The 54744-nt window shown below is 68.3% G+C and carries 56 protein-coding genes and 13 pseudogenes (1 of these 69 only partly in view); 39 read left to right on the top strand and 30 right to left on the bottom strand.

The window, feature by feature from the left end; all coding sequences use genetic code 11:
* Nucleotides 1-238: 238 nt before the first annotated feature.
* The 3 genes and pseudogenes from AB0G11_RS44670 to AB0G11_RS44680 all read left to right on the top strand — a co-directional run.
* A pseudogene (locus AB0G11_RS44670) lies at nt 239-598 on the top strand (SRPBCC domain-containing protein); the annotation flags it as partial.
* Nucleotides 595-1056, top strand: a complete 462-nt coding sequence (locus AB0G11_RS44675) for a VOC family protein (protein WP_357593000.1) — start codon at nt 595-597, stop codon at nt 1054-1056. The pseudogene AB0G11_RS44670 and the gene AB0G11_RS44675, both read left to right, overlap by 4 nt.
* Nucleotides 1057-1223: 167 nt before the next feature.
* Nucleotides 1224-1991 (top strand): annotated as a pseudogene (locus AB0G11_RS44680) (IS256 family transposase); the annotation flags it as partial.
* A gap of 235 nt (nt 1992-2226) precedes the next feature.
* On the opposite strand, the gene AB0G11_RS44685 reads toward AB0G11_RS44680, so the two are convergent.
* Together AB0G11_RS44685 and AB0G11_RS44690 are read right to left on the bottom strand one after the other, a co-directional pair.
* The gene (locus AB0G11_RS44685) at nt 2227-2883 is read right to left on the bottom strand and encodes a response regulator transcription factor (RefSeq protein ID WP_357593002.1); all 657 of its coding nucleotides are present in this window, start codon (nt 2881-2883) and stop codon (nt 2227-2229) included.
* A complete protein-coding gene (locus tag AB0G11_RS44690; protein WP_357593004.1) occupies nt 2880-3944 on the bottom strand; it encodes a histidine kinase in 1065 nt (354 codons plus the stop codon). The genes AB0G11_RS44685 and AB0G11_RS44690 overlap by 4 nt, the downstream gene beginning before the upstream one ends.
* On the opposite strand from AB0G11_RS44690, the gene AB0G11_RS44695 reads away from it, so the two are divergent.
* Complete coding sequence (locus AB0G11_RS44695) at nt 3889-4053, top strand: DUF3649 domain-containing protein (protein WP_357593006.1); 165 nt, start codon at nt 3889-3891, stop codon at nt 4051-4053. The two genes, AB0G11_RS44690 and AB0G11_RS44695, sit on opposite strands and share 56 nt — an antisense overlap.
* Here the strand turns inward: AB0G11_RS44695 and AB0G11_RS44700 are convergent.
* Nucleotides 3980-4618, bottom strand: a complete 639-nt coding sequence (locus AB0G11_RS44700; protein WP_357593008.1) for a DUF998 domain-containing protein — start codon at nt 4616-4618, stop codon at nt 3980-3982. The two genes, AB0G11_RS44695 and AB0G11_RS44700, sit on opposite strands and share 74 nt — an antisense overlap.
* 227 nt (nt 4619-4845) lie before the next feature.
* Between AB0G11_RS44700 and AB0G11_RS44705 the strand changes: the two are divergent.
* A pseudogene (locus tag AB0G11_RS44705) lies at nt 4846-5025 on the top strand (IS5/IS1182 family transposase); the annotation flags it as partial.
* Nucleotides 5026-5043: 18 nt separating this feature from the next.
* Nucleotides 5044-5286 (top strand): annotated as a pseudogene (locus tag AB0G11_RS44710) (Tn3 family transposase); the annotation flags it as partial.
* A 382-nt stretch (nt 5287-5668) separates the two neighbouring features.
* Here the strand turns inward: AB0G11_RS44710 and AB0G11_RS44715 are convergent.
* The 4 genes and pseudogenes from AB0G11_RS44715 to AB0G11_RS44730 form a co-directional block, all read right to left on the bottom strand.
* On the bottom strand, nt 5669-5983 hold the full coding sequence (locus AB0G11_RS44715; protein WP_357593010.1) for a hypothetical protein: 315 nt from the start codon (nt 5981-5983) through the stop codon (nt 5669-5671).
* Entirely contained in the window at nt 5980-6306 is a 327-nt protein-coding gene (locus AB0G11_RS44720; RefSeq protein ID WP_357593012.1) for a hypothetical protein, read from the bottom strand. The genes AB0G11_RS44715 and AB0G11_RS44720 overlap by 4 nt, the downstream gene beginning before the upstream one ends.
* A gap of 345 nt (nt 6307-6651) precedes the next feature.
* Nucleotides 6652-6714 (bottom strand): annotated as a pseudogene (locus AB0G11_RS44725) (hypothetical protein); the annotation flags it as partial.
* 62 nt (nt 6715-6776) lie between these two features.
* Nucleotides 6777-6848: pseudogene (locus AB0G11_RS44730) on the bottom strand (hypothetical protein); the annotation flags it as partial.
* A gap of 91 nt (nt 6849-6939) precedes the next feature.
* Between AB0G11_RS44730 and AB0G11_RS44735 the strand changes: the two are divergent.
* The 3 genes from AB0G11_RS44735 to AB0G11_RS44745 all read left to right on the top strand — a co-directional run bounded on the left by AB0G11_RS44735 (nt 6940) and on the right by AB0G11_RS44745 (nt 9595).
* Complete coding sequence (locus AB0G11_RS44735) at nt 6940-7485, top strand: hypothetical protein (RefSeq protein ID WP_357593014.1); 546 nt, start codon at nt 6940-6942, stop codon at nt 7483-7485.
* 158 nt (nt 7486-7643) lie between these two features.
* The gene (locus AB0G11_RS44740) at nt 7644-8978 is read left to right on the top strand and encodes a NucA/NucB deoxyribonuclease domain-containing protein (RefSeq protein WP_357593016.1); all 1335 of its coding nucleotides are present in this window, start codon (nt 7644-7646) and stop codon (nt 8976-8978) included.
* A 473-nt stretch (nt 8979-9451) separates the two neighbouring features.
* Nucleotides 9452-9595: a hypothetical protein gene (locus AB0G11_RS44745; RefSeq protein ID WP_357593018.1), complete on the top strand. Its 144-nt coding sequence runs from the start codon at nt 9452-9454 to the stop codon at nt 9593-9595.
* 13 nt (nt 9596-9608) lie between these two features.
* Here AB0G11_RS44745 and AB0G11_RS44750 read toward each other — a convergent pair whose 3' ends face one another.
* Entirely contained in the window at nt 9609-10349 is a 741-nt protein-coding gene (locus AB0G11_RS44750) for a helix-turn-helix transcriptional regulator (RefSeq protein ID WP_357593020.1), read from the bottom strand.
* Between the two features lie 32 nt (nt 10350-10381).
* On the opposite strand from AB0G11_RS44750, the gene AB0G11_RS44755 reads away from it, so the two are divergent.
* Entirely contained in the window at nt 10382-10576 is a 195-nt protein-coding gene (locus AB0G11_RS44755; RefSeq protein WP_357593022.1) for a hypothetical protein, read from the top strand.
* A gap of 67 nt (nt 10577-10643) precedes the next feature.
* On the opposite strand, the gene AB0G11_RS44760 is transcribed toward AB0G11_RS44755, so the two are convergent.
* The 4 genes and pseudogenes from AB0G11_RS44760 to AB0G11_RS44775 all read right to left on the bottom strand — a co-directional run bounded on the left by AB0G11_RS44760 (nt 10644) and on the right by AB0G11_RS44775 (nt 13822).
* Nucleotides 10644-12764 (bottom strand): tetratricopeptide repeat protein, encoded by a 2121-nt coding sequence (locus AB0G11_RS44760; RefSeq protein WP_357593024.1) that lies wholly within the window; start codon nt 12762-12764, stop codon nt 10644-10646.
* 60 nt (nt 12765-12824) lie between these two features.
* Nucleotides 12825-12935 (bottom strand): annotated as a pseudogene (locus AB0G11_RS44765) (BTAD domain-containing putative transcriptional regulator); the annotation flags it as partial.
* Nucleotides 12936-12978: 43 nt separating this feature from the next.
* Nucleotides 12979-13143, bottom strand: coding sequence for a hypothetical protein (locus AB0G11_RS44770; RefSeq protein WP_357593026.1), 165 nt, complete (start codon nt 13141-13143; stop codon nt 12979-12981).
* A 478-nt stretch (nt 13144-13621) separates the two neighbouring features.
* Nucleotides 13622-13822 (bottom strand): hypothetical protein, encoded by a 201-nt coding sequence (locus tag AB0G11_RS44775; RefSeq protein WP_357593028.1) that lies wholly within the window; start codon nt 13820-13822, stop codon nt 13622-13624.
* 51 nt (nt 13823-13873) lie between these two features.
* On the opposite strand from AB0G11_RS44775, the gene AB0G11_RS44780 reads away from it, so the two are divergent.
* The 4 genes and pseudogenes from AB0G11_RS44780 to AB0G11_RS44795 all read left to right on the top strand — a co-directional run bounded on the left by AB0G11_RS44780 (nt 13874) and on the right by AB0G11_RS44795 (nt 19031).
* A complete protein-coding gene (locus AB0G11_RS44780; RefSeq protein WP_357593030.1) occupies nt 13874-14647 on the top strand; it encodes a DUF2690 domain-containing protein in 774 nt (257 codons plus the stop codon).
* Nucleotides 14648-16004: 1357 nt separating this feature from the next.
* Nucleotides 16005-16790: pseudogene (locus AB0G11_RS44785) on the top strand (serine/threonine-protein kinase); the annotation flags it as partial.
* Nucleotides 16791-16805: 15 nt separating this feature from the next.
* Nucleotides 16806-18248: pseudogene (locus AB0G11_RS44790) on the top strand (Hsp70 family protein); the annotation flags it as partial.
* Between the two features lie 465 nt (nt 18249-18713).
* On the top strand, nt 18714-19031 hold the full coding sequence (locus AB0G11_RS44795; RefSeq protein ID WP_357593032.1) for a hypothetical protein: 318 nt from the start codon (nt 18714-18716) through the stop codon (nt 19029-19031).
* A 5-nt stretch (nt 19032-19036) separates the two neighbouring features.
* Here AB0G11_RS44795 and AB0G11_RS44800 read toward each other — a convergent pair whose 3' ends face one another.
* The gene (locus AB0G11_RS44800; protein WP_357593034.1) at nt 19037-20035 is read right to left on the bottom strand and encodes a MerR family transcriptional regulator; all 999 of its coding nucleotides are present in this window, start codon (nt 20033-20035) and stop codon (nt 19037-19039) included.
* Nucleotides 20036-20640: 605 nt separating this feature from the next.
* On the opposite strand from AB0G11_RS44800, the pseudogene AB0G11_RS44805 reads away from it, so the two are divergent.
* From AB0G11_RS44805 to AB0G11_RS44820, 4 genes and pseudogenes are all read left to right on the top strand, one after another.
* A pseudogene (locus tag AB0G11_RS44805) lies at nt 20641-20760 on the top strand (alpha/beta hydrolase fold domain-containing protein); the annotation flags it as partial.
* Nucleotides 20757-20891: pseudogene (locus tag AB0G11_RS44810) on the top strand (WhiB family transcriptional regulator); the annotation flags it as partial. The pseudogenes AB0G11_RS44805 and AB0G11_RS44810, both read left to right, overlap by 4 nt.
* A gap of 525 nt (nt 20892-21416) precedes the next feature.
* The gene (locus AB0G11_RS44815; protein ID WP_357593036.1) at nt 21417-21569 is read left to right on the top strand and encodes a hypothetical protein; all 153 of its coding nucleotides are present in this window, start codon (nt 21417-21419) and stop codon (nt 21567-21569) included.
* A 205-nt stretch (nt 21570-21774) separates the two neighbouring features.
* Nucleotides 21775-22191, top strand: a pseudogene (locus tag AB0G11_RS44820) (transposase); the annotation flags it as partial.
* Nucleotides 22192-22236: 45 nt separating this feature from the next.
* Here AB0G11_RS44820 and AB0G11_RS44825 read toward each other — a convergent pair.
* From AB0G11_RS44825 to AB0G11_RS44845, 5 genes are all read right to left on the bottom strand, one after another.
* Nucleotides 22237-22515: a hypothetical protein gene (locus AB0G11_RS44825; RefSeq protein ID WP_357593038.1), complete on the bottom strand. Its 279-nt coding sequence runs from the start codon at nt 22513-22515 to the stop codon at nt 22237-22239.
* 428 nt (nt 22516-22943) lie between these two features.
* Nucleotides 22944-23714, bottom strand: coding sequence for a hypothetical protein (locus AB0G11_RS44830; RefSeq protein ID WP_357593040.1), 771 nt, complete (start codon nt 23712-23714; stop codon nt 22944-22946).
* Nucleotides 23715-23921: 207 nt separating this feature from the next.
* Nucleotides 23922-24413 carry a hypothetical protein gene (locus AB0G11_RS44835; RefSeq protein ID WP_357593042.1) on the bottom strand — a complete coding sequence of 164 codons (492 nt, stop codon included), beginning with the start codon at nt 24411-24413 and terminating at the stop codon, nt 23922-23924.
* Nucleotides 24414-24613: 200 nt separating this feature from the next.
* A complete protein-coding gene (locus tag AB0G11_RS44840; RefSeq protein WP_357593044.1) occupies nt 24614-24997 on the bottom strand; it encodes a hypothetical protein in 384 nt (127 codons plus the stop codon).
* A 45-nt stretch (nt 24998-25042) separates the two neighbouring features.
* Nucleotides 25043-26050, bottom strand: a complete 1008-nt coding sequence (locus AB0G11_RS44845; protein ID WP_357593046.1) for a Tn3 family transposase — start codon at nt 26048-26050, stop codon at nt 25043-25045.
* Between the two features lie 160 nt (nt 26051-26210).
* Here AB0G11_RS44845 and AB0G11_RS44850 point away from each other — a divergent pair, with 160 nt between their 5' ends.
* Nucleotides 26211-26537: a hypothetical protein gene (locus AB0G11_RS44850; protein WP_357593048.1), complete on the top strand. Its 327-nt coding sequence runs from the start codon at nt 26211-26213 to the stop codon at nt 26535-26537.
* Nucleotides 26538-26876: 339 nt separating this feature from the next.
* Here AB0G11_RS44850 and AB0G11_RS44855 read toward each other — a convergent pair whose 3' ends face one another.
* Complete coding sequence (locus tag AB0G11_RS44855) at nt 26877-27311, bottom strand: Rrf2 family transcriptional regulator (protein ID WP_357593050.1); 435 nt, start codon at nt 27309-27311, stop codon at nt 26877-26879.
* Nucleotides 27312-27442: 131 nt separating this feature from the next.
* Between AB0G11_RS44855 and AB0G11_RS44860 the strand changes: the two genes are divergently transcribed.
* On the top strand, nt 27443-28192 hold the full coding sequence (locus AB0G11_RS44860; RefSeq protein ID WP_357593052.1) for an SDR family oxidoreductase: 750 nt from the start codon (nt 27443-27445) through the stop codon (nt 28190-28192).
* Between the two features lie 481 nt (nt 28193-28673).
* On the opposite strand, the gene AB0G11_RS44865 is transcribed toward AB0G11_RS44860, so the two are convergent.
* Complete coding sequence (locus AB0G11_RS44865) at nt 28674-28862, bottom strand: hypothetical protein (protein ID WP_357593054.1); 189 nt, start codon at nt 28860-28862, stop codon at nt 28674-28676.
* A 136-nt stretch (nt 28863-28998) separates the two neighbouring features.
* Here AB0G11_RS44865 and AB0G11_RS44870 point away from each other — a divergent pair, with 136 nt between their 5' ends.
* The 3 genes from AB0G11_RS44870 to AB0G11_RS44880 all read left to right on the top strand — a co-directional run bounded on the left by AB0G11_RS44870 (nt 28999) and on the right by AB0G11_RS44880 (nt 30911).
* Nucleotides 28999-29445, top strand: coding sequence for a DoxX family protein (locus AB0G11_RS44870; RefSeq protein WP_357593055.1), 447 nt, complete (start codon nt 28999-29001; stop codon nt 29443-29445).
* A 215-nt stretch (nt 29446-29660) separates the two neighbouring features.
* Nucleotides 29661-30095, top strand: a complete 435-nt coding sequence (locus tag AB0G11_RS44875) for a hypothetical protein (protein WP_357593057.1) — start codon at nt 29661-29663, stop codon at nt 30093-30095.
* Between the two features lie 189 nt (nt 30096-30284).
* On the top strand, nt 30285-30911 hold the full coding sequence (locus tag AB0G11_RS44880) for a hypothetical protein (protein ID WP_357593059.1): 627 nt from the start codon (nt 30285-30287) through the stop codon (nt 30909-30911).
* A 545-nt stretch (nt 30912-31456) separates the two neighbouring features.
* Here the strand turns inward: AB0G11_RS44880 and AB0G11_RS44885 are convergent.
* The 4 genes from AB0G11_RS44885 to AB0G11_RS44900 form a co-directional block, all read right to left on the bottom strand.
* Entirely contained in the window at nt 31457-32731 is a 1275-nt protein-coding gene (locus AB0G11_RS44885; protein WP_357593061.1) for a tyrosine-type recombinase/integrase, read from the bottom strand.
* 140 nt (nt 32732-32871) lie between these two features.
* Nucleotides 32872-33189 carry a hypothetical protein gene (locus AB0G11_RS44890; RefSeq protein WP_357593063.1) on the bottom strand — a complete coding sequence of 106 codons (318 nt, stop codon included), beginning with the start codon at nt 33187-33189 and terminating at the stop codon, nt 32872-32874.
* A gap of 197 nt (nt 33190-33386) precedes the next feature.
* Nucleotides 33387-35012 (bottom strand): hypothetical protein, encoded by a 1626-nt coding sequence (locus AB0G11_RS44895; RefSeq protein ID WP_357593064.1) that lies wholly within the window; start codon nt 35010-35012, stop codon nt 33387-33389.
* 424 nt (nt 35013-35436) lie between these two features.
* Nucleotides 35437-36567 (bottom strand): FAD-dependent monooxygenase, encoded by a 1131-nt coding sequence (locus AB0G11_RS44900; RefSeq protein ID WP_357593066.1) that lies wholly within the window; start codon nt 36565-36567, stop codon nt 35437-35439.
* A 285-nt stretch (nt 36568-36852) separates the two neighbouring features.
* On the opposite strand from AB0G11_RS44900, the gene AB0G11_RS44905 reads away from it, so the two are divergent.
* From AB0G11_RS44905 to AB0G11_RS44920, 4 genes are all read left to right on the top strand, one after another.
* Nucleotides 36853-37425 (top strand): MFS transporter, encoded by a 573-nt coding sequence (locus AB0G11_RS44905; protein WP_357593068.1) that lies wholly within the window; start codon nt 36853-36855, stop codon nt 37423-37425.
* 215 nt (nt 37426-37640) lie between these two features.
* Nucleotides 37641-38564 (top strand): site-specific integrase, encoded by a 924-nt coding sequence (locus tag AB0G11_RS44910; RefSeq protein ID WP_357593070.1) that lies wholly within the window; start codon nt 37641-37643, stop codon nt 38562-38564.
* Nucleotides 38565-38743: 179 nt separating this feature from the next.
* Nucleotides 38744-39313, top strand: a complete 570-nt coding sequence (locus AB0G11_RS44915) for an RNA polymerase sigma factor (RefSeq protein WP_357593072.1) — start codon at nt 38744-38746, stop codon at nt 39311-39313.
* Entirely contained in the window at nt 39310-40398 is a 1089-nt protein-coding gene (locus AB0G11_RS44920; protein WP_357593074.1) for a CU044_5270 family protein, read from the top strand. Before AB0G11_RS44915 ends, AB0G11_RS44920 begins: the two co-directional genes overlap by 4 nt.
* Nucleotides 40399-40637: 239 nt before the next feature.
* Here AB0G11_RS44920 and AB0G11_RS44925 read toward each other — a convergent pair whose 3' ends face one another.
* The gene (locus AB0G11_RS44925) at nt 40638-41483 is read right to left on the bottom strand and encodes a tyrosine-type recombinase/integrase (protein ID WP_357593075.1); all 846 of its coding nucleotides are present in this window, start codon (nt 41481-41483) and stop codon (nt 40638-40640) included.
* Between the two features lie 520 nt (nt 41484-42003).
* On the opposite strand from AB0G11_RS44925, the gene AB0G11_RS44930 reads away from it, so the two are divergent.
* Complete coding sequence (locus tag AB0G11_RS44930; RefSeq protein WP_357593077.1) at nt 42004-42627, top strand: GNAT family N-acetyltransferase; 624 nt, start codon at nt 42004-42006, stop codon at nt 42625-42627.
* A 185-nt stretch (nt 42628-42812) separates the two neighbouring features.
* On the opposite strand, the gene AB0G11_RS44935 is transcribed toward AB0G11_RS44930, so the two are convergent.
* From AB0G11_RS44935 to AB0G11_RS44955, 5 genes are all read right to left on the bottom strand, one after another.
* Nucleotides 42813-43718, bottom strand: coding sequence for a LysR family transcriptional regulator (locus AB0G11_RS44935; protein WP_357593079.1), 906 nt, complete (start codon nt 43716-43718; stop codon nt 42813-42815).
* A complete protein-coding gene (locus tag AB0G11_RS44940) occupies nt 43688-44641 on the bottom strand; it encodes an FAD-dependent monooxygenase (protein WP_357593081.1) in 954 nt (317 codons plus the stop codon). The genes AB0G11_RS44935 and AB0G11_RS44940 overlap by 31 nt, the downstream gene beginning before the upstream one ends.
* A 4-nt stretch (nt 44642-44645) precedes the next feature.
* Complete coding sequence (locus AB0G11_RS44945; protein WP_357593083.1) at nt 44646-45026, bottom strand: hypothetical protein; 381 nt, start codon at nt 45024-45026, stop codon at nt 44646-44648.
* Between the two features lie 65 nt (nt 45027-45091).
* The gene (locus AB0G11_RS44950; RefSeq protein WP_357593085.1) at nt 45092-45979 is read right to left on the bottom strand and encodes a sigma-70 family RNA polymerase sigma factor; all 888 of its coding nucleotides are present in this window, start codon (nt 45977-45979) and stop codon (nt 45092-45094) included.
* Between the two features lie 81 nt (nt 45980-46060).
* Entirely contained in the window at nt 46061-46636 is a 576-nt protein-coding gene (locus AB0G11_RS44955) for a hypothetical protein (RefSeq protein WP_357593087.1), read from the bottom strand.
* A 240-nt stretch (nt 46637-46876) separates the two neighbouring features.
* Between AB0G11_RS44955 and AB0G11_RS44960 the strand changes: the two genes are divergently transcribed.
* The 11 genes and pseudogenes from AB0G11_RS44960 to AB0G11_RS45010 all read left to right on the top strand — a co-directional run.
* Nucleotides 46877-47338, top strand: a complete 462-nt coding sequence (locus AB0G11_RS44960) for a carboxymuconolactone decarboxylase family protein (protein ID WP_357593089.1) — start codon at nt 46877-46879, stop codon at nt 47336-47338.
* Nucleotides 47335-47874, top strand: a complete 540-nt coding sequence (locus AB0G11_RS44965) for a hemerythrin domain-containing protein (protein ID WP_357593091.1) — start codon at nt 47335-47337, stop codon at nt 47872-47874. The genes AB0G11_RS44960 and AB0G11_RS44965 overlap by 4 nt, the downstream gene beginning before the upstream one ends.
* Nucleotides 47871-48035, top strand: a pseudogene (locus AB0G11_RS44970) (SDR family NAD(P)-dependent oxidoreductase); the annotation flags it as partial. The gene AB0G11_RS44965 and the pseudogene AB0G11_RS44970, both read left to right, overlap by 4 nt.
* A 13-nt stretch (nt 48036-48048) precedes the next feature.
* A complete protein-coding gene (locus tag AB0G11_RS44975) occupies nt 48049-48261 on the top strand; it encodes an SDR family NAD(P)-dependent oxidoreductase (RefSeq protein WP_357593093.1) in 213 nt (70 codons plus the stop codon).
* A gap of 61 nt (nt 48262-48322) precedes the next feature.
* A complete protein-coding gene (locus tag AB0G11_RS44980; protein WP_357593095.1) occupies nt 48323-48574 on the top strand; it encodes an SDR family NAD(P)-dependent oxidoreductase in 252 nt (83 codons plus the stop codon).
* A 184-nt stretch (nt 48575-48758) separates the two neighbouring features.
* Nucleotides 48759-49907, top strand: coding sequence for a serine hydrolase domain-containing protein (locus AB0G11_RS44985; RefSeq protein WP_357593097.1), 1149 nt, complete (start codon nt 48759-48761; stop codon nt 49905-49907).
* A gap of 11 nt (nt 49908-49918) precedes the next feature.
* A complete protein-coding gene (locus AB0G11_RS44990; protein ID WP_357593099.1) occupies nt 49919-51358 on the top strand; it encodes an MFS transporter in 1440 nt (479 codons plus the stop codon).
* Between the two features lie 72 nt (nt 51359-51430).
* Entirely contained in the window at nt 51431-51913 is a 483-nt protein-coding gene (locus AB0G11_RS44995) for a carboxymuconolactone decarboxylase family protein (protein WP_357593101.1), read from the top strand.
* A gap of 77 nt (nt 51914-51990) precedes the next feature.
* Complete coding sequence (locus AB0G11_RS45000) at nt 51991-52464, top strand: carboxymuconolactone decarboxylase family protein (RefSeq protein ID WP_357593103.1); 474 nt, start codon at nt 51991-51993, stop codon at nt 52462-52464.
* Between the two features lie 88 nt (nt 52465-52552).
* Nucleotides 52553-53791 carry an SGNH/GDSL hydrolase family protein gene (locus tag AB0G11_RS45005; protein ID WP_357593105.1) on the top strand — a complete coding sequence of 413 codons (1239 nt, stop codon included), beginning with the start codon at nt 52553-52555 and terminating at the stop codon, nt 53789-53791.
* 98 nt (nt 53792-53889) lie between these two features.
* Nucleotides 53890-54744, top strand: the 5' portion of a protein-coding gene (locus AB0G11_RS45010) for an alpha/beta hydrolase (RefSeq protein WP_357593107.1). The gene runs 129 nt beyond the window's last position; 855 of the gene's 984 nt are visible here — the first part of the coding sequence; the start codon lies at nt 53890-53892; its stop codon lies beyond the right edge, outside the window.

The raw sequence follows: 54744 nt of genomic DNA on the forward strand, positions 1-54744 counted from the left end.
GCCGAGCGTGAGCATGCTCACCGTACCGGCGAGGGTGAGGGCGCCGCCGGCGCCGAGGACGAGGCGGGGCGGGTAGCGGTCGGCCAGCCAGCCGCGGCAGCAACGGCAGCCCGAACGCCGGGCACCGGGCCAGCTTGATGATCGGGCGGGACGACCGCAGCCGCGCCCACCAGGCCGTCAGTACCACCGTCAACACCGCCAGGACGGCGGCGGCTGGCACGGCGCCCGCGGCTGGCAGCTCACCGTCTGCGAGGTGGACCTACGCCCAGGCGGTGCCTGGCGGTTCGTCTCAACCGGGCCGGGCGGCTCCGAGATGGAACTACACGAGCTGTTCCGTGAAGTCGTGCCGCCCGTACGCCTCACGCAGACCGAGATCCACCGCGACCGGGCCGACGGCGCGGCACTGGTCACCACCGTTCTCGACGAAACAGACGGACACACCACCATGACCGTCACCGCGCAGTACTCCTCGCCCGAAATTCGCGACATGGTCCTGCGCAGCCCCATGCAACGTGGCGCCGGCGAAGGATACGACCGCCTCGCCGCTGTACTCGCCACACTGCCACCACACCTCCCCAACGAAAGGCACCAACCATGACCGACGCGCCTGCCCCAGTCACCGAGATCCCGGCCGACCTCGGGGAAGTTCCCAAGGATCCCGGCAACCCGCCTGTCCCACCTGGCACGCTGCTGCTGGAACTCGTGCCAGTGCCCGCCACCGACATCGAACGGGCCAAAGCCTTCTACCAAGACCAGCTCGGCTTCCGCCTCGACGTCGACGTCAACCCGAAGCCCGGTATCCGCATCGTCCAACTCACTCCGCCCGGTTCGGCATGCTCGATCACCCTCGCCGAAGGCCTGCCCACACTCGACATGCCCCCAGGAACCCTGCGCGGTCTGCACCTCGTGGTGGCCGACATCGAGGCATCCCGCGCCCAACTCGTCGAGCGTGGCGTCGAGATCAGCGAGATCGAGGACTCCGGCGGCGTGCTCTACGCGTACTTCGCCGACCCGGACGGCAATACCTGGTGCCTCCAGCACATGCCCTGGCGCTAGTGAGGGCGTGTGGTTGGACAGTTTGAGCATCCGAACGAAAGTCCCGTCAGCCAGAACAGCGTTGAGCGGCTTGACGTGACATTCCGTTCAAATGCGTCTCGCCGAAGGGTCTGCGCAGGTCATGACAGATGCAGTTGGGTGGCCTGAACGACCGTGGCACGGGCGGCGCCGAGGTCTATGGGGCGGAGGTGTCCAAGCAGACCATCTCCACCATCACCGACAAGGTGCTGGACGGGATGGCCGAGTGGCAGAACCGGCCGCTCGACGCGGTCCACCCGGTGATCTTCATCGACGCCATCCATGTGAAGCTGCGCGAGGGCCAGGCCGCCAACTGGCCCATCTGCGTGGCGCTGGCGGTCACCGTTGATGGCGAGCGCGACATCCTCGGCCTGTGGGCCGGCGACGGCGGCGAAGACGCCAAGTTCTGGCTGCACGTGCTGACCGAGATCAATAACCGGGGCGTGGGCGATGCGCTGATGGTGGTCTGGGACAGCCTCAAGGGCCTGCCGCAGGCCATCGGACCGTCTGGCACCAGGCAGTCGTCCAAACATGCGTGGCGCACTTGTTGCGCGCCTCGTTCCGGCATGCCGCCCGCCAGCACTGGGACGCCATCGCCAAGGCCCTCGAGCCGGTCGATACCGCGCCGACCGAGGCCGCGGCGCTGGAGCGCTTCTACGAAGGACGTTTGGGCCGAATTCGTGCCCTTCCTCAACTTCGACACCGAGATCCGCCGGGTGATCTGCTCGACCAACGCCATCGAGTCGGTCAACGCCCGCATCCGCCGGGCGGTCAAGGCCAGCGGCCACTTCCCCAACGAGCAGGCCCCCCTCAAGTGCGTCTACATGGCGATCATGAGCCTGAACCCGACCGGCAACGGCCGCAAACGCTGGATCACCCGCTGGAAAGCCGCCCTGAACGCCTTCGCCATCACCTTCGAAGGCCGCCTGACCCGATCACCCGATAACGAATCAAGATCGAGAAACACCGTTATCTCGACAGTCCCATCCGGGACGAAGCTAGCGCTATCTGGGGTGCCGAGAAGGCGTCAAGCATGTAGGGCACGTGGGCTCCCGACGCACATGCCTGACACGTTTCTGGGGTTGTCAGGTACGAGGTCACTTACGGAAACCCCCGCCCCCGACGATCTCGCATGTATCAGTAGTTGCTTGTTCAGGGATTGGTGGGCGAGGGGCTGACGAGACCGTGCTCGTAGGCGAGGATCACCAACTGCACGCGGTCACGAACTCCCAGCTTGGTGATGGCCCTGGTGATGTGGGTCTTCACGGTCAGTGGGCTGATCACCAGCGCGGCGGCAATCTCGTCATTGGACAGGCCCGTCGCCACCAGCCGGACCACCTCGCTCTCGCGCGTCGTCAGCTCGTGCAGCGTCGCCGTGGGCCGCGGGCGATGGGCGAAGCGCTCGACGACGCGGCGGGTGACGCTCGGCGACAGCAGGGCTTCGCCCACCGCCACGACCTCGACTGCCCGGCGCAGTTCGGCCAGGTCGACCTCCTTGGTGAGGAAGCCACTCGCCCCGGCCCGCAGGGCGTCGAAGACATGGTCATCGGTGTCGAACGTCGTCAGGATGATCACCTTGGTGGCCGGCAGCTCGGACAGGATGTGGCGGGTGGCGTCGATGCCGTTCATCCCTGGCATTCTGATGTCCATGAGCACGACGTCCGGCCGCAGCTGGGTGGCCTGGCGGATGGATTCCTCGCCCGTGGCGGCCTCGCCGACGACGACGAGGGTCTTGGCGCGGGCGAGCAGGGCGCGGAAGCCTGCCCGCACGAGCGCCTGATCGTCGACGAGCAGCACCTTGATGGTCATGACGTCAAGCCGCTCAGATGAGCCGTCAGGGGTAGGACGGCCTGGACCGCGAAGCCGCGGCCAGCATCGATGTGCAAGGTTCCCCCGAGGGCTGTGACCCGTTCCCCCATTCCGGTCAGGCCGTGCCCCGTGGTGAAGTCCGTCGCCGTGCTCCCGTTGTCGACAACCTTCACCACCAGGTCCCGGGTTGTGGCCTGGAGCTGGATCGTGAGACGGTCGGCGTCGGAGTGACGCAACGTGTTGATGACCGCCTCCTGGACGACTCGGTAGGCGGTGAGCGCCTGGGCCGCCGGGATGGCGGTGAGGTCATCCTCCGGCTCATAGCGCACCTCCAGCCCGGCGGCCCTGGCCTGCGCGACCAGGTCGGCGATGGACTCCAGCCCCTGCTGCGGGGGGTCGCGAAGCTCGCCTACGAATGCTTTGAGGTCTCTCGTGGCCTGGTTGCGCACGGCGAGTGCGGTGTGCAGGGCGGCTCGCGCCTCCTCGGGCGAGTCGTCCAGGGCTGCGACGGCGACGTTCAGGTGAACGCCGACGACGGCCAGGGTGTGGGCGACCACGTCATGAACCTCTCGGGAGATGTGCAGGCGCTGCTCGGCCAGCCGTGTCTGTTCCAGTTGCAGGAGACGGGCCCGGTGTTCAATCCTCCATCGGTTGTACTGGCGCGTAGCACTCGCCGCGGCCAGCATCACGGCCAGCCAGAGCAGCTCGACGCCACCGCGGGCGAGCGCTTCGGTGGCGCCCAGCCCCTGCCAGCCCACGCCGTACGCCAAGGTGAGGACGCCGGCGCCGGCGGCCCAGCCGGGCCGGGTGAGCGAGGCGGTGAACAAGGCGGCCGACAGAGGCCAGATCCAGCCGCCCTCGAACAGACCGGAGCTTTGGTAGCCGATGAGAACCAGCGCGGACAGGACGAGCACAAGCAGGGGACGGTACCGGCGAGCCAGCAGCAGTCCACCCAGGAGAATCCCCAGGGCGGGCCCGCCATGCCACAGCAGCGGCGCTCCCATCATGGCCGGCCCCGCGCTAACGCCCACGCCCGTCAGCAGGGCCAGCGCCAGATCCACCGTGCGGGCATGGCGCGGCCTGATCGTGCCTACGCTCACGCCCTGTTGCCCACCGTCACGTGACTTGGGGAACCCGTGGCCAGGGGCCGAGTCCTCGTCGGGCCGGTAGCGGCCAGGGCGAGCCAGCACAGGTTCAGGCCGAGCAGGACCCGCTCAGCCAGGCCCAGCGGAGCCGTGTGCGTGAAGGCCATCGCGTCCGCCATCGCCACCACGAAGAGCAGGAACGCCACCGACGACGCCCATGCCAGCACAGTCAGCCCCCGCGCTTTCGACGCCCACGCGGGCTCGCGCCGCCAGCGCAGGGTGAGTCCTACGATCGCGATCGCCAGCGCGAGAAGCCCGACCCAGGCGGCCACCCCGTGCACGCTCTCCGACAGGGAGGGGTTGGACCAGTTGCCGGGCGGATCAGCCGGGAAGATCGCTGCGATGAGGGCGCACCCGGCCCACGACCACAACAGTCCCCGGCTCCACCCGCTGCCCGCGGTCCGCGCGGCCAGCGCCGCGGTCCCGACCGCGAACCCCAGCAGGCCGACGATCACCAGCCAGCCGTATGGCAGGTTGACGTACCTGCTGATCGTCTCGTCCACCGGGTCGTAACCCTGGTTGATCACGTCGGATACCACGAAGGAAAGGATAGCGATCGCGAAACCAGTCAAAGAGAACTTCTTGCTCATGGCTCCCAAAGATAGGTTTCGGTGACGGCCGGGCACATCGTTCCCCACGCGTCACCTGAGCCTGAGCCATCGGAGTAGTCAGCTACACCAATCGATGTACGACGGCTGGCCTTCTACCCTCAGGCCAACGGCCCGGGTACGCCATCGCCAACGCCGCGCCTGGACTTGCGCTCAAAGTCCTGAAGGTGCGCGGCAAGCGTGGCCGGCCCCCGCCAGCGGCCGGCGCGGTGCTCGCCGACCGAGGCTACGACCACGACAAGTACCGCCGCCTGGTCCGGGAGTTACAGATCCGCCCGCTGATCGCCCAGCGTGGCACCGAGCACGGCTCCGGCCTGCGCATCCGCTGGGAAGTCCGATCCGACATCCACGAGGCCTTCCTCAAGCTGGCCTGCGCGCTCATCTCCTGGCGGCGACTCTCTTCATTCGTTAAGCGCTCTCAGCGGGAGGGCCAGGAAGATCAACTAGCCGCGTTGGGGCTGGTCGTCAATGCGGTCGCGCTGTGGAACTCGAAGTACCTGTCGGCCGCCGTCGACCAGCTGCGGGCGCAGGATATGCCGGTCAAGGATGAGGACGCTGCCCGGCTCAGCCCGCTCGGCCACGCCCACCTCAATGTCCTGGGCCGCTATGCCATCGCCTCCCCTGCCCCGGCCGATGGGCTGCGACAGCTCGGCGAGATCCCCGACGTGCCCGACAGCGACGCCGGAGTGACAAGGAGGGGGTGTAGCGGCCGGGATCGCGCCCACGGCAGGCATCCTTGTCCTGAGGCCTTCTTTGAGCTGGGCGGCGACGTCGCCAAGCCCCCGCTGGAACGACCAGTACCGCATTCGGTGGCCCGGACAGCTGGCCTTCCCCCAGCCGGTGGGAGGAAGCTTTGACCTCACCGAGGCCGACGACGCCTACGCCGAGGTCAACCCCTACGCCGACCCCAAGTGACCGCGCGCACGATAGTTCTGTCGCGCCACGGCAGCGGCCGTCCCGGGCTTGGCTCCATGGTCTAAGAAATAACTAGTTCCCAACCGTCTCGGCCGTCCCGGTTGCGGGTGGGTCTGCTCAGCGTGCCGGAGCCTCGGTGGGTTGCTGTGGTTCGGGTGTGCCTTTCCGAAGACGATCCTCGGGTTCCGGGTGACCTGGAGCGCGGGTCGTGGCAGCGTTGCGTAGTGCCGTCTCGACTCGGCGGTTGCTGGTCATGGTGGCCGTGACGGCGGTCATCGTGAGGAGGAGGCAGGCGGCGGCGTAGAGCGGGGTGCGTACGTCGTAGGCGGTGGCCAGCCAGCCGCCGAGGAAGGCACCGAACGGGGCGGCGCACATGGCGAGCATGCGGGAGGTGGAGGCGACCTGGCCCATCAGATGAGCTGGGACGATCACCTGCCGGAGTGAGGGGCCGAGCACCATCGTGGCGCCCATGCCCGCCCGCAGACGGCCAGTGCCAGCCCGGCCACGTACGGACCAGGAGCGGCGGCCAGCCCTAGGATGGCCAGCCCCTCGACCGCGGCCGTGCAGGTCAGCGCGGTGCCGGTGCCGAGCCGCCGGCCGAGGAAGGAGGCGATGCCCGCGCCAAGCAGGCCACCCGCGGCCGGCTGCTCAGCGTTTGCGTCGCGAGGGGTCGCCGGTCTTGCGGCGTTTTCCTGCCAGTGGCTGTGCTCCTCGATGGCGCGGAGGTCGGGGCCGGCGAGCGCGCGCGGTGGCATCCTCCCCGTTCGTCTCGTCGACGGCCACCGTGACCTCGGTGGCCTCGCCGGGGCCGGTGGTGGGTTGTCCGGTGAGCAGGTCGGTGAGCCGGTAGGCGGCGTGGCCGTCCAGTGCGCTCTGGCCGCGGTCGTAGCGCTGGGTGGTGACCGGCGAGGCGTGCCCAAGCAGTTCCTGGACGTCTTCAACGGCGACGCCGGCGGCCCGCAGCAGGGTGGTGGACCAGGGTCGCCATGACGCGCCGGTTGATCTCCAGGCGCGCTCGTGAACCCGGTGAGGTGGTCGGCCATGGCCAGGACGGCGGAGCCGACGGGGTGCCGCTCGGCGTGGTAGGTGTCGAACAGCCAGGGCGGTGCCCAGCCGTGCAGGGTAACGGCGAGCTTCCAGCCCAGGTTGAAGGCGTCCCGGATACCGGGTGTTCACGCCCTGGCCGCCGACGGGAGTTGACGTGGGCGGCGTCCCCGGCCAGGAACACGCGCCCTGATCGGTAGCTGCAGGCCTGGCGGCGTTCGGCGATGATCTCGCACTTGATCATGGTCTTCATATCAGAAGCCCAGAGGCGTGGGCCTATCCCGCCCCAGCCAGGGAAGACTATAGATCGGCCAGGAAATTGAAACTTGGATTGGAATTACACAATGCTCACCGGTCGCCGCGTAGCGTATTTGGAGCTGCTGTCATGCCCGGAATACGGCACGATCGACGTCGGAAGTGAGAGTGGCGAGCGCTCGGAGCCGCACGGCGAAGATTTCGTTACTGCGCAAGACAATATTTTCACCATCCAATGCGCGCAAGACGGTGTCGCAGACGTTGCCTTGATCGTCGAGGAGTGGACCGGCGCACCTGCAAGCGATCCTCCCGGCTGGCGCACATGGGAGCTGGAGTCTCAGCATGAGCTGGAGATCGAGGAATATCTGGTGATCGCAGCCCCGGGCACCCAAGGGGATGATCTGCGCGGGCTGCGGCTGCGCGCTGGGTACGGTGTATACCATTGCCGCATCCGCGCGCAGGGACGCACAGAGGTGCGGCGGCGCATCGCTGAGCTGGCACGTCGTGACGAACTACTGGAACGTGCGAATGATCTCGACGGAATAGAGCGCTACTTAATTCAATTTTGGCCGTCCCAAAAAAATCATAACTCAATCGAGACGGAGGGAAACTTACCCATTACGCTGCATATATAGTTTGTCTCATTCTTATATCAGATACTTACTTGAGTGGTTTCGCTCAGCAAGGAAGCCAGTTACCGTTCCTGGTGGCCATCACACGCTACTCAGGAGGTATGGCTGTGTTATCCAGGCGTAAGTCCTGGCTCGCGGCAGCACTCACCCTCATCATCGCTGTGAGCCTCACCAGCATTCCCCCGATCTCCGCAGAGGCGGCCCCGCCGCCCCCCGGCTCGGCCGGCAACCCATCAATGCTCGCCCCACCCGAAGTAAGCCCATCCAGCGACCAGGAGAACCGCGACTTCGCCGAACGCAACGGCATCTTCTACGGCACCGAAGCATCGGAGATGCTCAGTCCGAGGGTGCAAGCGATACCCAGCATGGGGGTGCAAGAATGTCGCGACAACGACAAGGGCGACGATCACGACGACGACGCCGACGGGCGACTGTATGGCGGCTGGGTCAAGGACCACGCCTCCTACTGCCAGTGGCAGAACGTGAAACTCGAGTTCAAGGACATCCGCGGCAAGCACCTCGGTGACCTGGAGTTCAAGTTCACCATGCGCGGCTGGGCCTGGCAGGCCGACAACACGGAAAGCGGGCGGCGCGTAGACTTCGGCATCACCTTCGATGAATGGGATGCCGACGAGGGCATCCTGAACGAGGACTTCACCGTGGCGATGGTGTGCCAGGGCTGGCCACAGCTCGGGTCATGTGTCGCACGCTCGCCGTTACGTGTCAAGCGCAAGGTCTCCGACTGGATCCAGGGCGAACCAGAGATCCTTTTCGCATTCCATTCGCCCAACAGCAGGCCGCTGACCACCAGCAGGGAACGTCGCGCAACCGGTGCTTTCCAGGCGATCTTCCTACCCGGCATCCTGGGCCCCTGGACCAAGCCGGCCCGTTCCTGGCCCAACACCGTCCGCTTCGATTCGGCCTGGTACCTCAAGAGCAACCGGATCGAAGGCTCCCGCAGCCACGGAACAATCTTCGACCGCGTTCTGCCCTTCCTGCGCTTCCGCACCAGCGACACCAGAATCGCGCAGGAGGCGCAGCACATCTGGGACGCCCAGAACAATGCGCAAACCACCCATCCCCAGTGGGATCAAGGCACGAAGACCATCCCCGGCAAATGGCCGGGACCGGACTGGAAGCCCGGAGACGATGTCGACTACCTGCACCGGATCTACCGGCCCTCGGAGAATCCCAACCTCCGGCGGCAAAATCATGCCGCAGCCGTGCGGACCTGTGTCGCCGAGTGGGGCGAGGACTACACGACAGACCCCGTGACCGGAGAAGCCCGGGATTGCGACGAATACCCCTTCGCCTCCACCTACGAGGGAGCGGCCAAGGGCGACAACCGCTACTCCGCACGTCCCATCGATCGCGATCACAACCAGACTGGTGGACGCATCCTCGGGACCTGGTACAGCCTGGACCGCATCATTCACAATGACCGGTTCACCATTGACGTTGTCGATGATGATGATGATGGTGGTGGTGACAACTGACCACGCTTGCTCCCGGCCGTCTCTGAATACATGACCGCCGACCACGGGGCACGTCAAGCTCAGGTAAGCCAGGGTCTCGCACCAGCGCATCGTGGTGCGAGACCCTGACCGATTCGAAACCGCTGCGTGAGGGGCTGCGCTGAGGCCGCTGCGGCTGGCCGCCGCAAAGCAGCTCTGAGTAGGCGCCCTCACTGAGCGTGCTCCCAAAAAGACCAGGTGGCCTTGGAGAATACCGGAGCCTGACGTCGCGCCAAAAGGGTTGTGAGTTCGCCTTCCAAACCCTTGAGGCAACCTTCCTCAAACGGGGCGTGGCCGCTGGCGGGGCCGGCCACGCTTGCCACGCACCGCCCTGGACACGCCGCCGTCCTAGCAAGGTCCCCTCACATCGTGAGACGGCCCCCCTCGTCCGAGGGATTGCCCCCGGGGTTGACCCGCGCGAAGGTGAAAGCCCATCGACGAAGGAGGAGACCCCCATGAGTGTCTACGGTTCGCCCTTCGAGCGCGACGCGCTCGACAGGTGGTACGACGACCAGTTCACCAACCCGACCACGACCGCCGCGGACAGCTCGTGGTCCGACGCGCCCTGGAACAACCCGGACAGCTCATCCTGGGAGTAGCGGGCCCCGGAGGTCACCGGGTGAAACGCAGGCCGAAGAGCCGCAATGCCATTTCGTGCCTGTTGCGCACGCCAAGCTTGCGGTAGGCCTGCTTGAGATGGTCCTTGACCGTATGGAGGCCGAGGTGCAGGTCGAGGGCGATCTCCCGGTCCATGCGACCGGCTGCGGCCCGCTCGCAGACCTCCAGCTCACGGGCGGTGAGGACCGCGAGGCCGGCCGGGTCGGCGACGCCGGACCACAGCCTGAAGAAGGCGGACAGGCGCAGCGCGAGCTTTCCCGCTAGCGCCAGGTCACGTTCGCCGAAGGATCCGGACTCCGATGCCAGCAGCCCGATCCCGGCCATGGTCCCGGTGCCTTGCACCGGGACCACGATCTTCGCGCGAATGTCATTCTTGATGAGAAATCGGTGGGCATAATCGCGGTGCGATATCTGCGTCAATGGATAAAGCTGGTCCAGCGACACGGGACCGGCCTTCCGGACGGATCCCTCCGTCACGATTGCGCGAAACGGATCCGCGTGCCGGAAACGCTCATGATAGGCGTTCACCACATGCTCGGACAGGCCATGGGTGACCGGCGTCCGGTCGTCGAAGACGTCCCGGAAAGCAGGTGCGACAAAGAAGGTCGTCAACCGGTAGTCCAGCCAGGTGGCGAGCCCGTCGAGCACCCTTTCCCGCAGGTCCCTCAGCCCTTGGGCGTGCTCGCAGGCGCTCACGACGGCATCGATCCTGTCATGGTCGGCGGAGCTGAGCATGATGGCTCTCTCACACGGAAGGAAGGTGACCCGTGCAGGGTCTCGACATTATTCTAACAATATTCGGCCTGGCGGCCCTCTGGTATGCCGGATCGTATGCAGTGAGCTGGATCTGGCGCCAGACCCCCGCCGGAAAGAGAGAGGAGCAGAATGGCCAGTGGCAGCCGGGCAAGAGTGACTACGGACAGATTCCCGAACTTGAGGGTAAATCCACTTACGGTCTCTGAGAGAAGCCCGTAGCGCTGGTTGTGGTGGGCGCGGGGGCCGCTGAAGTGATCAGGCAGTGCGCGTCGGTCAGGGCTGGTGGGTTGTGAGGGCGGCGAGGGCCTTGGCGTGCCAGGCGGGGGCATCGGAGGCGGCGAAGATCTCGGCCGCCGTCTTCAGATGCTCGACGTGCCGGCCGTCGATGACGTGGCCGAGGGCCAGGTGCACCCGTCCCTCGAAGTTCTTGCCGTTGAACTGGCGGCCCTGCTCCAGCGCGGTGGTGAGGGTGGCCCGGCCCTGGGCGAGGCGGCCGGCCGCCACTTCGGTCTCGCCCAGGACGAGCAGCGCTTCGGCTTCCTGGACGAGGTCGCGCCGCGCCCGGGCGCCCCGTACGACGTCGGTGAGGACGTCATGGGCCTCCTGGATCCGCCCTTGGCGCAGGTAGGCGTCGCCGAGGGCGCGACGCAGGTGGAGTTCGAGCTCGGGGATGCCCGGCGGCAGGAGGGCAAGTCCCTGTTCGGCCGCGGCCTGCGCCTTGTCGAAGTGGTCGCGGCGTTGGTGCAGGGCGCCGAGGTGGAACAGCACGTACGCGGCGGACGCGAGGTCGCCGAGGTCGGTGAAGATCTTGAAGGACTGTTCGAAGGCCTCCAGGGCGGGTTTCCAGTCGGCGAGCGCCCGGTGGGCGACGCCCGAGTCCGCCAGGGCCAGCGCGTGCCCGCGTTTGTCACCGAGGCGTCCGTACAGGTCGACCGCCTCGCTCGCGCACGCGGCCGCGAGCGACAGGTTGCCCATCTGGTGGTGCAGGCCGCCGTGGCTCAGGAGGAGGGCGGCAGTGCCGCGCAGGTTGCCCTGCCGGCGGCACAGCCGCAGGGCGTGCTCGTAGTCGGCGAGCTGATCGTCCTGGTAGCCGCGTCGCTGCCGCAGCATCGAGCTGGTGGCGGTCAGCTCCCAGCACGGCTCCGACCAGCCCGCCCGCGCGGCCTGCCGGATCATGGCGGAGAGGTTGAGCCGTTCGGCGTCGAGCCAGAGCATCGGATCGGGGACGAGTGCCGCGTGGTCGTCGGGCAGCCAGCGTGCGCTGGTGCCGTGGACCTCGTCGATGTCCTCGCCGCGGAAGGCTCGGTCGGCGTGGGCGGTGAGCGCCAGCATGGCCCCGAGGGCGCGGGGGGTGGCCGCGTGCCGTTCCTCCTCGGGCTCGTCCGCCTCGGCGCGTTCTGCGGCGTAGAGCCGTACGACGTCGTGGAAGCGGAAGCGTCGCTGCCCGGCGCAGTCGGCTCCCAGGGGTTGCAGCAGTTGCGCGTCGACCAGGGCGTCCAGCAGGGCGCCGGCTTTGCGCAGGTCGGGCTGGCCGAGCAGCGCCGCGAGGTGCCAAGCCGCGAGCCCGCCGGGTGCGTCGAGGAGGCTCAGCAGCCGGAAGGCGCGCATCACCGGCCCGGGAAGGTCGCGGCAGGACAGCTCGAAGCCGCTCCGGACCTGCAGCCGCTCGCCGCTCAGGAGATCGAGCCGGCGCTGCCGGTCCTCCAGTTGCGCCACCAGCTCCGCGATCGTGCCGGTCCTGCGGCTGGTCAGCCGGGCGGCCGTCAGCCGCAGGGCCAGGGGAAGGCCGTCGCACAGCCGGGCGAGCCGCTCGGCGTCGTCTCGTTCGCGTTCGACCCTGGGGGTGCCGAGCACGCCGGCGAGCAGGTCGACGGCTTCGCGGTCGTCGAGCGGGGAGAGCGGAACTGTCGCGGCGCCGTACTCGATCAGGAGGTCTTCGAGCCGGGGCCGGGCGGTGACCACCACGCGGCACCCCGGCGCGCCCGGCAGCAGCGGCCGGACCTGGGCGGCCGAGGCCGCGTTGTCCAGCAGGATCAGCACCCGCAGCGGGTACAGAACGCTGCGGTAGAGCGCCGCGCGCTCGTCGGGGTCGGCGGGGATGTACTCGCCGGTGAGGCCCAGCGCGCGCAGGAACCGTCCCAGCAGGTCGTGGGGTGCGAGCGGTTCGGCCAGGCGGTCGTAGCCGCGCAGGTCGGCGAAGAGCTGGCCGTCGGGGAAATGTGACAGGTTCCGGTGGGCCCAGTCGAGGGCGAGCGCGGTCTTGCCGACTCCGGCGATGCCGCTGATGACCGCGGCCGGCGCCGGGCTCCGGGGGTCGATCAGCCCGTCCAGCGCGCGAGTCGCCCGCGCGCGGCCGGTGAAGGCGGAGTTCGGCGGAGCGAGCTGCGCCGGCACTACGGCCGGCGTCGATCTGAGCGGCCTGACCGGGCACATGTCCTGGCGGAGGATCCGCTGCTGCAGGTCGCGCAGTTCGGGCCCGGGGTCGAGCCCGAGCTCGCCCGCCAGAAACTCGGCGGCGTCGTGGTAGACGGCCAGCGCCTCCGCCTGCCGGCCGTCGCCCCACAGGCCACTTCTGGTTCGCCAACACCCGTCAGCCCTCCGACGGCGCCTACCGCGTCACCGGCACCTGGACCCTCGGCCGCTCGCTCGACCAGTGGGCGCGGGTGCTGGTGCACATCCCCGACCACAACGCCGCCACCCAGCAGGCCGTCACACGGTCGACACCGGGGACGGCCGGAGCGGGCGCGCGGTCCTGCAACGCGTCCGGCAGCACCGCTGGGTCTCCCTCGGCGTCTTCGACTTCGACGGCGTGCCGTCCGTCTCCTTGTCGAACCTCACCGAGGACGGCGACGGCGAACAGCGCGTCGCCTGGGACGCCGTCGCCTTCCAGCTCCTGGCGCCAAGCCCAGGCACCAGATCGTCTCGCTGGGCTACTCCTACGCCTCCGGCGAAGGCGCTTCCACGGCGGCTCAGCACGACTACTACACCGAGACCGACAGCGACGGCGGCGGCGTCGAAGGCACCTACAAGGACCCCGACTACCTCTGGAAGTACGGCAACGCCTGCCACCGCTCCAAGTTCGCCTGGTCCCGCGCGGGCAGTCTCACCGACCGGCCGGATCGGAGCATCGGCGCGCGGCACGACACCTGGGACCCAACCCTGGAGCACCAGTTTCACGCCTGCTCGGGCGCGCTCACCGGCAACCTGACCGGCGAGGGCCAGTATCGCGAGCGAGCCCAGCTCGACCAGGGCTACTGGACGAGAACACCACGCTCGTCGCGCTGTCCGTCGGCGGCAACGACGCCCGCTTCAGCGCGATCCTCACCCATTGCATCCTCCGCCTGCCGTCCCCGCTCCCCTGCCAGCTGACCGCGCTGGACGAGGACTGCGGCGTCCCGCTCATCGAATCCGTCCCGCGGCAGATCGGGGACGTCGTCGGCCCGGCCGTCCACGACACCCTGCTGGAGATCAACCGCAAGGCCCCGAACGCGGCCATCGTCCTCATGGGCTATCCGCGGCTGTTCGACGGCGGCTGTGTTCCCGGCATCGGCGAGGGCACCTCCGCCTGGCTCGGCGACATGGCTGGCGTCCTGAACGAGACCCTGCCCACGGCCGCGGCCGCCGCCGCCGTCAAGACCGGCGCGTCCGTGTCCTTCGCCGACCCCCGTCGACCGTACCCAGGGAGAGAGCCCCGACGGCGTGGCGATCTCCCAGCAGTCCTTTCACCCCACCAAGGAAGGCAGCTCAGTGCTGTACAGGAACGTGCTCAACCGAGCGCTGCGCGACCTCAACCTCTGATTGCAAGGAGACATCATGCCCATAAGCACCACGATCGCACGCACGCTCACCGCGATGGCGCTGGCGCTGGCGGCACGACCCTCGCCCTCTCCGGCGGCCCGTCGGGCGCCACGACGGCGCTGTCCTGCAAGGGAGCCTCCTGCGTCGGCAAGGATCCGGCAGCCTATGGCTGCGACGACGACGCAAAGACCCTGGAGATCAGACACTTCGAGTACACCTCCGTTCGACTCGTCACCTCGGCGAAGTGCAGCGCCCGCTGGGCCGTTTGGGTGAACGACCGGGCGGCCTGCTGCGGCGACATCAAGATCCGCACCACTCGGCAGGTCAAGACGACCTACGGCTGGTACACCGACAAGGAGCAGGTCGTTGTCGCCTCGCTGACGAACAACAAACGCTGGACCCCCATGAACCGCAACACCGGCGATGACCGCCACAACGCCTGCGCGCAGATGGTCGGCTGCACCGATTGGCGCGCCTGACCTGACCACCGGCCCACCAGACGACGAAGTCGGATACGGCTCGGCGGTTGGTGGGCCCTCCGGTCTGCGACCCTGGCCGAAGATCTCGATGCTGAGCTTCGGACAGCCGGTCTCCTGAGCCAGAACAAGCGAGGCCCGCATGATGCCTTTCGTGCGTTCGCCTCTCGATCGTGGGGCCTGCTGCTCACGACACCACGTCGGCGCCAGCCATTTGGCGGGCATGACGGGCACGGGCACCTGCCGACTCCGACGTGACGTGAGGAGGCGTCCTCTGACGGTTCCGCGCCAGCGGTGCCGGGAGCACGCCGCGGTCGGCCGGCATAGGCTGGTCAGCCTTTTCGCCGTGAGGGGTCGCCGGCCTTGCGGCGTTCCTGCCAGCGGTTGTGCTCCTCGATGGCGCGGGAGGCGAGGCCGGCGAGCGTGCACGGCGGCATCCTCCGCCTCTCTTCGCCGTGACCCCGGCGGGGGTCTCGCCGGGGCTGGGGGCGTGTTGTCCGGTGAGCCGGTATGCGGCGTGGCCATCCAGCGCGCTCTGGCTGCGGTCGTAGTACTGGGTGATGACCGGCGAGGCGTGCCCGCGCAGTTCCTGGACGTCCTCGATGGCGACGCCCGTGGCCCGGAGCAGGGTGGCGGCGGTGGCGCAGAGGATTCGCGGGGTCAGCTTCGCGACGTCCAGACCGGCGCCGGGCACCTCGCCGGGGACACAACCCCGCGATGTCACCGACCGAATCCACCAGCGGCGCTCTTCACGCATCTGCAGCAGGTGGCCCCGTCCCTAGGCTGGTGGAGTGCCCGGTGAGTAGAGCGCAAGGAGTTAAAGGGGGCCGAGTTCGGCGCGGACATCCAGCAGCTGACGGTGCGTCTTCAGCGCGGGAAACTCACGTTCGCGCTTGTCCTAACAGCCGTACGTGTCCTGGCCGGACACGTTGAGCTGCGGCCAGCCGTTCCGGCAACGTCCCCACCCCCAGCCGATCACCCGCGAGGGGGACCAGATGTTTGGTGCCAGATGGAACAGCAGGCTGGGCGAGCCGTGCTCCATCGCCAGGCCAGCGCCCTTGAGACAAAGCAGCGCCCGGTTGTGTGACAGTCCGGCGACTGTCACACAGCACGACACCATCCGGCCGGACGCGGCACCCGCGGGTCGTGTGGAGCTCGGTCACGAGTCCGTCGGCAGGTGTCGCATCCCGTTCGCCGTGCTGGGGAGCCGTGTTGGGGAGCGGAAGAGGCGTTGGGATCTTCCAGGCGTCACCGTCCCAATAGAGTGCGGACCGGGGCGCCGTCCGGCGCGTTCGTTCGATGCGGGGCGCGGAGGTGGGATGTGCGAGCCGGTACGGAGCTGGCCGGCCGCTACCGGCTAGTGCGGCTGCTCGGCCGGGGCGGCATGGGCGAGGTGTGGCAGGGTGTCGACCAGACGCTGGACCGGCCGGTGGCGATCAAGCTGCTGCGGGCCGGCCTGCTGGCCGACGACCGGCGGCACGACGAGGCCCTGGCGCGGTTCAGGCGCGAGGGGAAGGCAGCCGCGCGCCTCAACCACGCCAACATCACCGCCGTCCACGACTGGGGCGAGCACCGGGAAAACCGCGACGGCGCTGAACTGGCTTTCCCGTTCCTGGTGCTGGAGTTCGTACGAGGCCGCGACCTGAAGTCCGTCCTGGACGACCACCCCGGCGGCCTGCCGGTCGACCGGGTCCTGGACTACGGCGCGCAGGTCGCCGACGCGCTGGCCGCCGCGCACGCGGCCGGGATCGTGCATCGCGATGTCAAGCCCGCCAACCTCATGCTGCTGGACGATGGCACCATCAAGATCTGCGACTTCGGTGTCGCCCGCCTCCAGGGCGCGACCGCCGGCCTGTCGGCAACCGGGATGGTGATCGGCACCATGCTGTACATGCCGCCCGAACAGCTCGAAGGCCGGTCCGTCGATCACCGCGCCGACCTGTACGCCTTCGGCGCCACCCTGTACCACCTGCTCACCGGCAGGCCCGTCTTCCCCGCCTCCGACCTACGCGTCCTGGCCTACATGCACGCCACCAGGACCCCGGACCCGCCCAGCACGCTGCGTCCCGGCATCGGCCCGGACATCGATCGCCTGATCGGCTCGCTGCTCGCCAAGCTTCCCGACCGGCGTCCCAACTCCGCCGACGGCATCGCCCACGCCCTGCGGGCGGCCCGGTCCCGGCGCCCGTCGGGGAACCGAATCGTCGGTATCGATCTCGGGACGACCGCCTGCGCCGTCGCGGTCCTCCAGGGCGGCAGGCCCACCGTCATCGCTGACGCGCAGGGCCTGCGTGCCACGCCGTCGGTGGTCGGTTTCGCGGGGAACGGTGAGATCCTGGTCGGCGAGCCCGCCAGGCGGCAAGCGGTCACCGGCGCCAGACGGACGGTCCGCTCGGCCGTACGCCATCTGGGCACCGGACGGACGATCGAGATCGGCGGCCGGACGTTCACCCCGCAGCAGATCACCGCCCACATCCTGTTGAAGCTGGTCCGGGACGCCGAGGCGTACCTCGGCGAGCGTGTCACCGACGCCGTGATCAGCGTACCGGCTGGTTTCGACGAGCTGCGGCGGCAAGCGGTCAGGGAGGCGGCCGCCATCGCGGGCCTCACCGTGGTGCGGATCATCGCCGCGCCCGCCGCGGCCGCGATGGCCCACTACCCGTGGGACGAGGAGACCATACTCGTCTTCGACCTGGGCGGCGGCACCCTGGAGGTGTCGCTGGCCGATGTCTTCGACGGCGCGGTCACGGTGAGTGCCACAGCCGGAGTCCTCGGACTGGGCGGCGAAAGCTGGGACGAGCGCGTGGCCGACGAGCTCGTCAACCGCTTCAGGAACGCTCACGGCGTCGACCTGTCGGCCGACGGCACGGCCGTCGAGCGGCTGCGCGAGGCGGCCGAGAACGCCAAGATCGAGCTGTCGGCCCAGGCGGAGACATTCATCAGGCTGCCCTACATCGCCACCTCCGCCCGGGGCCCGCTGCACCTGGAGGAGATGCTGACCCGCACGGAGCTCCAACGGCTGACCGCCGACCTGCTGGAACGCTGCGAGCGCACCTTCCAACAGGCCCTCAGCGACGCCGGAACCAGTCCGGACGACATCGACCGGGTGGTGCTCGCCGGCGGCGCGACCCGCATGCCCGCCGTCGCCGCCCTGGTCAAGCAGCTGACCGGCAAGAAACCGCGCGGAGGCGCCGATCCGGATGAGCTCGTCGCCGCCGGGGCCGCCTGGCAGGCCGGCGTGCTCAAAGGCGAGATCAAGGACGTGCTGCTGCTGGACGCGACCACGATGTCGCTGGGCATCGAGACCCGGGGCGGCATCTTCACCAAGCTGATCCAGCGGAACACGACGATCCCGGCCAGGCGAGCGGAGATCCTCACCACGGCCGACGACGGCCAGCCGACAGTGCAGATCCAGATCTACCAGGGCGAACTCAAGATCGCCGCCCACAACAGCAAGCTCGCCACCCTGGAGCTGACCGGCCTGCCATCCGTGCCGCGCGGCGTGCCGCAGATCGAGGTCACCCTCGACGTCGACGCCGGCGGCATCATCAGCGTCTCGGCCAGGGACATCGGCACCGGCAGGGAGCAGTCGTTGGCGGTGTCGTCGCGTTCCCCCTCACACGCTACGGCCGAGGCGCTGCTCCCTGTCCTGGCGTAGGTCCAAGAGCACCGGCATGCCGGTCTACGCCCTGTGAGACCGGACGGAAATGGCTGGGCGGCTGTCGTCAGGTGTCGCCCCTGCTCACCCACGATCACGTACCCGCCCTGCCATGGGAGGCCGGACGGTGGCGGAGGAAGCCGTCCCGCGAGGCGGGACGCGCAAACGCACGGGAGCGACCACAGCCACACCGGTCGGCGTATGACCGGTCGGCGTACGACCGGCGTGAGAACCTCACCGGTACGCACGAGGCCGCCGTGGCAACATGCGCCGTCCGACGAGCTGCGGGCCGCACCCGCGGCGGGTCAGAGGCAGCCGCGCGCCCACGGGCCGCAGACCGCATGTGGCGCCGTCCGCGTGTCGGCGTAACATCGCGCCGACACGGACGCCAGCCTGGCGGGACAAACGGGCATGCCGAGCGTGACCGACCCGGTGCTGCTCGCCCTGGCGTTGGTCGCGCTGTTCTGGGGCGTCATCGACAAGCGCGTGCGCCGATCCCCGGAGTTCAGGCTCCAAGCGGCCGGCATGATTCTGTTCGGGGCGATGGCGTTCACCGGGCTGGCCCTCGCCCCCGAGGTCGGCCGGTACGTGATCGCCGACGGATGGCTGCTGCACGGCATCTGCGACTTCGTGCACCTGCAGCGCGGCAAGGTCGTGGCCCGCTCAGACGCCGAGTGGTGCGGCGTGCTCGACGCGCTGATCGCCTTCGAGCTGGTCTTCCTGGTGTGAGGCGGCTACCGCCGGGCCGAGGCGCGCAGGGCCTCCGCCAGCCATCCGGTGAGCGCGACCGTCTCCTCGTCGGCGTCGGCCGGGGTCCCGTTGATCGAGGCCACCAGGGACAGATACCGGCCGTGGGTGGCGGCGTACCTGGACTCCTCCGGGGAGTCCTCCTGCCGGAGCTCCTTGGCCAGGTCGTACGCCGTTGCCAGCCGCTCGCGCGACTCGGGTGTGGACCGCTTGCCGGCCAGTTCGGCGGCCGCGTCCGCGAGGCGGACTGCCAGCTCCTGGGCGCGCGGCGAGTCCGCCGCGAGCCTCGAACGGTACGCCTCCGTGATCTCCTCCCCGATCCGCGCGCCCGTCGTGTGGATGAAGTCCTGCACCGGGGCGCCGGCCACGTACCGGCCCGGGTATGCCGAGTACGTGTCCTTGAGGTAGGCGCGGACCGCGTCGCGGAACCCCTCGTCCTGCACCAGGTCGGCCAGCTCGATCCAGGCTTCGAGCTGGGCCGCCGTGGGGTCCTCCGGCAGGTTCGGGCGCATCGTGCGCAACCGGTCGACGAAGCCGGGGGGCACGTCGAGGTCGTCGCCGACCTCGTTCCAGAAGTCGTCGACGAGCCGCTCGCGTTCCTCGTCGGACATCGAGACGAGCTTGTGCATCAGGGCCGCCTGTGCGGCGGTGCCGCCCTGCTTGACCAGTGTTCGCAGCACGGCGCGCTTGGCGCGCAGGCCGCGCTCCTGCCGCTCGACGAGCTCCAGGTGCCGCGCGAGCAGCTCGTGCAGGGACGTGCCGCCGTCGAGCAGCCTGCGGATGTCGTCCAGGCCGGTGTCCAGGTCGCGCAGGGTGCGGACGAGTTCGAGCCGGGCGATGGCGCGGATGTCGTACAGCCGGTAGCCCGCCTCCGTCACGCGCGTCGGCTCGGTGAGGCCGGCGTCGGAGTAGAACCGGATGGCGCTCACGCTCAGGCCGGTCCGCCGCGCCACGTCTCCGATCGGGTACAGGTCGTCGTCGCTCATGCGGCCACTATGGAATCTCAAGCCGCTTGAGAGTCAAGCCCGTGCCCTTGTGCGAGATCTACCGGATTGTGGGGGCCGATGCAGTTCTCCGACATCATCACCCTGATGTCGTCGCAGGCCAGCCACCCCTGGGCGCGACCAGGTGGGATAGGTGCCGGCGGCCGAGCCCCCTCTGGCCGACCTGGTGACGGAGTCGCCGATCGGCCGGACGCTCGTCGCCGCGCTGGCCTGGCTGGCCGACGGCCGCGGGGACCACACCGACGGCGCCACCATGCTCAACGCCGACACGACTTCCCGGCTCAGCCCCTGCTTCGTGAGCAGGCGGCCTACCGACCCATCACACCCACCCATGTTCAAGGAGTTCCGCCATGTCGCATCACACCACTGCCCCCGTTCTGGAAACCGCCGCCGCCGAGTTCGCCGCGGCCACCGCCAACCCGCCGTACCTGTTCGAGCTGGGCCCCGTCGAGGGCCGCAAGACGGTCGATGAGGTGCAGTCGGGTGAGATCGCCAAGCCGCAGGTCGACGAGGAGTGGATCACTGTGCCGGGCGGCCGGACCGGCAGTGTCAGGGCCCGCATCGTCCGCCCGGCCGGCGCCACTGGGATGCTGCCCGTCATCCTTTACATCCACGGCGCGGGCTGGGTGTTCGGCAATGCCCACACCCACGACCGCCTGGTCCGCGAACTCGCCACCGGCGTGCACGCCGCCGTCGTCTTCCCCGAGTACGACGCTCCTGCGACGTCCGAGCCGAATGCCTGGCCTACGCCCTGGACCGCGATGAGGTGTTCGGCGTGTGGGGCGGCATGTCGGAGCCTGAGCGCTGGCGCCTGCAGATGCGCGGGCTCGCGGCCTGACACCCCCGGCCGTCTTCCCTTCGGCCGGGGCGTCGTGCTGTCCGCGTATCGCTGAGGTCAGCCGGTCTTCTCGTTCGTCTGGTTGACGATGTAGGGCAGAGATGACGGACAAGTTGCAATGCTGTAGTCTCCGCTGCCAGCCAGGCGCCAGGGCCCGTAGTAGGCGAAGCCTGCCTTGGACACGTCGTAGTGGCACCAGATCTTCTTCCGGTAGTGCCCTGTGCCCGTGTCGCACCTGTATCGGGCCCGTTCCCGATAGGGGTTGCTGACGCTACCAACAGAGCCTCCGCAGTTGGTGGGTGTCGCCATCGCCGGTGCGGGGATCACCAGGAGGCTCGTGCCTGCCGCGATGGAGAGAGCCACAGCTAGCTTCCGCATGAGGGTCCTTTCGTCGAGATGCGCTGGGCAGAGCCTCGCAAACGCCGGTATATCTGCGGTATGTCCGGCGGCCGATCCTGCCCTCGACATAGCGGGGCATCCCGCCGCCCGCCCGCAGACGATCACCCGGGCGCGCATCCTGGCAGGGTGGACGACCAACTCCCCGCCGACGACCCGATGCTCCACGACGTGTGGGCCACCCCGCCCGCCGAGGAGCGGATCCTCTACCCGCTCGCCGAGGGCGAGGAGCCGCCCGAGGATCTACAGCACGCGGTACGCGACATGTACCGGCAGCGTTAGCGCGTCACCCTCTGCAGAAGGTCGTCGGGCACGTCGTAGTCAGACATGCGAATCTCCCCCGGATCGAGCGGTATCGGCAGGATCCTACGCCCGAACGCGTGTGCGATACGAGACGACTCGACCTCCGACCCCCTCCGGGAGGGCGGGTCTCCCGCCGCTTGACCGGAGCGGCAGTGTGATGCTGAGCGCAATGGCCGGTGAATGCTCTGCCGGCAACGTCAACGACTGCACCGTCTTCACCGAGGTCCTGCAGCAGATCACCGTCGCCCGGCCAGGAGGCGGGCGTCCCCGGACACGGCCCGATCGCGTCGTCGCCGACAAGGCCTACAGCTCCCGCGCCATCCGCAGCCATCTGCGATCCCGACGCATCAAGGCCACCATTCCCGAACGCACCGACCAGCAGGCCGGACGGCGACGACGAGGCAGACACGGCGGACGCCCGCCTGCCTTCGACCCGGCCGCCTACCGCCGCCGCAACGTCGTCAAACGCTGCTTCAACAAGCTCAAACAATGGCGCGCCATCGCCACCCGCTACGACAAACTCTCCCGCAACTACCGAGCTGCCATCACCTTGGTCAGCACGCTGTTATGGATCAACGCTGATCTACCGAACACGGCCTAGAGGACTCGTGCCAGGAGTGCGCCGCGGTCGGCCGACACAGCCTGCTCAGCGTTCACGTCGCGAAGGGTCGCCGGTCTTGCGGCGTTTTCCTGCCAGTGGCTGTGCTCCTCGATGGCGCGGAGGTCGGGGCCGCCGAGCGCGCGCGGTGGCATCCTCCCCGTTCGTCTCGTCGACGGCCACCGTGACCTCGGTGGCCTGTGGTGCGCTCGTGAAGAACCTGTGCAGTTCCCTGGCCACCAGGGGCGGATTCCCGCCCCTGTTCCTGTTGCCCGAGCCGCCGTGGTTGAGCTTGGCGAACTCGACGCGTTCCGCGTCGGGCAGCACGCGTTTCAGCTCGTCGAGCGCGCTCTCCAGATAGGCCGGGAGACGGCGCCGGACAAACAGCCGCCAGCTCCCCCATGCGAAGACGCATGGGGGAGCTGTCAAATCCTGTGGTTTGCGCGATCTAGAGAGCGCGTGACCATTGAAGGAGGGCTAAGAATTGTTCCTCAGCAGGTCCTCGGAATGACCCAGGTAGTGACGGAGGACTCAGCTGCCATAGGGCGCGGTGACCCAGTTGCCATCGGCGTCGGTGATCTGGCCGTCGACTCATGCGAATGGGTGTCCGGTCGCCCAGGTCACCAAAGGGTCCCAGAAAACCGGGGTTGAACTAGGTGCCAGGTCCCCCGTTACGAGGCGCAGTAGTGGCACATCACCTTGACGATGGTAGGCCAGCTCGTTGTCCAAGAGCGACCTCGAGAACCCCGACCGGATCACCCATAAAGACGGACAAACAATGCAGGGTGGTCAGTGTGGTACATCTCAATTATCTCACGAGATCCGCTGCTCCATCCGTGCGTGATCACTTTCTGTACCCCGCCATCGCCTCTGCTGGTGAATCCTGGAGGAACGATCATGGCATTAAGGTTGAAATCTCCTGCGACGATCGCCTTCTTGCCGACGTCGGCACCGTTCGACTGGGCGATGCTGAGGATCTCATGGGCCTGCTGGCCTGCAACTGCGGTGGACATGTTAGTGAGGTGGGTAATGCAAGCGACCTGATGAAGCCAGTCGGTGCACCAGTACACCCGACGCTCTGCATTCGCTACCTGGGCGGCGTATTGGCCGCCGTAGCCGATCGACCCCTCGCCGCGCACGATCATGCCAATGCCATATGGCTGCCCGTTAGTGCAGGTTGCCGGACCAGAATCGTCACCGTTGCGAGCAGGCTGGAATACGGAGTACGCGTAGCCGCGAACTGACAGCCTGTCGCGCAGGAAGGTGACGTCATTTTCGCATACTTCGTTAAGAGTGACGAGGCTGGGCAGTTTTGCTTCAATGAGCTCCACCCCCTCCAGGACGGAGCGGCCACCGCTGTAGCAGGGGGCTTTACCACTGTTGCATAGGTTCATCTGCAGCACGCTGTAGGGAGCCGGGGCATGCGCGGAGGCCGCCCTGGCGTTAGGCGTCGTGACGAGGATCCCGGAGAGGACCAGCATGGTCAGCGCAGCCACCAGTGGAATTCGGATACGAAGTAATGACATCAGCTCTCCTGTTGTCGATCATCGCAGCGAGACCGTAGACCATCACGCTTCGACTTCAGATCTAACACTCGCCAGCATCCCGGCAGTCCTAACACGACACCGCGGCACCCCGGAGGCACTCATGAATGGAGCCAGTAGAGGCAGAAGGGCGCCAACGGCCTGCCCGGAACCGGCGGGCCGACAGGTGCTGTCGGCCCCGAGTAAAACCTACGGGCATTCGCCTCCCCATCGCTGATCGACCAGGATATGGTAAGCGGGCGAGTACAAGTGCACCCATGCGCCCGGCTCAAGTTTCGACCCTACGTTGTAGTGCAGGCACTTAGTGACGCCCGCGTATTCGAAATAATAGTGGTCGTATCCTGTCTGCTGCTTTCCGTTGTTGACGATGTAGTAATGCGTGTTCGGGGACAGTTGAAGGGGCCCGAGCGAGACATAGGACGACTTGATCATGTCGGCGTCCGCCAGACTGTTCTTGTGGAGGCAGACCATCCCCGATTTGCAGGGACCCAGGTCGTAGCCTCCGGCCGATGCGGTGCCCGGCGCGACCGTGAGCGCGAGTACTACCACCAGGAGGGTGACGAACGCGCTGCGGAGGGGGTTGGCGCCGAACGGCCTGCGTGCCGGCTGGGTCTGGGTTTCGTCATGTACCGGGGCGGCACCCTTCGTCGGTGCGTCTTCGAGCGCTGCTTTTCTCATCATGGCGCCTCTCCAAAGGTCACTACTTGGCGGCTGAGGAATTGTCTGGGGTCCGCTTGGCCTCCATCAGTGCATCGCGCCAGGCCCTGGCGTGTCACCAAGTTTCGGCCTGAGCGGGAACACGCAGGTCAGTGGCCGTCATCGCGCCTGCTCAAACTTGGGAGGCGCTGCGCCGGGCGCGCAAGTTAGGCCTGAAACACGGCCTAGTGGTCGTATATGGTCCCACGTCCGCCACACGGCGGCGCCAGGCACCAGACCTTCAGGTAGTACTGGTTGGTCAGGCCCTTGATGATGGTTCCACACGTCGCGCCCGCGTCGTAGCAGCGGAGCGACGGCCCGACCGGGTTGCCGTTGACGCCGTCATACACCTGGCCACCTATATTGCTGCCGTTGTCATCGACCTTGATCGTCGCGCGGATCATGCCGTAGGGGGCACGAATATGCGGGTCGGTGTAGCACTTTGTTTCGAGAAAGATGCTGCAAGTCGCGTATGTGGCGGCAGCGGCAGGTGCCGACGTTGCGGCTTGGCTGCTGAGTGCGAGCAAGGTAGCGGTGACGAAAGTGGCGAGCCGCCGTGATCGCTTCATGGGCGGAAGTGTCACGCTTGCCGCTTTTGTTTCGCTGTAGATCGGCTATCTACGGTCTGACGAGGGCGGTTCCAGCTCTCCATGCCTTTGCTCCGCCAAGCTGGGCACGCCTGTCAACGAGGCCGCCGAGAGGCAGGCCAGGGCCGAACAGGAGGCGCCCATCGTGCCGCCTGAGGTGTCTGAGCCGTGCCCACCGGTCGGCCGGCCGGAGAAGCCGAGGCGGTAGAGCCTCCGATTTGTGACATCGCCGTATGGGCCTGCCGGCGGGTTGCCGACGGGCATCCGGGTGGATCGGGGCAAAGACTTCCTGTCCCGGACGGTGGGGCAGTCGCTGGCCCACTTCGGCGTGGTGGTGGGCGATCTGCCGGGCTGGGTGTTGATGAACACCAGCGAGGACTGGAGCAGGTGCAGTGCGAGCATGGACACCTCGGCGTGCTCGCGATCGGAGCCGGTGAGGGGGCCCTCGCGACCATAGAGGATCTTGCCGTGGGCACCGTTCCAGTTCTCCACGACCTGCAGCCCGTTGTTGATCTCGCGGCGGAGTTGCTCGACGGTCGTGGCCGGATAGGCGGCGGGCAGCGGTTCGTCGTGCAGGGCCAGCAGGGTGTCGACGACGGTGGCTCGGGTGGCGAGTCGGCCGCGCAGCTGTTTGCGGCGGGCGTTGCGCGCGGCGGTGATCTCTTTGAGGCTGACGGTCTCGCCGGTCAGGTGCAGGCAGACCGCCCGCAGTTCCTCGACGGTGAGGGTGTCGCCGGCACGAAGACCGGCCACCGACGCTCCACCCTGGGCGCCGTACTCCACATCCTCGGCAGTGATCTTGACCTTGCCGGATGGTTTGGCCTGCTTGAGTACGGTGTAGGCGGTCGTCGAGAACCTGTTGGCGATCCCCGCAATAGTGCCGGCCAGTCCTCCTGTGGCATCCGGTGACGGGTTGCGCCTGGCGGCCCAGGCCGGCGCCGGCCTCGCGTATCTGTCGGAGGCCTGGGTGCTCTCTGGATCCTCCACGGGATTGCCGAGGACGTCGTCATCGCTGCTGTCAGCGCAGCCATCCATAGCTGCGCCCCACGGTCATCCTGCCGGAGATGTCGCGACAGCACGTTCGCCGATGAGGGCGGGGCCAGGCGCCTCGAGAACCCAACAAGCGGCCAACGCCCACCCAACGGTCGAAATCTATGGTTACGCCGTCGAAGCCTCTCAAAGGAGACGAAACCTGATGCGCAGATTTGCCATGACCGCCGCGGCTCTCGCCATGACTGCCAGCGGATTCATCGCGCTTACGCCCGGCGTAGCGCATGCTTGGCCGAGCAAATGCACCGCAGAAGAGCGGATCTATTCCGATGTTGAGGGAGGTATCGCCAGGTGTACGGCGGGCACCGGCCGCTTCCGGGCCATGGCCTACTGCACATCCGACCCGAGGCGTGGCTACGGCAGTTACTACTACGGCGACTGGCGCCGCCCCGGCATGGCTTGGTCGGCAGTCCAGTGCCCGTCGTCGCAGCGCTACATCGTGGCCGCCGGCTACGATTTGGCCAACTGGTAGATCAACCCACGATGGCGTCCACACGCGCCGTCTCCACGGCCTGTGGAGTGGAACGGTGCTGTGTGCCCATCGGTCTGCTCGCCCGAGGATCGGCGGCGAGCCGGTCGGCGTCTCTGGGTCCGCTGCTTCGTCCCGGGAAACGATCATCACGGTGACTCCATCATCCCAGACCTAAGCCACTCGTGAACACCCCACCCAGGTCAAAGGCTGCTTCCAGAGCGCTGGAAGCGGCCTTTCGCGTTGCTGGGTGACTAGCCTTCTTGAGGACGGCCCGGAAGGAGCGGCGGACGTTGTGCGCATCGAGTTCCGTGCCGGCCTAGAACTTACGGACAGGACCACTCAGCGAGGTGCCGTGAGGACGTCCCGGAGTACATCCTCCAGCGTGACGCGGGCCAGCTCGCGCCGGAGGGTCTCCTCGATACCGGTGTAGATGCGCTGCATCGCCGGCTGGATGCCGTAACCCACCACGCATCCCGGGTCCGGGGCGGCGCGGTGCAGCGCGAACAGCGGGCCTGATTCCACCGCCTCGTACACGTCCAGCAGTGTCATCGACTCCAGGTCGCGCGCCAGCGACCAGCCCGCGCCCACCCCGCGCCGGGACTCCACGAGCCCCGCCCTGCGCAGGTCGCCGAGCAGCCGCCGGATCACCACGGGATTGGTGCTCGCGCTGGCCGCGATCTGCTCGGAGGTGGCGACCTCATGGCCCTGACGCTGGTAGAGGCCGATCCAGGCCAGCGCGTGGGCGGCGATGGTCAACCTGCTGTTGGCGCTCATGAACCCGTTCCTCTCGATCGCAACTCCCGATGTTACGACAACCATGGTCGTAACAGCTAGAGTTGCGACATACTGTCGTTACTATTATTGTTACGACTGTCTGAAGATGGTCAACCAGTGAGGTGAGAAGAATGAACAAGCCCCTGACGGGCAAGGTCGCCTTGGTCACCGGAGGGTCCCGCGGGCTGGGGGCCGCGACCGTACGGCTGCTTGCCGAGCAGGGCGCCGACGTCGCGTTCACCTACGTCAACTCCGAGCAGCAGGCCCAGACCGTCGTCGACGAGGTGCGCAACAGGGGAGCGAAAGTCGCCGCGTTCAAGTCCGACCAGGCGGACGCGAGCCAGGCTCCGGCGCTGATCGACGACGTGGTCGCGCACTTCGGTGGCCTGGACATCCTCGTCAACAATGCGGCGATCTCGGTGAACGGTATGGTGGGCGCCCCGGATGCCGACACCGCCGCGCTGGATCGGATGCACGCCACCAACTACCTCGGGGTGATCGCCGTCATCCGGGCCGCCTCCCGAGTGCTGCGTGAGGGCGGCCGCGTCATCACGGTGAGTTCCGGGCTCGGCACTCGAGTCGGCGTCCCGGGCGTGGCCGACTACGCGGCGACCAAGGCGGGGGTCGAGCGGTACACCATGGGCGTCGCCCGCGACCTCGGCTCCCGGGCCATCACCGCCAATGTCGTGGAAGCCGGGCTGATGGAGGGCGGCATGGAGCCACCGGACCCCGAAACCCTCAAGGCCCTGCTCAGCTCGCTGTCCCTCCAACGTATGGGACACCCCGACGAGATCGCCGCAGCGATCGCCTTCCTGGCGAGCCCCGCCGCGTCGTACGTCACGGGAGCCGTGCTGGACGCCCACGGCGGCTACAACGCCTGAGCCGCAGCGCCGACGGCTGAAGCATAGGGGTGACGTATCCCGGATTTCCGCTGGTCACAGCACTTGCTTGATGGGGAAGAACTCATCCGGACGGGCGCCTTGAACAAGTCGCTCCCCTGTAACGCACCAGGGGGCAGAGTCACGGTCCCCATGATGGCGTTGATCACATCTAATCGCCAGGAAACCTGCTGTAGTCCTCACCGAGTTGGATGAGTGGCTCGACCTCGGCCGACGTACTCATCCGCGAGGCCCACACACACAACGGCCTGCCGCTGATCTCGCAGATCCTGTGGAGGTACGACGCCACCGGCACGACTGAACTCCGCTACGCGGCCCCACCACGTGCTTCGATCCCCATTCCCCGACGTCCCACCGCCAGCCCTTCCTTCTGGCCGGTGCGCGGGAAACGATCAACCCGGGCCTGGGAAGCGATCTCTGATGTCACCGATGCCTGGCAGGTCAGATGTATTCGTGAACACCCCTACGTGACGCCCGCGACCGTGGCGAGACACTCGGTCACGGACAGCTCGACCTGTCCGGTGCCGTGCAGGTCGAGGGTCACCGAATCGCCCGTCGTCGGTGACAGTGGGTGAGAAGCGGTGGTGTAGAACCGGCGCGCAATGTCTACCTCGGGCGCCCCAAGAGCGACGACGTCGAGCTGCAGGGGCATTGCGCGCCTCCTTCAACAGTGAATTGCAACATCACCCCAGGTGTGGCCCCGGGATACGCGCTTCTTCATTCCTGATCGATACATCGATCAGGAATGAAGAAGCGCTGCCCGGCCGACTGCCATTAGCGTGCCGGACATGACGAGAACTCAAAAGATCGTTTACTGGGGATCCACCCTGGTGCTCGCATCGGGCCTGATCGGCTCCGGCATCCAGCAACTGCTGAGAATAGAAGGCGAAGGGGCGTTGGCGCCTCCTTATGCTTGGGGCATTGTCCAGCTCGGCTACCCCGTCTACATCCTCACGCTCCTCGGCATGTGGAAACTCCTGGGAGCGGTGGCGATCCTTGTCCCCAAGCGGCCACTGATCAAGGAGTGGGCGTACGCGGGCATCTTCTTCCTGCTGACAGGAGGGATCTTCTCGCATGCCGCCTCAGGCGACGCCTGGTATCAATCGCTCACGGCGCTTTTCCTGCTCATTCTCACGATCGCGTCATGGTATTTCAGGCCGGCCTCCCGTCATCTCACCCCGGTCCGCCTCTACCGAACCAACCCGGCTGCGCACGATGCCGAGACGCGGGCCTAAGCAGGCTAGAGCGTGTCTCAAAGCCGGGTGCGAGGCTGGTCCTGCGCTGGCTGGAAGGGGAGCGACATGGTCCTGAGGAACCTGCTCCACCGGCTCGGGCGCCGCAGCATCGACGCGGACGCCGGGGAGGCCCCCAGCGTCGTGATCAGGACGGGGACAAGACAGGGGCAAAGCTGCTCAAGGAAGATCCAAGGGGAGGCTGCCTAGACTCAAGCATGATCTCTAAGACTGTAAGGGCGAAGGCTGCCCTCGCCGCCGCCACACTTCTGACCGGCCTCACCGTTGCCGCTCCCGCGTCCGCAAGCGCGGCTATCGCCGCGGATGTCCAGTACGGCTGCGTGCGCGGAAACTTCTGCATGTACACCACAGAGGTGATCTCGGCCGGCACGCGGATCGCGTCTACGAGCGGGAATTGGGAGGGGGACGGAATCAAATATGTCCGATCATTCTTCAACTACGGATCCCCGGAATACTACGATCATGTCGCAGTAACGTACAGGGTCCAAAATGCCACCCGGGAGATCACGCTATGCGTCCACCGAGCGGAGGACAACAACCTGGCAGCCGGGCATGAAGCCATCAGCGTCCCTGTCACTGCCGTGAGAGTCAAGTGGATTCACCGGTCGGCTCCTCCCTGCTACGAGAGCTGATCTCCCCGACTTAGCCCTAGGCTCCCCGGTGGTCCCCCGGGTTTGGCCCGTCCTCCGCTTCCGTGAGGGCGGGCCGTTTTCGTGAGCGCACGTGCGGGGCTGAGAGTGCCGTACAGGGCCGCGACCCTTGCCGAGGCGGGATGACTCCTGATGCGATGGTTGGGCCACGCCAAGTTACGGGAGCAGCGCATGAGGTTATGGGCGAAGATCCGGGAATGGATCGCGTTGACCCTGATCGGCGCAGCGGCCGGAATTCCGCTGGGGCTCCTGATCCGTAGCATCGCCTCAGGGTCGTGGGGTTACTTCCTGCCCGGCCTGGCGATCGGCTGCGCCTGCCTCGTGGCGGCAGTCATGGTCGCGCCCATGCCGGAGAGGCTGGCCGCAGCCGAGGTCCTCAAGGAGGCGCGGAGGTTTCCGAACGGCGCGGAGGTGGAGGTCCCCGGCAGCGACACGAGTCTGGCGATCCAACGCCGATGGACCTGGTGGGGGCCCCTCACGACCATCATCAAGACCTCCCAGAACGAGTGGGACGAGGCATTCGACGAGGTCCAGGCGGATCAGGAGATTTCCACGGTGCCCTTCACGGTGTACGAGATCTACCGATGGTGGGGACCCATGCAGCTCTCGGACACCATGACCGTGATGTCGTCGCGCGCCCGGCATCCATGGGCCGGGCAGGCGCGGACCAACAGGTGGGGCAGGTACCGGCGGGAGCTACGTAACCAGTGGTTCCAGGCGCGGACGGGGCAGATGCGGGTGACGGAGGCCGAGATGCGGTTCCTCGCTGAGGAACTGCGCCGAGGGAAGATCGCTTGATCCGCTTGTCGTAACAGTCCACCCGCGTGCGCGGGCTGAGAGTGCCGTAGAGCGCCGCACCCCCCGGGGCGGGCCAGGCCCGCCTTCGGGAGGTCAAGTTTGCCCCGCAGCCGGGCCGCCACCGCCACTGTGCCGCCACGGCCGTCGCCCCCGGTGCAGGCCAGCACGATCCGCGATCACCGCCATCTCCGGCTACCTGCACAACCTGGTACGCAGCGTCTTTCCCGACCGTGAACCCGAGCCGTTGGCGGACGCGATCTGGGCGCTGGCCCATAGCCTGGCCTTCCTCCACCTTGACGGAAAGTTCGACGCTCGACACCCGAGCAGGCCAACAGCCGCGTCCGCGCCGCCGTTCACGCATTGTTCCCTCGATCGCCGGCGATTCTGTAGACGGCGGGCGAACTCACGTCGCCGGCCTGTCTTGGCTGGTACGGCTGAAGCCGGTGCCGCATAGCTAGCCAACGGATGATCGGCCCGCCCAGACTCGACCTGTGCACTCGGACCACGCAACCCGCGTCGCCCCACGGTCGGCCGACACAGCCTGCTCAGCGTTCACGCCGCGAGGGGTCGCCGGTCTTGCGGCGTTTTCCTGCCAGTGGCTGTGCTCCTCGATGGCGCGGAGGTCGGGGCCGGCGAGCGCGCGCGGTGGCATCCTCCCCGTTCGTCTCGTCGACGGCCACCGTGACCTCGGTGGCCTCGCCGGGGCCGGTGGTGGGTTGTCCGGTGAGCAGGTCGGTGAGCCGGTAGGCGGCGTGGCCGTCCAGTGCGCTCTGGCCGCGGTCGTAGCGCTGGGTGGTGACCGGGGAGGCGTGCCCGAGCAGTTCCTGGACGTCTTCGACGGCGACACCTGCGGCCCGTAGCAGGGTGGCGGCGGTGGCGCGGAGCATGTGCGGGGTCAGCTTCGCGATGTCCAGCCCTGCGGCGCGGGCGGCCCGGCGTAGTGCGGTCTGCTGCCGCCAGCGGTCGAAGCTGCGGCCGTCGGCGCGTAGCAGGAGCAGCTGGTCGGTGCGGCGGCCGTCCAGCAGCGGCCGGAGCAGCTCCATCACCTCGGCGGCCAGCGGCACGACGACCTGCCGGCCGCCTTTGAGCCGGAAACCGATCACCCAGTGTCCCGCCGAACGCTCGATCCGCCCCGCCGTCAGCCCCTCCAGCTCGGCGGCGCGCAGCCCGAGGGTGGCCAGCAGCATCACCGCCGCGGCGTCGACCGGATGACGCGGGGCGATCTGCTGCGCACCGCGTACGAGGGCGGCGGCCTCGTCGAGGGCCAGTGCGGGGGTGGTGCCGACCTTGCCGACCTCGGGCGTCTCCACGAACGTAGCGGGGCTGTGGCTGATCACCCGGCGGCGCACCGCGTAGCCGTACAGCGATTTCAGCGTGGAGATGTGCCGTTTGACGGTGGCGGCGGCCAGCGGGCCACCGCCCCGGCCGAGCACCGCCGCATGGCCGCTTCCGGTGCCCAGCTGCTCGGCATAAGCGACCAGGACATCCTCGCTGACCTGCCACAGCCCGGCGCCGGGCGCGGCAGCGGCCCACCAGCGTACGAACTTGGCCAGGTCGGCCAGCCGGGCGCGGCGGGTCGCGGCGGTCCTGCCCGCGCGCAGCCACGCGGCCACGGTCGGCCAGCTGGCCCGCTGCCCAGGAGCAGGCACGTCGTCAGTGCGCGGCAACGCGTCGATGAGGTCCACGTCGGCGCCGGGCACCTCACCGCCGTCCCTCGGCCGCCGCCGCGGACGCAGCCCAGCGATGTCACCGACCGAATCCACCAGCGGCGCGGGCGGCGGCAACGGCGGCTCGGCAGCCTGGCCGGAACCGCCGACCACCCCCCCGCCATCGTGGCTGCCACCGTGTCCGTCCGATCCTATGAGCGTCGGAGCGGTGCTTGAGCGTACGGTGCGCGCTCCGGGTCGCCACACCGCTGTGGGGACGAGTGTGTCTTCCTGCTGGCCCGCTGGTTCCCCGATCATGGCTGGGATCTCGCTGATAGGCCTGCCGCGTCTGCGACTTCAACATTCCGCTCGCCTTCACCGGCCAGGCCCGGCTCCGGCGCACTGAGCTGAACGGCCCGGCGGTTCAGGGGTTCTTCCAGGTCGTGAACCAGCGGCGGCCAGGCGGCGGTGTCGGGGTCGATGGCCTCGATCGGGAGCTGGCTGGTCAGCACGCTGTCCGGCTGGTCGAGGTGGCAGGCCATCCGGCGTCCAGTGGTCGTCAGCTCGGCCTCGGCCGGGCTGACGGCGCCGCCCCGAGCGTCACCCATGCTGGCCCCGATCAGCCGGTGCATGTCCTCGTCGGCGTAGGCGGTCAGATCGGCGTCGCGACGCCACGAGCATCCCGGCTCTCCGCCGCACGGCCGCGCGGAACTCCGGTGTGCCCGCCCCCTCCACCGCGTACGGCGTTGCGGCCTCCGGGCACTGGCTCGCGGCGATGGTTCGCTGCCGGGCCTGGCCACCTGACATGGTCTTCTCCTTTCGCACGTGTTCAGCCCTCCGCGCCGCTCGGCAGGACCTTCGACCAGACCTCGAGGACCTGATCGTCGGTGCAGGCGAAATGGGCGGTGACCCTGCCGGCGCCAGCGGTGCGGGCCGCCTCGAGCTCAGCACGGTTCGCCAGACGAACGCGTGGCCCGTTGACCCTCACCTCTACGGGCGGAAAGCGCTGCCCAGCGCAGCTCGGCTCCCACCTCGTGTCGAGGACCAGCTTGCAGTCGCTGTTGGCGTTGATCACGTCCAGGAGATGGGCTCGCCCCTGCTCGTTGACCTCCGCCGAGATCGTTCCACGAGGCATGACGGCCTTGCCGTGGGTGTGCAGGTCGCGCAGCACGGTCAGCATTGCTACCTCGGCCGGTGCCACCTCGGCTGGGGTGGGGAAGTGGGTACCGGTCAGCTTCTGCAGATCGTCCAGGAGGATGACGAGCCGGGCGGCATTCAAGACCGCGGTCGACAGCGGCTCTCGGCCGTGGCCACGAGCCACAGGCTTGCCTGCCACATGCACCTCGATCACGTCGTTCGCCTCGGCGGCGAGGAGTAGATCGGCCACCGGCCTGACCACTGCGGGCCAGTGCCCGGCCAGGCCGGACAGATTCACGTCCATGCCACCGCTCATCGGGACACCGTCTTGCGGACGGTCGATGCGCAGGCTCACCTGGACCACCTTGTGCAGATCGGTCCCGTGGATAGACATCCCTGTTTGCCCGGCGGTACGGGTCGTCAGCGAGACGTCCAAGGTCGCGGCCGCCTGCCCGTCGCGAGTGAGCACCCGCAGGCGGCCGGGCACGGGTGCGGCGTCCTGATGGGGGGTCATGACGTGGAGATGATCGCCGCTGCCGAACGGTTCGAGCTTCTCGACCAGAGAATCGGCGTCGAAGACGTGCAGCGCCTCGACGAACCGACCCGCGATGGCGGTCTTGCCACCGTAGGCCAGCACCTTCTCCAGGTCGCGCCGAGCCTGGACCCCCTCGGGGTCGCCAGGATCGAACTGCAGCTTCGGAATGATCGAGACCTGCCCGGTCGCCGGCGTCATCGTGATCTGCCGGCGGTCCCCGTGGGCGGTGAAGCCGACGCGGTAAAAGGGAGAGATCTCCTGGGCGCGGCCATGGAGGGTGCTAACCCGGGCGCCCAGGTCGGCAAGCTGCGCGAGGGCAGCCTGCTCGAGATGCATCTCCTTGCTGCGGGCCAGCAGCCCGTAGTCGCCCCCCTCCACGTAGCGGCGCAGATCGTCGTGCTTGGCGAACTGCTCGTCGAGCCAGTCGATGCCCTGCCAGGCAAGCAAGATCGTCGGGTATTGCGCGCCGAGCCCGTCGAACCATGCCTTCTCGGACGGGGTGTGCTCCAGTGGAAGGATCAGGCGCCAGGCGATCGGCTTGTGCCGTGCGGCGGTGGAGAGAGACTTAGCGATTTCCCTCCTCCGCGCAGGGGTGAGGCGCGTGGTGAACGACTTGACCTCGAAAATGACGGGCCCGAGATCGGTCTGCAACCAGATGTCGACGCCGCCGTCGCCGCCGCTCCCATCCATGCCCTGTGCTGCGGGATGCAGCCGCCGCAGGAGCAGCTTCACGGCGCGTTCGAACCGTGCCGGATCCTCCGCTACCGACTTCCACTGGATCACGTGACCTCCTCCGGCAAGCGAACCCTGCTCGTCAACGGCGCCGAGGCTAGACCCGATGGTGTCCTGACTCAAGAGAAGTGATGCCGGGCACGACGCGCCGACCTGGGGTGCATCAGATGTGCTGAGCCGATCGGCAGGTCCGTGGCTCAGTGGATCTGATGCGGATAGAAGGCGGAAGTCTAGACATGCGATGGCGTCGATCTGGACGGCATCAGGTTGCCCGAACCGAGGCATCAGTTTGCGATCGTTATCTAGGGTTGCCGGACCCTTCCAGCAGGTCAGAGGATGGTGATCTCTTCTTTCACGTAGGCCAAGTTGGCCGAGCTCAGCTCTGCTTTCGCTGGTGAGTAGTAGCAGGGTTTGTCAGCGCCAGGCCCTGATCTCCTCGGCCAACCCTTTGAGGGACTCGAGCGGATGCTCGACTTCAGGAGTCCTGCGGTTGCCAGGACAGGGTGCCGTCGATGATTCGCATGTAGAGCGGCGTGGGTGTCGCCCATGCCACGGCGTCACGCACGAAGGCGGTCGCGGGCCTGCTCGCCTGAGCCAGCTTTCCCGACCGCGCCGAGACTTTGACCAGGTGCTGGGTGCGCGGGCGTCGCGCCAGGTCGTAGGCCTTGAGGTCGGGGGAGGTGGCCAGGGTGACCGCGTCCTCCAGCGCCTGGCAGGCGCCCTGGCCGAGGTCGGGTGTGACGGCGTGGGCGGCGTCGCCCAGCAGGACCGCCTTGCCGACGGTGAAGGTGGACAGCGGCGCGGTCAGGCTGTAGATATCGTGCCGCAGCAGTGTTTCGGGCGGTGTGGCAGCGAGCAGTTGGGGGATCGGCTCGTGCCAGCCCGCAAAGCGCTCGGCGAGCTGGTCGAGTGTCAGTTCGGTGAGCGCGCCGGCGGGCACGCCGAGGGTGGCATACCAGTAGATGCGGCCGTCTACCAGCGGTGCGATGCCGAACCTGCGGCCACGGCCCCAGCTCTCGGTCATCTCGCCCGCCCGCACCGCACCTTGGGGCACCACTCCGCGCCAGGTGACGTATCCGGCGTATGTGGGTGAGGGATGGGTGGGGAACAGGCTCTGGCGCAGCATGCTGTGGATGCCATCGGCCGCGACGATCACCTCGGCGCTCGCCGTGCCCGGACCGTGCGGCCCCGCGTAGTCCACCGACCCCGCTGCAGGATCCACGCGGGTCACGCGATGGCTCGTGGAGATCACCCCGTCCGGCAGGGCGCCGGTGAGCATGGCCATCAGGTCACTGCGATGCAGCACGTAGCCAGGCACGCCGTAGCGCCGCTTCAGCTCCTCGATGTGGGTGTGCATGAGCCAGCGGCCGCGGCTGGTCCGCAGCCCGGCGCCGCCCTGCATGACGCCTTTGGAGCGCAGGTCGTCACCCAGGCCGAGCCAGTCGATCGCCCGCACCGCATTGGGCGCCAGCGCCAGGCCCGCACCCAGGGCGCGGATCTGGTCGGCCTGCTCGAACAGTTTGACCTGCCAACCCGCCCTGACCAGCGCCAGAGCGGCGGCGAGCCCGCCGATGCCGCCGCCTGCCACGATCGCGGTGCGCTCCACGATGTCCTCCCATAACTCGAACATTGATGTACGAGTTACATCATACCCATACCCCGGATAGGCTTCATCGGAGGGTGGAATCGCATCAGGGTGCAAAGGTCCAGGTCACGTGCAACGGCTTCGGTCATGAGTACCTCCATCGGAGGGAACGGATGGCGCCATCACCGTACGCCGCCTGCCCGATGCGTCCTTTGCTTTTGACCAAGGCCTCAGGGCCGTGACGGCGCGGACGTCCGGCTATGGACAGTGACCAGGGCGTCCACGCTCCCGCGCCCGCCTGCGCTCATGTTGCCTTGGTCGTGTTGTAGCGCTGGTGAACGCGCTGTCTGGCGTCGGCGACCGCAGGCCTACCTGGCCTACTGGCTGGGCATCCACTACCAAGCTGGCACGGCGAGCATCGGGCTGCTGTTCGCGGGCTGCGCCGTCCTGCAGACCGCCTCCTTCCTGCTCGCGCCGGTCATCGCGGCCAGAATCGGGCTGCTGCCCACGATGGTCTTCACCCATCTGCCCGCCAACGTCATGCTGGCTGCAGTGCCGTTTGCTCCCTCCCTCCCGCTGGCGATCGCCCTCCTGCTCGGGCGTGCCTGCCTGTCGTCGATGGACGTGCCAGCCCGGCAGGCGTACGTGATGGCGATGGTCCCGCCCGAGGAACGCACCGCCGCCGCCGCGATCACCAACACCGCCCGCTACCTCACCAGGCCCCTAGGACCGGCGCTGGCAGGCGTACTGCAATCGATCAGCCTGGCTGCGCCGTTCCTGCTCGCCGGTGTCACGAAGATCGGCTACGACCTCGCCCTGTGGCGGATCTTCCGCCACAGCCGGCTGCCCACCGACCCCCCGCCCAACCGGGCGCACTGAACACCCTCGATCATCTAAGGACCTCCTTTACCGTTTCGGCCATCGGAGGGAGATTCCTTCGCTGTCGCAGGGTGACCGAGGGAGCGCTGATCGCGAACCTTCTATCGCGTATAATCCACGATTATCTGCGATAACGTCAGTTCCGTCCTGGGGAAATACCTCCGCCGGGCGGGGGCCAGACTCCATGGTTATCTGCGATAGAGCGCGGAGGCATCGTGGGAGTGGTCCGCAAGATCGGCATCGAGCGGTCGGTCCCGGCGCTCAAGGACGCGATTGAGGGGTTTCTCGCCGGGGTGTCCAATCCCAACACGGCGCGGGCCTACGCCACGGCGTTGCGTGCTCTGACCGAGAAGTTCGGTTCCTACACCCCGGTGAGCGTGTTCGAGGGGGAAGCCGCGGCTGATCGAATCGCCGCCTGGTTCATCGAGCGGTGGGGATCGGCCGCGGCCGCCACGGTCAACGCCCGGCTCAACGCGCTGGCCTCGGCTGTCGGCTGGTGGCGGGATCAGGGCTGGATCATCGAGGACCCGTTGCGCCGACTCAAGCGTCGGCCGGTCGAGGCCGACCGCACCCGTTCCCTGGATCGCGGCGAGGTCGCCGAATTGCTCGGCCGGGAGGGGGTCGCGCTGCGCGAGCGGACCCTGTGGCGGCTGCTCTATGAGTCAGCGGCGCGGTCTTCGGAAGTTCTGGGCCTGGATGTCGATGAGCTGGACCTGCGCAACCGGCGGGCCCAAGTACGGCGTAAGGGGGGCGCGGTCGACGTCATTGTCTGGCGCACCGGCACCGCCCGGCTGCTACCCCGGCTGCTGGACGGGCGCCGGAGCGGGCCGGTGTTCACCACCGACCGGCGTGCCCGGGTGGAACTGCCGCCGGGCGACGTCGAGGCAGGCAGCGGGAAGGCGCGGTTGTCCTATCGGCGGGCGGCCGAGCTGTTTGAGGCAGCCAGTGGCGGCTGGACACTGCACCAACTCCGGCACTCGGCGCTGACTCACGCGGCTGAGGACGGCGCCAACACCTCCACTCTGCTGGCCTACTCCGGCCACACCTCGGTCGCCTCGCTGGCCCGCTACGCCCGAGTCTCCAGCGAAGCACTTGCACGCTGGCAATCGGGACGCGATCACGCCGCCCGCAGGCGCTGAGGAACGGCGCAGAAAACGATGGAGGCCAGAGAACGGCCATCCCCCTCGTATCCTCCTTGGATCGAGTGAAGGGGTGGAAGATCACCGGCCGTGCGGCGCGCATATTCCCCTCGGGCTGTAAGAAATGGCGCGGTTCGCTCACTTCCCTGGTAGTGGCGCACTTAGGGAAGGGTGGACACATGATCGAACCTGGTCCTCGGGACCGGTTCACCGTGTTGTACGGCTCCTGCTATTCGAGCGTGTACGCGTACGCGGTCAGCCGTGCGGGACGGCAGCTCGCGGAGGAGGTGGCGAGTGAGACATTCTGCGTCGCGTGGCGGCGGATCGACGACGTGCCGGATGAGGCGCTCCCATGGCTGCTCGGCGTTGCCCGCAACGTGCTGCGCGAGTCGTACCGTGCGGAGGCTCGGCGTCAGTCGCTGGAGAATGAGCTGTCGACTTGGGGCTCGGTCACGGAGCTGCCAGCGCGCGACGTCGCCGAGTCGGTAACCGAGAGGACAGCCATTTTGCGGGGGCTCGCTGCGCTCTCCGACGGTGATCGTGAAGTGCTCACGCTGGTCGCCTGGCATGGGCTGCGGGCCGTGGACGCGGCGAAGGTCGTCGGCTGCTCCACCGCCACATTCTTTGTCCGGTTGCACCGTGCCCGGCGCAGGCTGGAGCGTGCGATGGCCGCTGAGCCCGACGCGATCACCGGCGCCGCCGTGGTCACCTCCGAATCGCTGGCATCCATGAAGGAGTCAACCCGGTGAAGAAGACCGATGTGATGAAGTCGCTTTCTGGCACTCGTCCCGCTTCGCTCAAGCCGGTGGACGATCCGGCACGGCTCGACCGAATCATCGCCGCCGCGACCACACGGCCGTCCACGGTCTCGGTCGTCCCCCGTCATGGCCGCATCAAGCTGGGCTGGGGATTGGGAACGGCGGGAGTGGTGGCGGCGGGGCTCGCGGTGGCCGTGACCCTGGTACCTGGCGGTGCCGGCGACCGGTCTGCCGAGCCCGCCGCGCGCGGTCTGCTGCTCGCCGCCGCGGAGCAGACCGTGAAAGTGCCGACCGTCGCCGGCAGGTACTGGCATATCCGGGGTGTGAACTCGGGCGGCTTGTTCGGCGGAAGGTCATCCCACGGCGTTTGCCGAGATGAGACGTGGGTGGCCAAGTCGCCCAAGGATCCGAGTTGGTGGATAGTCCACTCCTGGACCCGAGTGGACGCCGTCAAGGGCGCGAAACCACCCAAGGAGGGCGAGTTCAGCTCGGAGCAAGCTCATTTCACCTGCTCCCGCGGCAACCGGGCGTTGAGCGATGAGACAGGCAAGACGCCTTACGCCAGTCGGCTGAACAATTTTGCCGAGCCGGGGTCGAGCTGGCCCAACGTCAACGGCAAGGCTGTCTCCGTCGCCGATATCGAGCGCCTGCCCACCGAACCGGAGGCGCTGAAAGAGGTCCTGATCCAGTGGCAGGGCCCTGGCGGGATGAGCGACAAGAGACGAGATGAGATCCTGTTTGAGCAGGCAGCCGAACTGCTGCTCGAACTGCCTGCCCCTTCCGGAGTCAGGGCGGCGCTGTTTCGGCTGATGGCCGATCTGCCCGAGGTTCGTTCCCTCGGCGGCGTACGGGACCCGCTGGGCCGTGACGCGGTAGGAGTCACGTTGCGAAGCTGCGAGCCCAGCTACGGCACTGAGTCGCAGGTCCTGTTCGACAAGAACACCGGGCGCCTACTGTCGGTCGGTAGATCGGTCGGCGAGCAAGGTTGCGCAGATCTTCGGCCGGCCGGTTGGAGCGCCGTTCTGGAGTCGGGCTGGACCGACGAATCGCCGAAGGTACCGGCGGACCATTCCTGACCATTCACCACCCCGGGCCCCGGCCTCCTCGTCTGAACGAGAGCCGGGGCCGCTCCCGCAGCCGCTGGCAGAAAGGCGCCGGTCCGGGCGTTGCGGCGGTTGAGTGACCAGCCTGAACACCTGCTCCCGCGACAGATGAACGCCTCGTTCGGCCAGCGGGCCGACCAGGTCGGTGGTCTGGAACATGTCACGGCCGGCCAAGAGCTTGCGCAGGTTCCAGACGATCCCCATCTTCTTGATCACACGCCCTCCCACAGCTCCGGGTGCCGCTCCTTCAAAGACCGCTGCACCAGCCGATTGCGGTACTCATCCGACACCCCGGTATAGATAGCCGTCGTGCTGGCATAACTGTGTCCTACCTGCAAGGACATGAACTTTTCGGGATAGTCGAACTCCACGAGATGAGTGACGTAACTGTGGCGCAGGGCATGCAGATCTGCCTCCGGTGGCAGCCCCGCGTCGTCGCGGGCTTGTGCGAACGCGACGTTCAGCGAGCGAACCGACATGCGGCTGGCGCGTTCGGTGACGAACAACGCGGGCAGCTTGCCCGGTGACAGCAGTGGCCGGATCTCGGTGACCCAGCGCTCCAACACCTCGACGATCCAGTCCATCTGCGGGACCGTCAGCACGGTGCGCCGCTCGGGCGGGCTGCCGTTGGAGGACTTACCGAACCGGACGAACAACCCGCCGAACTGCCGGTACTGGGGGAACTTCGGGGTCCGCCGAAGGTCGGCCAGATCAAGCATCCTCGTCTCGTTCCTCCGAAGCCCGAAGGCATACACCGTTTTCAGCAGAGCCGCGTCCCTCATCGCCGTCAGCGCGCCCTTGCGGCCCCGGGCCCGCGCCTGCTCCACCCGGCCATCAACGGCGTCGAACAACGCCTGGACCTCGTCATAGGTCAGCGGCCGCCGCCCTGGCCGTCCCTCGTACTCCACGACATGAGCGACCCGGTTGTCCTCGTGGAAGATCTGCTGCGGGACCTGGCCGAACCGCTCCAGACACTGCTCGCTCCAGCCGTATTGCCGGTCGGTCAGGAAGCTCATGAACATCGCGAGCGTCGTCTCATAGCCGCGGCCGGTCGACATCGCGATCGGACGTTCGCGGCTGGTCGACTGCAGATGCGAGCACTTCGTGGAGTTGCCGTCGCCGTACCGCAGGGGAAATGCGGCGCTCTTCGTCGATCAGCTCGCCATCGCCGGCGGGCAGAGTGGACAGCGCCTAAAGTTCCTCGCGGAGGAGCTGGACACGGGAGAACGCCGGGGCCGGGTGGGACTGCGCGGGGTGCCGGTGGAAATCTTGCCCTCGTGCGCGGTCCAGACGCGCTGGAACTCCTGCGCCACCCCGATCGCCCCCACCCCTGAGCGTCCGTGGCGGCCTGCCGGGCCAGATACGGGGTCATCGTCTCCAGCTTGGCCTGATCCTTGCCGAACTTGACCCACCGGATGTGGTTGTCCTCGGCGAAGGAGGCCACCGCGCGCCGGAACCGATCGCCCAACTGCTTGAACAACGCAGGCCACCCGGACCTGGAGCCGGGCCGGGCAGGTCCTGGCCGTCGGGCTGCTGGACGGCGCGGACCTGCTGCGCCTGGCGTTCGCGCCCCGGGCGTTGCGGGATGAGGAGCTGGCGCGGCAGGTGGCCGAGGACGTGTCGGCGCCCGGGCGCGGGGTGCTGCCCGCGGGCAAGGCGTACGTCGAGTCGTCGATGGACGCGCGGGTCCAGGACCTGCTCGCCAAGGAAGGCTGGCAGAGCGGCGAGCCGTGGACGTTGCTTCGGCGCGACCTCGCGGAGCCCGTGCAGGACCCCGGCGTCCACGTCGAGGTGACCGGGCCGGAACAGGCAGATGAGTGGGCCGCGGTCCTGCAGGCGTCGTTCGACAGGTCGACGTTCAGCGGTGCGCACTGGCACGCGACGGCGGCTGGCGCCCCGTACGCTGACGCTCGGTGCCTGACCGTACGCGATGAGCGGGGCGAGGCGGTGGCGGTCGCGATCGTGTGGGCGGCGGGTGAGGGCAGGATCGGGCTGATCGAGCCGATGGGGGTGCACCGGGCACACCGAGGTCAGGGGTATGGCCGGGCGGTCACCATCGCCGCGGCCCGCGCGCTCCGGGAGCTGGGCTCATCCAGCATGGTCGCGTATTGCGAGAGCGCCAACGTCGGCGCCGTCGCCACCTACCGGTCGGCCGGTATGGAGCAGTTGTCCGAAAGACGGGACATATCCCGCAACGCTTGACGCTTGCGGTGTGGACCGGGGCGTGGCCGGGAGGGGACGTATGCGGAGATGCCGAACGTGTGGCACGGCAGGAAGCTCGGCCACCCCCTCGGGCCACGGCAAGCCACGCCGCGGCCACCGGAAGGGCCCGGGAAGCCGCACGGGCTCGACGGTCTCGCCGATACTGAATCGGGGCAGGGCCTGCATCACGTGGCGCTGTCGCTGCTGGTGCGGGGGCCCAGCTCGCGGACGATCCGGGCGAGGGCCCGGATGAGGCCAGTCTCGGCCTCGCTGCGCCAGACGAGGGCGTACGACAAAGGGTCCAGGTCACGAAGCGGCAGGTAGACGATGCCGGGCTGGGTCCCGTATCGCGCCATGTGGGCCGGGAAGCAGGTGACGATCTCGCCCATGCTGGTCAGGCTGAGGATTTCCTCCGTGTTCTGCACCAGGGGGCCGCGCTGGATCGAGTGGCCGCTGCGGGTGTGGGACGGGATGTAGCTGTCGAACCAGTAGTCGGGCCTGGACTCGACGTCGGGGTGCTGGAAGTCGCTCACCATGTCCAGCGAGACCGACGCGCGCCCGGCCAGTTCGTGGCCGGTGCCCACGGCCAGCACGCGCGGTTCGGCGTAGATAAGCGGGCCGACGGTGAGGTCGGGTTCCTCGACGGGCAGCCAGGCGACCAGGACGTCGACGTCACCGCGTCGCAGCGCCCCGAAGGGATCGCTGAAGGCCGGGTGCCGGATGGTCAGCTTCCAGGTGGGATGGCGAGCGCGGAAGGTATCCCAGTAGGCGCGCAGGTCGTGCACGTTGATGGGCAGCATGCCGACCCGCAGCACGGCGGTGATGCCCTGGGCGGCCAAGCGGGCGCGTTCGAGGCTGTCGCGCAGGCCGGCGTAGACGGGCCGCAGGTCGTCGCGTAGTTGCCGGCCGAGCGGGGTAAGGCGGATGCGCCGGCGGTTGGAGCGGTCGAACAGCGCGCCGCCGAGGCGGCGTTCCTGCTGGCTGATCGCCTGGCTGATGCGTGCCTGGGACACACGCAACCGTTCGGCCGTCCGGCCGAAATGCAACTCTTCTGCCAAGGTCAGGAAGATCTCGATGTCCCGCAGTTCCACCGGTGCCCTCTCCTGTCATCACGGATACGTTGCCGGGCACATGCGCGGATGACCACTGAGCCGACGTGAAAACCCGATGGGCCACCCCTGGTCGTCAGGGCCTCCATGACATCGTCTCGGTGATGATACGCATGTACAGCGGCGTCGGCAGAGCCCAAGCCACAGCGTCGCGCAGGAGAGCGGCCACCGGATGGGCGGCCTGGGCCAGCTGCCCGGCCAGGGCGGAGACCCGGACCAGGCGTGCGCGGGAGGCGTACCCGATCGTAGGCGGCGAGCGCGGCGGGTGTCTGCCGCTCGTGCTCCAGCGTCCGCGTGAGCCTCACCGCGTCCTCCAGCGCCTGACTGGCGCCTTGGGCGAGGTCGGGGCTGACCGCATGCGCGGCATCGCCCAGCAGGACGACCCGGCCGGCGGCATAGGACGGCAGCGGCGTGATCAGGCTGTGGGTGTCGTGACGCAGCAGCGCCTCGGGCGGGGTGGCGGCCAGCAACTGCGCGATGGGCTCATGCCAGCCGCGGACCCGTTCGGCCAGCTGATCGAGGGCGAGTTGGAGCAGCGCGTCGGCGGGCAGGCCGAGGGTCGCATACCAGTAGACCCTGCCGTCGGCCAGGGGCACGATGCCGAAGCGCCGTGCCCGGCCCCAGCTTTCGCTGACCGAGCCGGGGCGCAGCTGCGCGGCCTCGTGCTGCGGGGCCACGCCGCGCCAGGTCACGTAGCCGGCGTAGGCGGGGCCAGGGTGTGCGGGGAACAGGCTCGCGCGCACGGTACTGTGCAGTCCGTCAGCGGCCACGACCAGATCGGCCGTGACCGTGCCCGAACCGTACGGCCCCTGGTAGCTCACCGTGCCCTCCGCTGCGCGCACACCGGTGACGCGATGCTCCGTATGGATCATCACCTCGGGGAGCGCGCGGGTCAGCGTGTCCATGAGTTCAGCTCGGTGCAGTGCGAAGCCCGGCACGCCGAAGCGGCGCCTGAGCTCTTCGACATGCGTCCGCATGAGCCAGAGGCCTGAACTCGCGTGCAGATCCGCTCCGCCTTGCAGCCCCCCGTCGTGCGCAATTCGCCCCCGAGCCCGAGCCAGTCCAGGGCGCCACCGCGTTCGGCGCCAGCGTGATGCCCGCGCCCACCGCGCGCACCTCCCGCGCCTGCTCCAGCACCGTCACCTGCCAGCCGGTCCTGGCCAACGCCAACGCTGTTGCCAGCCCGCCGATCTCCCCTCCAATGACGACAGCCCTGGGGCCCATCGCGTCTCCTTCAACAATTCGTACATAAGTGTTCGAATTACGGTATCGGACTGCCTTCCGGAACATGAAATGCCATGCCCGCGCTCAGGCGAATCCGAAGCGATGCGGAACTGGTTCAGCGTCAGCGGGAGTCATGACTCCATGCCGGTCAAGTCGAGAGCGGCCAGCCGGTCGGGGTCGGACAGGATGTCGATGCCGGCGATCTTGCCGTCGGTGATGGTGAAGCTCATGACGGAGATCAGCAGGCCGTCGATCGTGTTGATTAGGCCAGCCAGGCCGTTGACGAGCGCCGGGTGGGTGGCAGCACTGGTGGCCATGCGCTGGAAGGTAGCGAGCTGTCCGGCCACCGCCGCGGTGCCGCGGATGGCCTGCATGCCGTTGGTGAGCATCCCGCCGTCGGCGCGCAGCACTACGTCAGGGTCGAGGATGGACAGCAGCGCGTCGAAGTCGCCACCGCGCGCGGCGGTCAGCAACGCCTCCACCACGCGCCGCTGATCGGCCAAGTCCGGGTCGGGGCTCGGGGCGGCGCCGCGGACCCGTTGCCGGGCGCGGCTGGCGAGCTTCTTGGTGGTGGCCGGGGTGCGGTCCACGATAGGTGCGATCTGCTCGAACGGCAGACCGAACAGGTCGTGCAACACGAACGCCAACCGTTCGGCCGGGCTCAAGGACTCCAGCACAACCAGCAGCGCCAGCCCCACCGAGTCGGCCAGCAATACCTCTTGTTCCGAGTCGGGGGCATCCTCACTGCTGATGACCGGGTCCGGCAGCAGGTCCTCAAGCGACTCCTCCCGCCGGGTCTTACGGGTACGGAGCATGTCCAGGCAGACCCGGCCGACCACGGTGCTCAGCCAATCACCCAGATTGTCGATCTCGCCGGAGTCCGAACGGGCCAGCCGCAGCCACGCCTCCTGGACCGTGTCCTCGGCCTCGGTCAGCGAGCCGAGCATGCGGTAAGCGACCGCTCTCAGATGAGAGCGGTGTTCCTCGAACTGGACAGCCAGGAAGTCATGGGGCGTCACGGGCTCGTTTCCTCTCCTTCGCCGAACGTCACCCCGCTGACGCAGCGAACCACCGAAAGGTGACCGCTAACGCGCCGTGGATTACCGTCCGCCCGCTTTCAGTGCCGCGATGCGCGAGAACTGCCGGTAAGTGAAGAAGAGCGATCCGGCCAGCAGGACCACGCCCGGCAGTACGCCGCTGACGAACGGCACCCACTCCATGGCCCGGGTCCACACCATGACGAGGCCGGCCAGGCCCAGCACGGTCAGCGCAACCCCGGGGATCAGGATGCTGACCTCGCGCCAGACCGGCCACAGCGCGACGAAATGCACGCCGACGACGAGCGCCGTCCAGGCCACGCCCGACTGAGCCGGCCATCCCAGCAGACGGAGCACCTGGATGCCGCCGAACAAGGCGACCGCCTCAAGAACCACGATCACGACATATCTACGGCCGAACATCCGGCTGCGGGCCTCACCTCCGGTTTCGGCGATGTCCGCCCCGCCCTTGGTCCGGCGCATGGCGATGAACCACATGACAATGACGCCCGCGAGTCCCAGGCCTGCGAGCCAGCGGAGGATCACGCCGGCCATGGGTGTGAGTGGCGCGCCGGCGTTGACGGCCACGAAGACCATTCCGAAGACGGCGCCGACGAGCACCCCGTTCAATCGTTGCATGATCGGGGATCGTATCGGTGGTTCCATGGAACCTTGTCCACGCGACGATCTCCACCGGGTCCGACGTCGGGATCGTCCGGCGATCCGCCAGGGCCAGGAACGTCGGTGCCCTCTCTGTCATAACCCGTGCGTTATCAGCGCGTTCGCGAAGTTCGCGTTGATCCAGGCCGGTGCGTTCGACAAGGGTTGGTGCTGCCACGCCGGCGCCGGAGCCAATCCCCTCTGCGGAAGGAATCGATCATGCATGCACGGATGACCAACCCCGCCTACGTACTGCCCGACGGCATGAAGGGCATCGGAGCGATCTTCAAGGCGGTCGGTCAGGGCGGCATCTCCCATGAGCTGCAGGAGATCGTGGGCCTGCGCGCCAGCCAGATCAACGGCTGCGGCGCCTGCGTGCACGCCCATACCCAGGCCCTGGTCAAGGCCGGGGAAAGCATCGAGCGGATCTCCGCCGTGGCCGCCTGGCGGGAGGCGCCGTTCTTCACCGATGCCGAGCGGGCCGCGCTGGAGCTGACCGAGGCGGTCACCCGGCTGGCGGATCGCTCCGGCGAGGCGGTGGACGACGAGCTGTGGAGCCTGGTCGCCGGTCACTACGACGACAGCCAGATCTCCGCGCTGCTCCTGCTCATCGGCGTGACCAACCTGTTCAACCGGCTCAACGCCGCCATCAAGGAGCCCGCCGGCGCCACCTGGACGTGACCTGGACCAACGCCGCGGGCATGGCGGCGATGTACGCCGCGCACGACAGGTTGCGCGGCGAACTGACCCACCTGGCCCGCCTCACCGTCCGGGTCGGCCGGAACCCCCGCCGTGTCCTGCGCACCGCCGCGGGCTGGCGATTGTTCAAACACTCGCTGCGCGCGCACTTCGCCGCCGAGGACGAGGCGTTGTGGCCGCCGCTGCGGCACGCCCTGGCCCACCGGCCGGACAGCCTGGCCCTGCTGGAAGCGATCGAGGCCGAGCACGCCGCGATCCACCAGCTCATCGAGGTGATCGACGAGCAGGTGGCCGCTCACACCCGCGCCGACGCGGCCCCGGGCACACTCGGCGACCTGACGGACTCGCTGGTCACGGGTCTGACCGGGCACCTGGCGCATGAGGAGCATGCTGTGCTCCCGCTGATCCTGCGGACCATCACCCCACCCCAGTGGGCACATTTCACCCTTGTTCACGCCTGGCTGACCGCCGCCGACGCGGCCCAGGCCGGCCCCGACCGTTGGAGCACCACACCATGACCACCGTCGCGCTAATCACCGGCGCCACCAGAGGCATCGGCCACGCCACCGCCAAGCTCCTCGCCGAGAACGGCGTCGCCGCGATCCTCGGCGCCCGCGACACCGTACGAGGCAAGGAGGCAGCCGAGCCGCTCGGCCTGCCGTACGGGCGGATCGACGTCACCGACGCGGCCAGTGTCCGAGCGGCGGCCGCGTGGATCGAGCGGGAGTACGGCAAGCTCAGACATTCTGATCAACAACGCCGGCATCACCATCCCCGTCGGCCCGCCCAGCAACACCACGAGCGAGGAGGTCAGGCGGGTCTACGAGACCAACGTGTTCGGCGTGATCGAGGTCACCCGTGCGATGCTGCCGCTGCTACCCCGCTCATCGGCAGGCGGATCGTGAACGTCTCCAGCGAGCGTGGCTCACTCGCCCGCGCCCTGGACCCGGACATCCGCTGTGGCCGATGCTCAACCTGGCCTACACCTCCTCCAAGGCGGCCGTGAACATGATCACCGTCGCCTACGCCAAGGAGCTGTGGGACACCCCGATCAAGGTCAACGCCGTCGACCCGGGATGGGTCAGGACCGACATCAATCACGGCACGGGGATCAAGAGCCCGGAGGAGGGCGCCGCGCCGATCTTGGCCATGGTGCTGCTCGGACCCGACGGTCCCACCGCCGCCTTCGTCCAGGACGAGGGCCGTCTCCCCTGGTAGCCCGAAGGAGACAGCGCACGACCGCCCCTCGGCAGAAAGCGCTGCCTCTCAGGCCGAACAGCCAGGCAGTCATGGGCGTTGCTGATCCATCGCCCCAGAGAAGGACGACCGCGAAACGCGCGGTCACCTATCCCCGGCGCCACCCGTCATGCCGGGGACCAACATCTACAAGAGGTTGCCGACGATGACTAGCACAGAGGTTCATGGAACGGTGGCGGACGGCTTCGAGCAGGTGCGCGAGGCGTTCGCCGCGGTGGTGGCCGAGCAGGACGGCCAGGTGGGCGCGCAGCTCGCCGCCTACACGCACGGCCGGCAGGTGGTCGATCTGTGGGCCGGGGACGAGGTGAGCGGCGACACGCTGACCGGCATCTACTCCTCCACCAAGGGCGCCGCGACGCTGGTGACGGCGCTGCTGGCGCAGGAGGGGGTTCTCGATCTCGACGAGCCGGTGGCAAGGAACTGGCCAGAGTTCGCCGCCGCGGGCAAGGACCAGATCACGCTGCGGGACGTGCTCACCCACCGCTCCGGCGTCGTCGGCGTCGACGGCGGCCTGTCGGCGGCCGAGCTGGCCGACGACGCGTTGATCGCCCGCCGCCTGGCCGGGCAACGGCCGTACTGGCGGCCGGGCTCGGCCTACGGTTATGGCGGGTTCGTCTCGTTCGCGATGGTGAACGAGGTGATCCGGCGGGTCACCGGCCGGTCGCTGCAGCAGATCTACGACGAGCGCATCCGCGTCCCGTACAGGCTGGACCTCTACCTGGGGCTACCCGAGTCCGAAGAGGACCGGTTCCTGCCAATCCAGTGGTGGACGGCCACGCCTGAGCAGGAAGCCGCGTTCTGGACGAACCTGCCCGGCCCGCACAGCATCCTCGGCATCGGCTACGGGCTCAACAGCACGCCGCCGCTGGACCAGGTGGCTTTCGCCAACACCCGTGCCGTCCGCGCGAACGGCCCCGCCTCGGCCGGCGGCGTAGGCAGCGCGCGGGGTCTCGCTGGCCTGTACGCCGCCGCCGTCTGGGGAATCGACGGACAGGCTCCGTTCCTCAAGCCCGACACCGTCGCCGAGTTCGCCCAGCTGCACTCCACCGGTGCCGACCTGGTCCGCGGCGAGCAGGGCAACTACGCGCTCGGCTTCCAGGCCAAGGGCCTGCAGTACGGGTTCCTCAGCGCCAACGTGTTCGGCCACGACGGCTCGGCCGGCTCGGAAGCCTTCGCCGACCCCCGCGCCGGCATCGCCTTCGGCTACACGCGGCGGCGTTTCGGCTTCGCCTGGTCCTACCCCGAACACGACCGGCTCGCCGCCGCCGTCCATGACGCCGCCACCGCCTCCTGAAAGACCTTCCCATGACCTCGACCAACGCTCCCCGTCCCGGGCGAAGCGGCCTGGCCCTGCCGGTGATCGCGTTCGCGCAACTGCTGATGGTGATGGACGGCACCATCGTGACCGTGGGCCTGCCCGTCATCGGCGCCGGGCTCGGCATCGCCGAGACAGACCTGGACTGGGTCCTGACCTCCTACGCTCTGGCCTTCGGCGGCCTGCTGCTGGCCGGCGGGCGCGCCGGTGACCTGTTCGGCCGGCGCCGGATGCTGCGCGCCGGGCTGGTCGTCTTCCTGGCCGCCTCCCTGCTGGGCGGCCTGGCCGGCAACGGCGGCGTGCTGATCGCCGCCCGCGTCCTGCAGGGCGTCGGCGCCGCGATCGTCGCCCCGGCCGCGCTGTCCCTGCTCGCCGACACCTTCCCCGCCGGACCCGAACGCAACAAAGCGCTCGGCGTGTACGGCGCCATGGGCGGCCTCGGCTCGGTCGCCGGCCTGCTGCTGGGCGGCGCGCTCACCGAATACCTGGGCTGGCGATGGATCATGTTCGTCAACATCCCCATCGCCTTGCTCGTCCTGGCAGGCACCTTCGCCCTGGTGCCCGGCACCCGCGAGCGCGGCGGCCTCGACCTGCCCGGCGCGATCGCCGTGACCCTCGCCCTCGGCTCGCTCGTCTACGCGATCAACCGGGCCGGATCGCACGGCGTCGGCGACGGGCTCACCCTGGCCTTCGGCGCCGCCGCAGTCGGGCTGCTGGTCGCGTTCGCGTTCATCCAGCGCAAGGCGCGCAGCCCGATGCTGCCTCCGGGCGTCCTGGCCGATCGCGGCCGGCTCGGCGCCAACCTGGTCATGTTGCTCATGGGCGCTGGACAGCTGGCCACCTTCTACTTCCTCACCCTCTACATGCAGACCATCAAGCAGTACTCGCCTCTGATCACCGGGCTGGCGTACCTACCGTTCGCCATCGGCATCGGCCTCGGCTCCGGCCTCGTCGGCCCCAGGCTGCAGGCCCGCGCCGCCACCCGCACCGTCCTGACCATCGGCATGGTGGTGGCCGCCGCGGCGATGGGCTGGTTCAGCCTGCTCACCTCCGACCAGGACCCGCTGCTCGTGCTGCTGCCCGCCCAGCTCGCCGGCGGCGTCGGCCTGGGCATCGGCTTCGTCGCCGCGACCATCGGCGGCGTGCAGGGCGTCGCGGCGCGTGACTCGGGCATCGCCTCCGGCCTGGTCAACACCAGTCAGCAGATCGGCGGCGCCCTCGGCCTGGCCGTCCTGGCAGGCATCGCCGTCGCCGCCACCGCCGGCCAGCCGACAGGTACGCCCGAGCCCGACGCGCTCACCAGCGGATACACCGAGGGCATGCTCGGCGCGGGCGGCTTCTACCTGGCCGCCATCCTCACCGCCGTAATCCTCCTGCGCCCCCGCCTCGCCGACCGGAACAGCGAAGCCGTTCAGGCCATGCCTCATTAAGAGCCTCCGTCACCTTCGTCCTCTGCGATCCGTCAGAGCGGCGAGACACCGTTCAGAAAGGAACTCACCACCATGACCACCACCGAATCGCGCCTGCCCAACCCCGCCGCGCTCGTCCCCGAGCTGAAGGACATCGGCGGCGCCCTGTACAAGGCGACCGGAAACGGCGCCGTCCCGCAGGCCACCATCAGCCTGGCCCAGCTTCGCGCCGGCCAGCTCGCCGGCAGCACGTACCTGACGGTCCTGCACACCGGCAACCTCCGCAAGGCCGGCGCCACCGAGGAGACCATCACCGCCGTCGCCTCCTGGCGGGACGCGCCCTACTTCACCGACGCCGAGCGCGTCGCGCTAGAACTGGTCGAAGCCGTCCTGACACCGAACCCGGCGGGCGAGCGCGTCCCCGACGAGCTGTACGCCCGCGCCTCCGAGCAGTACGACGACAAGGCGCTCGCCACCCTCATCATGGCCATCGGCCAGGTCTGCTTCTTCCTCCCCCTGGCCCTCATCGGCAAGCCGCTGCCCGGCGTGTCCCCGGCCGAGCAGTGGAGGAACTGACCCCCTCCAGGCCCTCGCTCAGGGGTGAGGCACCCGCGCCTCACCCTGAGCACCGACTTCCGTAAGGAGAGCGAACCATGCAAGCACGCATGACCAACCCCGCCTACCTGGTGCCGGACGCTGGACAGGCAATCCAGGCCCTCTTCCAGGCCATGGGACACGACATGGAACAGGGCATCATCGCGCCGGCCACGCTGATGCTGGTCGCCATGCGGGGCAGTCAGATCAACGGCGGCAGCGCCTGCCTGTACGGGGATGCCGCCGAGGCGAGGAAGGCCGGAGTCACCGACGACCAGCTGATCACAGTGGCGGCATGGCGACAGTCACCGTTCTTCACCGATGCCGAACGCGCGGCCCTGGCCTTGGCCGAAGCAGCCACCCGGATGAACGACCGGTCGGCCGACGCCATCCCCGACGCGGTCTGGGACGAGCTCGTCAAGCACTACGACGAGCGGCAGCGCGCGACCCTGATCCTCTGGATGGCCACCAGCAACTTCTTCAACACCGTCAACAACATCATCCAGGACCCCGCCGGTACCGCCTGGAGCTAGCCGATTCCCACCCAGGGCGGAACGTTCCAAACGGGCTTCTCCGCCCTGGCCCGGTCTTCCGAACCGGAAGTCACGAAAGAAGATCCTCATGAGATTCCGAGCATCCCTGATCGCTCTCCTTGCCACGCTGCCACTGGCCGCCGCTCCGCCGCCCGCAGCAGCAGCAGACGGTGGCAGGTGGGGCGGCGGGTGGGCGACGGCCGTCCAGCAGCCCACCGCCACCCCTTGGTTCCCCAACTGGTCGCAGCAGGGCTTCGAGGACCACTCCGTCCGCCAGGTGATCAGAACCTCGGTATCCGGCACCCACCTGCGCATCCGGCTGTCCAACGCCTACGGCACCACCCCGCTCCGGCTGACCGGAGCCACCATCGCCAAGACCGCGACCGGCGCGGGGGTGCGGCCGGGCACGACCCGGCCACTGACCTTCGGCCACACCGCCTCGGTGACCGTGCCCGCCGGCGGGCAGGCGGCCAGCGACGCCGTCCGGCTCCCGGTCCGTGCCCTGGAGCAGCTCACGGTGACGCTGTACTTCCGGGAGGCCACCGGCCCGGCCACCTTCCACAGCATCGCCATGGCCACCTCCTACCGCGCCACGGGCAACCGCCTGCGCGACACAGCGAGCACCGCCTACACCGAGACCAGCCTGTCGCGCTACTACCTGTCCGGGCTCGACGTGTCCGGCAGGAAGAACACGGTCGTCACCTTCGGTGACTCCATCACCGACGGGTACGGCGCCACCAACGACGCCGACGACCGCTACCCCGACCGGCTCGCCGAACGCCTGGCCGGCTCCGGCACTGCGGTGCTGAACGCCGGCATCGGCGGCAACCGGGTGCTCAACGACTCGGCCTGCTTCGGGGAGAAGGCCGTCGCCCGCTTCCAGCGCGACGCGCTCGCCCAGCCCGGCGTGCGCACCGTGATCGTCCTGGAGGGCATCAACGACATCCTCTTCCCGCAGGACACCTCCGCCTGCGCCACGCCGAACCCCCGGGTCAGCGCGAAAGAACTGATCGACGGCCACCGCACCCTGATCCGCCTCGCCAGATCGCGCGGCGTGCGCATCATCGGCGGAACTCTCCCTCCGTTCAAGGGATCGGCCCTCTACAGCGAGTACGGCGAGAGCGTGCGCCAGGCCGTCAACCAGTGGATCCGCACCGGCGGCGAGTACGACGCCGTCGCCGACTTCGACCGCGCCCTGGCCGACCCCGACCCCCACCACGCCGGTGAACTGCTGCCCGCCTACGACAGCGGCGACCGCCTCCACCCGAGCCCGGCCGGCTACCAGGCCATGGCCGACGCCGTCGACCTGTCCACCTTGATCAGGTGATGACGATGCCGGCACTGACCTGCGCAGCACCGTAACGGGCGGCTCCCATCACCGCACTCCTGCCCCTTCTTGAGAACACCTCTGTATGGAGCACCTGAATGAACATGAACCGACGCAAGCTGATCACGCTTAGTGCCGCACTCGCCGCGGCGGGCGGCCTGACCGCCGATCCGGGGCCGGCCTCTGCCACCGCCTGGCCGAAGCCTCCCGGCGATGCCGCACTGGCCGCCTCGCTGCCCGGTGGTTTCCGCAGCGCCTACGCCCACGTGAACGGGATCCGGCTGCACTACGTGACGGGTGGCGCGGGCGAACCGCTCGTCCTGCTGCCCGGCTGGCCCGCCACCTGGTGGAGCTACCACAAGGTCATGCCGGCACTCGCCCGCCGCTACCGCGTGATCGCCGTCGACATCCGGGGCATGGGCGCCTCCGGCAAACCCGCGGGCGGCTACGACAAGAAGACGATGGCCCGCGACGTCTACGAACTGGTACGCACGCTCGGCCACGACCGGGTCAACATCGCCGGGCACGACATCGGGGCGATGGTCGCCTTCAGCTTCGCGGCCAACCACCCGGACGCGACCCGCAAACTCGCCCTGCTGGACGTGCTGCACCCCGACGAGAGCCTCTACCAGATTCCGATGCTGCAGCGGCCGGGCGGCGACACGCACATGTGGTGGTGGGCGTTCAACCAGGTCCAGGGCCTGCCGGAACAGCTGCTCGCCGACCGTTCGCGGTTCCTGATCGACTGGCACTACGGCATCGGACTCGTCGACCAGAACTCGGTCACCGACCGCGACAGGGCCGTCTACGCGCGCGTCTACGACAAGGCTGAGGCCATCCGGGCGGGCAACGGCTGGTACCAGGCCTGCCACCAGGACATCCAGGACATGAAGACCTACACCAAGGTGACCGCCCCCGTTCTCGGCCTGGTCGCCCCGGACACCCGCCCCTGG

It is taken from the genome of Nonomuraea sp. NPDC023979 (genome assembly GCF_040639085.1).
GTDB lineage: Bacteria > Actinomycetota > Actinomycetes > Streptosporangiales > Streptosporangiaceae > Nonomuraea > Nonomuraea ceibae.

Coding starts and splice junctions, on each gene's coding strand:
- AB0G11_RS44675 (WP_357593000.1), top strand. CDS start 595: ATGACCGACGCGCCTGCCCCAGTCACCGAGATCCCGGCCGACCTCGGG.
- AB0G11_RS44685 (WP_357593002.1), bottom strand. CDS start 2,883: ATGACCATCAAGGTGCTGCTCGTCGACGATCAGGCGCTCGTGCGGGCA.
- AB0G11_RS44695 (WP_357593006.1), top strand. CDS start 3,889: ATGGCCGGCCCCGCGCTAACGCCCACGCCCGTCAGCAGGGCCAGCGCC.
- AB0G11_RS44700 (WP_357593008.1), bottom strand. CDS start 4,618: ATGAGCAAGAAGTTCTCTTTGACTGGTTTCGCGATCGCTATCCTTTCC.
- AB0G11_RS44720 (WP_357593012.1), bottom strand. CDS start 6,306: ATGCCACCGCGCGCGCTCGCCGGCCCCGACCTCCGCGCCATCGAGGAG.
- AB0G11_RS44735 (WP_357593014.1), top strand. CDS start 6,940: ATGCTCACCGGTCGCCGCGTAGCGTATTTGGAGCTGCTGTCATGCCCG.
- AB0G11_RS44745 (WP_357593018.1), top strand. CDS start 9,452: ATGAGTGTCTACGGTTCGCCCTTCGAGCGCGACGCGCTCGACAGGTGG.
- AB0G11_RS44750 (WP_357593020.1), bottom strand. CDS start 10,349: ATGCTCAGCTCCGCCGACCATGACAGGATCGATGCCGTCGTGAGCGCC.
- AB0G11_RS44780 (WP_357593030.1), top strand. CDS start 13,874: ATGGGCTATCCGCGGCTGTTCGACGGCGGCTGTGTTCCCGGCATCGGC.
- AB0G11_RS44795 (WP_357593032.1), top strand. CDS start 18,714: ATGCCGAGCGTGACCGACCCGGTGCTGCTCGCCCTGGCGTTGGTCGCG.
- AB0G11_RS44800 (WP_357593034.1), bottom strand. CDS start 20,035: ATGAGCGACGACGACCTGTACCCGATCGGAGACGTGGCGCGGCGGACC.
- AB0G11_RS44830 (WP_357593040.1), bottom strand. CDS start 23,714: ATGTCATTACTTCGTATCCGAATTCCACTGGTGGCTGCGCTGACCATG.
- AB0G11_RS44835 (WP_357593042.1), bottom strand. CDS start 24,413: ATGATGAGAAAAGCAGCGCTCGAAGACGCACCGACGAAGGGTGCCGCC.
- AB0G11_RS44840 (WP_357593044.1), bottom strand. CDS start 24,997: ATGAAGCGATCACGGCGGCTCGCCACTTTCGTCACCGCTACCTTGCTC.
- AB0G11_RS44845 (WP_357593046.1), bottom strand. CDS start 26,050: ATGGATGGCTGCGCTGACAGCAGCGATGACGACGTCCTCGGCAATCCC.
- AB0G11_RS44850 (WP_357593048.1), top strand. CDS start 26,211: ATGCGCAGATTTGCCATGACCGCCGCGGCTCTCGCCATGACTGCCAGC.
- AB0G11_RS44855 (WP_357593050.1), bottom strand. CDS start 27,311: ATGAGCGCCAACAGCAGGTTGACCATCGCCGCCCACGCGCTGGCCTGG.
- AB0G11_RS44860 (WP_357593052.1), top strand. CDS start 27,443: ATGAACAAGCCCCTGACGGGCAAGGTCGCCTTGGTCACCGGAGGGTCC.
- AB0G11_RS44865 (WP_357593054.1), bottom strand. CDS start 28,862: ATGCCCCTGCAGCTCGACGTCGTCGCTCTTGGGGCGCCCGAGGTAGAC.
- AB0G11_RS44870 (WP_357593055.1), top strand. CDS start 28,999: ATGACGAGAACTCAAAAGATCGTTTACTGGGGATCCACCCTGGTGCTC.
- AB0G11_RS44875 (WP_357593057.1), top strand. CDS start 29,661: ATGATCTCTAAGACTGTAAGGGCGAAGGCTGCCCTCGCCGCCGCCACA.
- AB0G11_RS44880 (WP_357593059.1), top strand. CDS start 30,285: ATGAGGTTATGGGCGAAGATCCGGGAATGGATCGCGTTGACCCTGATC.
- AB0G11_RS44890 (WP_357593063.1), bottom strand. CDS start 33,189: ATGCACCGGCTGATCGGGGCCAGCATGGGTGACGCTCGGGGCGGCGCC.
- AB0G11_RS44905 (WP_357593068.1), top strand. CDS start 36,853: ATGTTGCCTTGGTCGTGTTGTAGCGCTGGTGAACGCGCTGTCTGGCGT.
- AB0G11_RS44915 (WP_357593072.1), top strand. CDS start 38,744: ATGATCGAACCTGGTCCTCGGGACCGGTTCACCGTGTTGTACGGCTCC.
- AB0G11_RS44925 (WP_357593075.1), bottom strand. CDS start 41,483: ATGTCGACCGGCCGCGGCTATGAGACGACGCTCGCGATGTTCATGAGC.
- AB0G11_RS44940 (WP_357593081.1), bottom strand. CDS start 44,641: ATGGACACGCTGACCCGCGCGCTCCCCGAGGTGATGATCCATACGGAG.
- AB0G11_RS44945 (WP_357593083.1), bottom strand. CDS start 45,026: ATGTTCCGGAAGGCAGTCCGATACCGTAATTCGAACACTTATGTACGA.
- AB0G11_RS44955 (WP_357593087.1), bottom strand. CDS start 46,636: ATGCAACGATTGAACGGGGTGCTCGTCGGCGCCGTCTTCGGAATGGTC.
- AB0G11_RS44960 (WP_357593089.1), top strand. CDS start 46,877: ATGCATGCACGGATGACCAACCCCGCCTACGTACTGCCCGACGGCATG.
- AB0G11_RS44980 (WP_357593095.1), top strand. CDS start 48,323: ATGCTCAACCTGGCCTACACCTCCTCCAAGGCGGCCGTGAACATGATC.
- AB0G11_RS44985 (WP_357593097.1), top strand. CDS start 48,759: ATGACTAGCACAGAGGTTCATGGAACGGTGGCGGACGGCTTCGAGCAG.
- AB0G11_RS44990 (WP_357593099.1), top strand. CDS start 49,919: ATGACCTCGACCAACGCTCCCCGTCCCGGGCGAAGCGGCCTGGCCCTG.
- AB0G11_RS44995 (WP_357593101.1), top strand. CDS start 51,431: ATGACCACCACCGAATCGCGCCTGCCCAACCCCGCCGCGCTCGTCCCC.
- AB0G11_RS45000 (WP_357593103.1), top strand. CDS start 51,991: ATGCAAGCACGCATGACCAACCCCGCCTACCTGGTGCCGGACGCTGGA.
- AB0G11_RS45005 (WP_357593105.1), top strand. CDS start 52,553: ATGAGATTCCGAGCATCCCTGATCGCTCTCCTTGCCACGCTGCCACTG.